Here is a 55,211-nt window from a genome sequence, read left to right on the forward strand (position 1 = left end):
GTGTGGTGCTCGACGAAGAGGCCGGTCGGGTCGGTCACTGCAGCGATGCCCTCCGACGACAGGTCGAAGCAGCCGACCTCGTCGACCGGGCCGTAGCGGTTCTTCATCGCGCGGACCATCCGGAAGCGGGAGTTGCGGTCGCCCTCGAAGTGGAGCACGACGTCGACGAGGTGCTCGAGCACGCGCGGGCCGGCGATCGAGCCGTCCTTGGTCACGTGGCCGACCATCACGGTGGTGATGTTGCGGGTCTTCGCCACCCGGATCAGGGCGGCCGCGACCTCCTTCACCTGGGTGACGCCGCCGGGCACGCCCTCGATGCCGGAGGCACCGATGGTCTGCACCGAGTCGACCACCAGCAGCGTGGGCCGGACCTCCTCGATGTGGGTCAGCACCGCACCGAGGTCGGTCTCCGCGGCGAGGAACAGCTCGTCCTGGACGCCGCCGGTGCGTTCGGCGCGGATCCGCACCTGGGCGGCCGACTCCTCGCCGGTGACGTAGAGGGTGCGCTGGCGGGTGCGGGCGGTCTGCGCCGCGACCTCCAGCAGCAGCGTGCTCTTGCCGACGCCGGGCTCGCCGGCTAGCAGGATCGCGGCACCGGGCACGAGACCGCCGCCGAGCACGCGGTCGAGCTCGGGCACGCCGCTGGAGCGCGCGACCGACTCGGTGATCGCGACCTGGCCGATCGGCACGGCCGGCGTCGAGACCGGCCCGGCCGCGGCGCGGAGCGTCGGCGCGCCCGCCTCGGCGACCGAGCCCCAGGCCTGGCACTCGCCACAGCGACCGACCCACTTGACGGTCTCCCAGCCGCACTCGGAGCAGCGGTAGGAGGGGCGGGCGCGAGCCTTCGTCGACATGGCCCTCACGGTAGGTGAGCGCACCGACAGCGACGGCGTACGCCGCGCGCAGCGGCACGGCGCGGACCACGGTCCGGTACGGACCACCTCTCCACAGGAGAGGCACGCCGCCTGTGGAGCACGGCCGGATCCTGTGGAGGAGAGGGGTGAGATCTGGGGATGGGCGACCACGATCGGTGGAGGGGGAAACCCGTTCGTGCAACCCCTTGCGCGGGTCGTCCCGGACGCCGTAGAACTCTCCCTACGCAGCCCCGCAAGGGGCGGCGGGACGACTCGGAGACGAGGGTCCATCCGGCAGGGAGGCTTCGGCCGAGCTGCCGCCGCGACTGGGTGACGCAGGAGCGGGGACTCGCGGGGAAGAGGCGTCGATCGGAGGTCGTCACACGATCCGGTCAACCGAAGGGCCCTTGCGACTCATACTCGCAAGGGCCCTTCACCATTTCCCGGTGCCCCCCAGGCTTATGCTGCGTTGAGTTGGATCGATCAAGGGGGTGTCATGGCGCGCAGTGACCACCGGTCCGGCAGCCAGCTGCCGGCCACTCCGACGACCCTTGCCGACGTCGCGGAGCGCGCGGGCGTCTCGCGGCAGACCGTCTCCAACGCGGTCAACAACCCCGACCTGCTGCGCCCCGACACCCTCGAGCGCGTGCGGCAGACGATCGCCGAGCTCGGCTACTCGCCCAACCGCGCGGCCCGCAACCTCCGCACCCGCACGTCCTCGCTGATCGGGCTGCGCTTCACCCCGGCCCAGGAGGGCACGGCCAACGCGACGATGGACCGCTTCGTCCACTCGCTGGTCGAGGCGAGTGACGAGGCGGGCTACCACGTCCTGCTCTTCCCGGCCGACGACGAGGACCCGGTGGGTGGCTACGACAACCTGCTCCGCTCGACCGCGGTCGACGCCTTCGTCGTCACCGACACCTATCTCGGCAACCCGCAGGCCACCTGGCTCAGCCAGCAGCGGGCTCCCTTCGTCGCGTTCGGTCGGCCGTGGGACGACGACGTCGCCCGCCACGTGTGGGTCGACGTCGACGGCGCTGCCGGGACCCGCCTCGCGACGCAGCACCTCATCGACCGCGGCCACACCCGCATCGCGTGGATCGGGTGGCGCAAGGACTCGCCCATCGGCGAGGACCGCCGTGCGGGCTGGCTCTCGACGATGCACGCCAACGGCCTGCCGACCACGGGGCTGGCCTCACGCGTCGAGGACGTCGTGCACAGCGGCGCCGAGGCGGCGGCCGTGCTCCTCGACGAGTCCGAGCCGACCGCCTTCGTCTGCGCGTCCGACACCCTCGCCATGGGCGTGCTCCACACCCTCTGGATCCGCCAGCTCGCCCCCGGTCGCGACATCGCAGTGGTCGGCTTCGACGACTCGCAGGTGGCGCAGGTCTTCCCGGTGGGCCTGACGTCCGTACGCCAACCGCTCGAGGACGTCGCGGTCGAGATCGTCCGGACCCTGCGCGCGCTGCTCGCGCACCAGCCGGTCGAGGCGCGCGGCGTGCTGCTCGAGCCGTCGCTGGTGATCCGCGAGTCGAGCTAGCCCTTCGTGTGGGCGTGCCGCCCCTTCTTGCCGAGCTCGGCGCAGCGACTAGAAGTGGCGCCACCAGAGGTTGACGGCGTAGTCGACCTCGGTGCCGGTGTGCTCGGCGAGCGCTGCCTCGGCGACCGCGGGCGGCAGCTCGATGCGGACCACGGCCTCGAGCGCCTCGCGTGACGTGAACGACCAGCCCATGTCGATCTCCCGCCGGCTCCAGCCGTGGCTCGACCAGAACTGCTCCACCGCCGCGGCGTCGACCTCGGGGTAGCCGCGGCCGAACCAGCGGCCGAAGGTGGACCTCGTCGGGTCGTTGTCGATCACGAACGCCGTGCCGCCGCGGCGTACGACGCGGTCGAGCTCGCGCAGCCCCGGCTCGGACCCGGGGCCGAAGAAGTAGGCCCACCGCGCGTGGACCACGTCCACCGACGCGTCACGCACCGGCAGCGACTCGGCCATGCCCTTGACCACGGTGACGTTCTTCAGCCGCTTCGTACGCCGTCTCGCGAGCGACACGAGCGGTGGGTGCGGCTCGGCCCCGATCACCTGCGCCGCCGACTCGGCCCACTGCGGCAGGTGGAACCCGGTGCCGCAGCCGACGTCGAGCATCGTGCGGCCCGACCAGTCGCCGAGCTCCTGCATCGCGGCGACGATGCGGCCGTGCGGGTCGGCGGCCCGGTTCTCGACCTCGTAGACCTCGGGCGTGTGCCAGATGTTGGGGGAGGGGCGCGGCTTCACGCTCAGATGCGCACGAGGCCGTTCGGCGTCTGCAGCTGGACCGCGACGATGCCGGGGGTGCCGTTGGGGGCGACCCACTCGACCTTGATGTCCTCGAGCGGGGCCTCGACGGTCTCCCCGAGCCACTCGCTCACGCGCTGCGGGTCGCCGGCGATCTCCAGGCAGGCCAGCGAGAAGTCGCCCGTGGCGCCGTGGCTGGGGTGCAGGTCGGAGGGCGACTGCCAGTGGATGAAGTAGGGGAGCTGCGGGTCGTTGAGCAGGCCGTTGACGCCGACCTGCTGCCAGAGCAGCTCGGTGCCGTCGGGGCGGTGGCGGTTGCCCTTGACGGCCTCACGGCCCAGGCGCTCCTCGACGGGGGTGATGTCGTCGACGGAGACGACCCAGCCCATCCAGCCGCCGCCGAGGGCGGAGCGGGCGCGTACGGCCTGGCCGAAGGGGGCCTTGTCGCTGGCGGGGTGGTCGAGCACCTCGACGATCTCGAGGTAGATGTCGCCGGCCAGCGGCAGGATCATGTTGCGGGTACCGAAGCGTGGGTGCACGCCTCCGGTGGTGAAGTCCGTGCCGAGCAGCCCCCCGATGCGCTGGGCGGTGCTGGCAAGTCCATCAGGTCCGGCGGCGAAGCTGACGTGGTCCAGGCGCATACGAAGATTCTCAACATGCGGTCGGTGGCCCTTGACACCGGGGTCCGAATATCTCGACGTCAAGCCATTCGGCGCCGTGGAATCCGTGGTGCCGACGCCAGCCCGGTCAGCGGGGGTCGGCCGGATGCAGGGCGAGCGCGGATCGGGAGCGCACGTGCGCCTCGCAGTGGCGCACCAGCTCGACGTACGCCTCGCGTCCCATCAGCTCCACCAGCTCGGCCTCGTGGGTGACGAAGACGGGCTCGAGCGCGACGTGCGCCTCGGTGTTGCCGGAGCAGTACCAGTCGAGGTCGTGGCCGCCCGGGCCCCACCCGCGGCGGTCGTACTCGCCGATCGAGACCTCGGTGTACGACGTGCCGTCCTGCCGCTCGACGGGGCGGTACTGCCGGCGGATCGGCAGCTGCCAGCAGACGTCGGGCTTGGTCTCGAGCGGGTTGCGACCCTGGCGCAGCGCGAGGCCGTGCAGTGCGCAGCCGGCCCCGACGTGGCCGGAGTCGTTGGTGAAGTCGGTGCGGTTGTGGAACACGCACGCCTGCTGGCCGTCGACCTCGACGGCCAGGGTCTTGCGCTCGCCGTCGTCGTCGGTCTCGATCCAGTCCGACTTCCTGGCCTTGCGGCCCGGGTGCAGCTGCCAGTCGTCCGGAGTGAGCTGGTCGACGAAGCCGGCGACCCGCTTCTCGTCGTCCTTGTCGGCGAAGTGGGCGCCGAGCGTGCAGCAGCCGACGTCGGGCGCATCGGCGTAGATGCCCTGGCAGCCCTGGCCGAAGATGCACATGTAGGCGGACGTCAGCCAGGTGAGGTCGCAGCGGAACACCTGGTCCCCGTCGGCCGGGTCGACGAACTCGACGTACGCGCGGGGAAAGACCAGGTCGACTTCGGGCACTCGCCGAGCCTAGTAGTTTGGGTGTCATGCGCCTGGGCGTCCTCGACATCGGCTCCAACACCGGCCACCTGCTGGTGGTCGATGCGCACGGCGGAGCCGCTCCGCTGCCGGCGTCCTCGCACAAGCAGCCGCTGCGGCTCGCCGAGCACCTCGACGAGGACGGAGCCGTCACCAAGAAGGGCATCACGGCCCTCACCGACTTCTGCGCCTCCGCGACCGAGATCGCCGAGGACAAGGGCTGCGAGGAGATGCTCGGCTTCGCGACCTCTGCGGTCCGCGACGCCGTCAACTCCCACGACGTCCTCGCGCACGTCGAGAAGCACAGCGGGGTGAGGCTGGAGGTGCTCTCCGGCGAGGACGAGGCGCGCCTCACGTTCCTGGCCGTACGCCGCTGGTTCGGCTGGTCGGCCGGCCGGCTCGCGGTCTTCGACATCGGCGGCGGTTCGCTGGAGATCGCCGGTGGCACCGACGAGAACCCCGACGTGGCCTGGTCGCTGCCGCTGGGCGCGGCGCGGCTGGCGAGGGCGTGGTTCGGCGGCGAACGACCGTCGGACGACGACATCCGCGACCTGCGCAAGCAGATCCGCGCCGAGATCGCCCGCGACGCCGGGCACCTGCTGCGCCCCGGCGTCCCCGACCGCGCGGCCGCCACGTCGAAGACGTTCCGCTCCCTCGCCCGCATCTGCGGCGCCGCACCCAGTGGCGACGGCCCGCTCGTGCCGCGGGTGCTGGAGCTGTCGACCCTCTCTGAGTGGATCCCCAAGCTGATGGACATGTCGCCCGAGGAGCTCGCCGACCTGCCGGGCGTGTCCCCGAGCCGGACCCACCAGATCGTGCCGGGTGCGCTCGTCGCCGAGGCCTGCATGGACATCTTCGACCTCTCCGAGCTGGAGATCTGCCCGTGGGCGTTGCGCGAGGGCGTCATCCTCGAGCGCCTCGACCAGATCTCGGTCGTGACGAGGTCGCGCTGATCCCATGAGCGTCGACAACGGGCCGCTCATCGGCCTCTCCACCGCCTCGGTCTACCCCGAGTCGACGGCGCACGCCTTCGGGTGGGCGGCGTCGCTGGGCTACGACGCGGTCGAGGTGATGGTCGGCATCGACGCGCTGAGCCAGCAGGTCGACGCGGTCAAGAAGCTCAGCGACCACCACCAGGTGCCGATCTGCGCGGTCCACGCACCGTGCCTGCTCTTCACGCAGCGGGTCTGGGGCACCGACCCGTGGGGCAAGCTCGAGAGGTCGGCGGAGATGGCCGAGGCGGTCGGCGCCGACGTCGTCGTCGTACATCCTCCGTTCCGGTGGCAGAAGGACTACGCCGCCGGTTTCGTCGAGGGCATCGCGTCGCTGGAGGCACGCACCGGCATCGCCTTCGCGGTCGAGAACATGTATCCGTGGCGCGCCTCGTCGCGCCGCGGCATGGAGATGTACCTGCCCGGCTGGGACCCCAGCGATGAGCCGTACGCCAACACGACCATCGACCTGTCGCACGCCGCGATCGCGAAGAGCGACGTCGTCGAGATGGCCGAGCGGATGGGCGACTCGCTGCGCCACATCCACCTGACCGACGGGTCCGGCTCGGCCAAGGACGAGCACCTGGTGCCGGGGCGCGGCGTGATGCAGGCCGAGGAGTTCCTGCAGCACCTCACGCGCACCGGCTTCGCCGGCCACGTCGTGCTCGAGATCAACACCCGGCGCTGCGCCAACCGCGAGGAGCGCGAGGCCGACCTCGCCGAGTCGCTGGAGTTCGCGCGGGCGCACCTCGGCGTCACGACCCCATGACGGTCTCCCGGGGGCGCCGTCCCGGCGCTCCCGACACCCGCGCCGAGGTGCTGGCCGCTGCCCGCACATCCTTTGCGGAGAAGGGCTTCCGCGGCACGACCATCCGCGCCATCGCCTCCGCCGCCGGCGTCGACCCCGCCCTCGTGCACCACTACTTCGGCACGAAGGACGACCTCTTCGTCGCCGCGCTGCAGATCCCGGTCGACCCGCGCGAGGTCCTCGCGCCGGTCGTGGCCGCCGGGCCGGACGGCGCCGGCGAGCGCCTGCTGCGGACCTTGCTCTCGGTCTGGGACGACCCCGAGCTCCAGCCCGGTCTGGTCGCGCTCGCCCGGTCGCTGGTCTCGGACGACAGCGCGAGCCTGGTGCGCGACGGCTTCATCCCGGTCGTGGTCGGACCGGTGCTCGCGAGCCTGGTCCCCGACCGTCCCGAGGTGCGGGTCCCGCTCGTCGCCAGCCAGATCATCGGCCTGATCGTCACCCGCTACGTCGTCGCCCTCCCGCCGCTCGCGCTCATGCCGAGCGAGGACGTGGTCGCCCGCGTGGGCCCCACGCTCCAGCGCTACCTGACCGGCGACCTGCCCTAGGTCGTCGTACGACCGTCCGTCCGAGCGGTGATCCAGCCACATTCGGTGCTGGCGGAACGTGGCTGTGCCACCGCTGACCGGCGCGCCTCCTGGAAACACGCCCATGGGCGGTGGTCCAGCCACCTTCGGCGGCCAGGAAATGTGGCTGGACCACCGCGCGACGGGGTTGACGCACCCTCGACCCCGGAGCACAATTCAACGCATGATGAAAAACGTCGTGGAGGTCCGCGACCTCGTCGTCGTACGCGGTTCGCGGGAGGTGCTGCCCGGTATCTCGCTGGACGTCCAGGCCGGGGTCACCGGGTTGCTGGGGCCGAGCGGGTGCGGCAAGACCACGCTGATGCGCTGCCTGGTCGGCGCCCAGCAGGTGAGGTCGGGCACCGTCGAGGTGCTGGGGGAGCCGGCAGGCAGCGCGCCGCTGCGCACGCGGGTCGGCTACGTCACCCAGGCCGCGAGCGTGTACGACGACCTCACGGTGGCGGAGAACCTGAGGTTCTTCGCCCGCGTGCTCGGCGTGGACCCCGCATCGGTCGACGAGGCGATCGGGTCGGTCGACCTCTCGAGCTACCGCGACCAGGTGGTCTCGCGACTCTCCGGTGGGCAGCGCAGCCGCGTCAGCCTCGCCGTCGCACTGCTAGGCCAGCCCGACCTGCTGGTGCTCGACGAGCCGACCGTCGGGCTCGACCCGGTGCTGCGCCGCGACCTGTGGCAGCTCTTCCACCGGATCGCCGACGCCGGCGCGGCCGTCCTCGTGTCCAGCCACGTCATGGACGAGGCCGAGCGGTGCCACCGGCTGCTGCTCATGCGGGAGGGCCAGATCATCGCCGACGGGCCGCCCGACGAGATCCGCGAGCGCACCGGGGCCGCCGACATCGAGCAGGCCTTCCTCCACCTCGTCGAGGCGACGTCGTGAGCGCCCGGATCACCCTCGCCGTCGCCGGCCGAGTGCTGACGCAGGTCCGTCGCGACCATCGCACCCTGGCGATGCTGCTGGTCGTCCCGTGCGTCCTGATCAGCCTGCTGTGGTGGATGTTCGACGACCTCCCGGGCGACCTGTTCGACCGCTTCGGACCCGGCCTGCTGGCGATGTTCCCCTTCATCGTGATGTTCCTCGTCACCAGCGTGACCACCCTGCGCGAGCGCGGCAGCGGCACCCTCGAGCGGCTGCTGACGATGCCGATGGGCCGGCTCGACTTCCTCCTCGGGTACGCCCTCGCCTTCGGCCTGCTCGCCGCCGTGCAGGCGGCGCTCGCCGTCGGCGTGAGTGTCGGGCTGCTCGGCCTCGACGTCAACGGCCCGGTCTGGCTGCTCGGCGTCGTCGCGGTCGTCGACGCCGTCCTCGGCACGGCGCTCGGCCTGCTGGTCAGCGCGTTCGCGACGACGGAGTTCCAGGCGGTGCAGTTCATGCCGGCCTTCGTGCTCCCGCAGATCCTGCTGTGCGGGCTCTTCGTGCCGCGCGACGCGATGCCGGGCGTGCTGGAGGCGATCAGCAACGTCCTGCCGCTGTCGTACGCCGTCGACGCGATGCAGGAGCTCGTCGGGAGCGCCGACCAGGCCGAGGTCTGGCGCGACGTCCTGGTCGTGGCGGTCTTCGCGCTGGCGGCCCTGGGGCTGGGCGCCGCGACCCTCAGGCGACGGACTCCGTAGCCCGGTCGGCCCGCGAGAACAGCCACGCCGCGAACGCGAAGAGGACGGCGTACATCCCGGTCAGCATGACGACGTCGACCAGCGATGCGCTGGCGCGGTCGGTCGCGACGACGACCACCGACCAGGCTCCCGCCAGCAGCGTGGCGACAGCGGCGGCGGCAAGGGCGAGGGCCATCCCGGCGGGGCGGAACCGCACGACGAGGGCGCCGAGCAGGGCGACTGCGGGGCCGAGCAGGTAGACCGCGTCGCGGTCTCCGTCGCCGACGATCCCGAGCGCGCCGATCCCGAACAGCAGGAGGAGCACGGTGCCGATCGAGACACCCAGGGCAAGGAGGTAGCGGGAGGTCGAGGTCATGGATCCGACGCTAGGCGCGGACAGCAGCGGGAGGGGTGGAGGAGGTGTGAAGGTCTGGTGCAGATCGGCGTAGCCTTCTGGTCATGTCGTTGCTCCGCCAGCCGATCCTCCTCCTCGCCCGCAGCCAGGGCGTCAAGAAGCTCGTCTCGACGATGCCCGTCTCCAGCGGCATCGTCACCGGCTACGTCCCGGGCGAGCAGACCGCCGACGCCGTCCGTGCGACGCAGGAGCTGGTCGACGACGGGCTCCGGGTGACCCTCGACTACCTCGGCGAGGACACCACCGACGCCGCCCAGGCCGACGCCACGGTCGCTGCCTACAAGGAGGTCCTCGCCGACCTCTCAGCCAAGGGACTCTCGTCGCAGGCGGAGGTCTCGGTGAAGCTCAGCGCGATCGGCCAGTTCCTCCCCGACAGCGGCCACAAGGTCGCCCTCGAGAACGCCCGCGACATCTGCCGCGCAGCCCGCAACGCCGGCACCACGGTCACCCTCGACATGGAGGACCACACCACCACCGACTCGACGCTCTCGATCCTGCGCGAGCTGCGCAAGGACTTCCCGGAGACCGGCGCCGTCCTCCAGGCGATGCTGCACCGCACCGAGGCCGACTGCCGTGCACTGGCCTACGAGGGCTCGCGGGTGCGGCTGTGCAAGGGCGCCTACATGGAGCCGGAGGAGGTCGCCTTCCAGGAGAAGGTCGAGATCGACAAGTCCTACGTCCGCTGCCTCAAGGTGCTGCTCGCCGGCCAGGGCTACCCGATGATCGCCACGCACGACCCCCGGATGGTCCAGATCGCCTCGTCGCTGGCCAGCCGGTTCGGTCGCCGCGCGGGGACCTACGAGTTCCAGATGCTCTACGGCATCCGGCCCGAGGAGCAGAAGCGCCTGGCCGCCGCCGGCGAGACGATGCGCGTCTACATCCCCTACGGCACCGAGTGGTACGGCTACCTGATGCGCCGCCTCGCCGAGAAGCCCCAGAACCTCGCGTTCTTCCTGCGGTCACTCGTCTCGAAGAAGTGAGCCGACGCAGTAGATTGGCTCCCATGAGCACAGCGATCATCGGCGCGGGCGTGATGGGGGAGACCCTGCTGTCCGGGCTCGTACGAGCCGGGCGTCGCGTCGACCAGCTGATGGTCGGCGAGAAGCGTTCCGAGCGAGCCCGCGAGCTCGAGGAGCGCTACGGCGTCGCCGTCGTCTCCAACCGCGAGGCCGCCGCGAAGGCCGACACCGTCGCGCTGGTGGTCAAGCCGCAGGACATGGGCGACGTGCTCGACGAGATCGCCCCCGAGCTGCGCCCCGGCCAGCTCGTGGTCTCGCTCGCTGCGGGCATCACCACGGCCTTCATCGAGGCGCGCGTGCCCGAGGGCGTCGCCGTCGTGCGGGTCATGCCCAACACCCCGGCGCTCGTCGACGAGGGGATGGCAGCGATCTCGCCCGGCTCGCACTGCGACGAGGCCCACCTCGCCGAGGTCGAGGCGCTGATGGCGTCGACCGGCAAGGTGCTGCGCATCCCGGAGAAGCAGATGGACGCGGTCACCGCGATCTCCGGCTCCGGCCCGGCCTACATCTTCTTCGTCGTCGAGTCGATGATCGAGGCCGGCGTGCACCTCGGCCTGCCGCGCGCCACCGCCACCGAGCTCGTCGTGCAGACGCTCGTCGGGTCGGCCACGATGCTCCGGGAGACCGGCACCCACCCCGTCGTCCTGCGCGAGCAGGTCACCTCGCCCGGCGGCACCACCGCGTCCGCGCTGCGCGAGCTCGAGGTGCACAAGGTCCGCGCCGCCTTCCTCGCCGCGATGGAGGCCGCACGCAACCGCTCGCGCGAGCTGGCCGAGGGTTCCTGAACCGACAGGACTGTCGGTCGCCGGGCGTAGCGTGCCGGGCATGAAGCGCTTCTCGCAGGAGGACCTGTCCGGCGCCGAGTTCCGCGAGTGCGACCTCAGCAGCGCCCGCCTGGTCGGCGTGGTCATGCAGGACTCGGTGATCGACGGCCTGGTGACCAACCTCGTGGTCAACGGCGTCGAGGTGACGGCGTACGTCGAGGAGGAGCTGGACCGGCGCCACCCGGTCCGCCTGCTCGTCCGGTCCGACGACCCCGACGACCTGCGCCGCGCGGCGCGGCAGCTGCGCGCTGACTGGGCGGCGACCGTGGCGCGGATGCGCCAGTCGCCCGGCGTCGAGCACGCCAGCGTGAACGACGAGTGGTCGGCCGTGCAGACCCTGCGCCACCTGGTCTTCGTCCACGACTCGTGGTTCCGGCGCTGCTGCCTCGGCTCGACCGAGGCGTTCACGCCGATGGGGCTCGGGATCGAGGACGTGCCCGACCGCGAGGCGCAGGGCCTCGACCCGTCGGCGGACCCGACCCTCGACGAGGTGGTGGCCGTCCGCGACGAGCAGGCGGCCGAGCTCGAGCACTGGCTGGACGTCGTCACCGCCGAGCAGCTCGCCGCGCCGGCGCCGGTCCCCGACGACGACAGGTGGCCGCCCTACGCGCGCGGCCGGTCGGTGGCCCAGTGCCTCCGCACGGTCCTCAACGAGGAGCACGAGCACCACAGGTTCTGCGTGCGCGACCTCGACCTCGCCGAGCGCTCAGCCGCGCAGTGACCGCACCAGGCCGAGGCCGTCGTCGACCAGGCCGCGCACCAGCGGCAGTCGGGTGAGCCGCACCGACCGGTCGACGAGCGGGACCAGGCCGGCGATCAGCGTGCGCGTACGCCGCTGGCCGGGGCTGTCGTCGTGCACCCAGAAGAGCACGACGCCCATGTGCAGCAGCCACAGGAGGTCGGGCAGCTCCTGGCGCAGGGCAGGCGCGACCTTGAGGTCGGACCCTGTGACCGCCCTGCGGAACAGCTCCGTGCTCGCCTCGCGCGCCGGCGCGGACTCGGGGGAGAAGGGGGAGAGCGGCGAGCGCGGGTCGGCGGCGTTGCGGAAGAACTGGCCGCCGAAGTCGTGGAACGGCTCGGCGACGTCGACGAACGACTCCATCACCCCACGGAGCCGGTCGGCGAACACCGTCGTGTCGTACGCCGCCTCGGCAGCGGCTGCGTGCTCGACCTGGAGCTGGTCGTAGAACGCCTGGACCAACTGCTCCTTGCCGGAGAAGTAGTAGTAGGTGCTGCCCAGCGAGACACCCGCCTCGTCGGCGATCGCGCGCATGGTGGCGGCGTCGTACCCGCTGGAGCGGAACAGTCGCAGCGCGGCGTCGACGATGCCGGCACGGGTCAGCTCAGCCTTCGCCGTCCTTGTCTCCGCCACGCCCGACACCCTAGGCGAACCGCGGCATGTCGACCCGCGCGGTGATCTCGGACGTGATGGCGCCCAGAAGCGCGGCTGCCACGTAGGGGTAGGGGCCGAGCGAGGAGAGGGTCGGGCCGATCCGGAAGCCGATCCAGGGCGCGTCGGGCACCCAGGCGACCGCCATCGTCATCACCACCGGCGGGAGCGCTGCACCCAGCAGGAAGGCACGCCGGGCGGCGACCGCGAGGGGCAGGTGGGGTCCGACCAGGAAAGCGAGCGGCAGCCCGGCGACGAGGCCCACCGAGGCACCGATCGGCCCGCCCACGACGACGGCCACAGGAACCACCAGCACCGGCGCGGCGAGTGGGGCGGAGAGCAGGAGCGGTACGCCGAGCAGCAGGCCCACCGTCACGAGGCCGCAGAAGAAGCCGAGCAGCGGGCCCATCGAGATCCAGCGCCACTCGACCTGGTACGGGTGGCTCACGGCTCCACCGAGGGGCGCAGCGGCTGGAAGTCGGCTTGCCAGCGGGCGAGGGGACCGCCGAGGACGCACGCCCCGGTCGCCAGCATCAGCGCCCAGGCCTCCTCGCCGTCCCAGCGGGACAGGTCGATCGACCCGGTGACGAGGATGGCCAGCAGCATGGTGGCCGGCGGCAGCACGAAGCCCAGGCGGAACGCGCGACGCCGGGCGACGTCGCGGGGCAGATGGGCGCCGACGAGGACCATCAGCTCCAACCCGACGACGAGTCCGACCACGGCGCCGCCGATGCCGCCGAAGATGATGGCCACGAGCACGCCCCAGACCAGGTCCCCGAGGATGAGCTCGGGGCTCCCCTGCCCCACCAGGGCGATGACCGGCACCAGCAGGACGATCGCGACGCCGGTGACGGCGCCGGCGAGCGCGCCCAGGATGCCGCCCATCGGGAACCAGCGGACCTGCGGTCGCCAGAGAACGGTACGGGTGCTCATCGATGCTCCTCGGTGGATTCGAACGCGTTCAAAAGACAGTGGCACAGAAACCGAACATGTTCAACTCCTTCCTACGGGCGAGCCGGAGCCGGTGCCGGAGTAACGTCCGCCACATGGAGTGCGCAGGACCCACGTCAGTCGTCTTCGACCCGACGCTCACCGACTACAACTTCGGCCCGACGCACCCGATGTCCCCGGTCCGCGTCGACCTGACCATGCGGCTCGCCGAGGAGCTGGGGGTGCTCGACGGCGTCAAGATGGTCGACGCCCCGATGGCAACGGACGAGCAGATCGCCACGGTCCACGACCAGGGCCTCATCGACGCAGTCACCCGCTGCGGCACCGAGCCGGGCCACGAGTCTCCCGAGCACGGCCTCGGCACCGACGACGACCCGGTCTTCAAGGACATGCACATCGCGAGCGCGCACGTGGTCGGCGCCAGCCTCGAGGCGTTCCGCCAGGTGTGGAGCGGCGAGTCGCTCCACTCGGTCAACATCGCCGGCGGGCTGCACCACGCGATGCCCGGCCGGGCGAGCGGCTTCTGCATCTACAACGACGTCGCGATCGGCATCAAGCAGCTCCTGGCCGACGGCGCCGAGCGGGTGGCCTACGTCGACATCGACGTGCACCACGGCGACGGGGTCGAGGCGATCTTCTGGGACGACCCGCGGGTGCTGACCATCTCCCTGCACGAGACCGGGCAGATGCTCTTCCCCGGCACCGGCTTCCCGGGCGACACCGGCGGCGATGCGGCCGAGGGCACGGCGGTCAACGTCGCGCTCCCGCCCGGCACCTCCGACGCCGGGTGGCTGCGTGCGTTCCACGCCGTCGTACCCCCGCTGCTCCGCGAGTTCGCCCCCGACGTGCTCGTGACGCAGCACGGGTGCGACTCCCACATGGACGACCCTCTCGCCCACATGATGCTCAGCGTCGACGGTCAGCGGGCGGCCTACCTCGCCCTCCACGAGCTCGCCCACGAGGTCGCCGACGGCAAGTGGGTCGTCACGGGCGGTGGCGGCTACTCGGTGATCGACGTGGTCCCGCGGGCGTGGGCGCACCTGCTCGCGATCGCCTCGGGGAACCCGATCGAGCCCACGGTGGCGACGCCCCCCGCGTGGCGGGCGTACGTCGAGGAGGTGCTGGGCGCGTCCGCCCCGCACCGGATGACCGACGGCCGCACGCCGGCGTTCCGCGACTGGTCCGCGGGCTACGACCCCGACTCCTGGCTGGACCGGGCGATCCACGCGACCCGCACCGCGGTGTTCCCGCTCCACGGCCTCGACCCGCTGCCCTGAGCAAGGATCTGGGCGGGGGTGCAGACGGCGATCGGTAAAGTTTCAAGCAGACACGCCGCGAGTCACACAAGTTTCTTTGGCATTCCTCTTCCCCACGCGTCACGCGACCCCTAATCTCAGTCGGAGCGGGACGCCTGTGACGCCGGTGGGGAAGCCGGCGCCGTCCCGCAAGAAGGATCGATGCACACCCATGGCTGAGAACACCCCTGGAGACATGTCGGAGGCCCGGTTCCTGACCATCGCCGAGGTCGCCTCGAAGATGCGCGTCTCGAAGATGACGGTCTACCGACTCGTCCACGGCGGCGAGCTGCCCGCGGTCCGCGTCGGCCGCTCGTTCCGGGTGACCGAGGACGACGTCAACGAGTACCTGCGCAAGAGCTTCTACAACGCCGGTTGATCCACCCGATCCCACCGCCCTGAGGCGATTCCACCCCCGACCCCACTGCCAAGTAGGGTGTCGGGGTCCGGCCGACGAGTGTCGGCCGAAAAGGAAGGTCTGATCCACGTGGGTTCTGTCATCAAGAAGCGGCGCAAGCGCATGGCCAAGAAGAAGCACCGCAAGCTCCTCAAGAAGACGCGCGTCCAGCGCCGCAAGCTCGGCAAGTAACACCCTCGACCATGGGACGGGTCGTGCTGGTCACCGGGATCTCCCGGGACATCGGCCGACGCTTCGCGCGCGCCGCGGCCGGCGACCCGTCCATCGATCGAGTCATCGGCGTCGACGTCATCCCTCCGCGGGGTGACATCGGGGACGTCTCCTTCGTGCGCGCCGACATCCGCAACCCCGTCATCGCGAAGGTCCTCGCCAAGGAGGACGTCGACACCGTCGTCCACATGAGCGTGATCGCCACCCCCGGCTCGGCCGGCGGGCGGGGGACGATGAAGGAGCTCAACGTCATCGGCTCCATGCAGCTGCTCGCTGCGTGCCAGAAGTCGACGACCGTCGATCGTCTCGTGGTGAAGTCGACGACGACGGTCTACGGCTCGAGCCCGCGCGACCCGGCGATGTTCACCGAGGACATGGGGCCCAAGCGGCTGCCGTCCTCGGGCTACGCCAAGGACGTCTACGAGATCGAGGGCTACGTCCGCGGCTTCGCCCGCCGTCGCCCCGACGTCGACGTGACGATGGTCCGCGCGGCCAACGTGATCGGCCCCCACGTCTCGAGCCCGCTCACCAACTACTTCCGGCTCCCGGTCATCCCGCGCGTGCTGGGCTTCGACCCGCGCCTGCAGTTCCTCCACGAGGACGACCTGATGCGGGTGCTCGCCCACGCGGCCACGCACGCGGTGCCCGGCACCTTCAACGTGGCAGGTGACGGGCTGCTGACCCTCGCCCAGGCCGTACGCCGTCTCGGCACGCCGTCCGTCGCGCTGCCCCGGTTCGCCGTCGGACGCCTCGGCGCGACGATGCGCCAGGCCCGCCTGTCGGACTTCTCGCCCGAGCAGCTGGGGTACCTCACCTACGGTCGGGGTGTGGACACCGCCCGGATGCGCAGCGTGCTCGGCTTCGAGCCGTCGTTCACGACCGCCGAGGCCTTCGCCGACTTCTGCCGTTCGGTGGCGCCCGCGACCGAACGCGCGAGGGAAGGGGCGGGTCGTGGCTGAGGAAGCACGCGAGGACGCCGTCGTCATCCCCATCGGCACCGGGGGTCGACCCGGTCGCGGGTCGGGCAGCGCGCGCCCGTCGTCGGCCGCCCGCAACCTCTCGGCCACCCGCAAGCCGGCCGCGGCCGCGAAGAAGGCCAGGTCCGCCAAGAAGGCCACGTCCCCGAAGCAGGCCAGGCCCGCCCGCGCCAAGGTGGCCCCCGTCGGCGAGCCGGCGCCCGCCGAGCAGCCCGCCGCCGCGGGCGACGCTCCCACGACCGGCATCCCGGTCGGCGACTGGCTCGCCGCGCTGCAGGCCGGTGCGCAGGAGGTCTTCGGCGACGACTGGGAGCGGCGCGCCGCCGAGCTGATGGCGTTCGCCCGCCGCCGGCTCGAGGGCGACTACGAGGTCGACGACTACGGCTTCGACCGCGAGCTGACCGAGCGGTTCTTCATGGCGGCCCTGCGCCCGATCGCGGAGAAGTGGTTCCGCCTCGAGGTGCGCGGCCTGGAGAACATCCCCGCCGAGGGAGGGGCACTCGTGGTGTCCAACCACTCGGGCACCGTGCCGCTCGACGGGCTGATGACCATGCTGGCCGTGCACGACAAGGCCCACCGCTCACTGCGCCCGCTCGGCGCGGACCTCGTCTTCAAGATGCCCATCGTCAGCTCGCTGGCCCGCAAGAGCGGTGCCACGCTGGCCTGTGTCGAGGACGCCGAGCGGATGCTCTCGGGCGGCGAGCTGGTCGGCGTGTGGCCCGAGGGGTTCAAGGGCATCGGCAAGCCGTTCAGCGAGCGCTACAAGCTGCAGCGCTTCGGCCGCGGCGGGTTCGTGTCCGCGGCGCTGCGCACCGGAGTGCCGATCATCCCGCTCTCCGTGGTCGGCGCCGAGGAGATCTACCCCCTCGTCGGCAACGTCCCGTCGCTCGCGCGGCTGCTCGGCGTGCCCTACATCCCGATCACGCCGTTCTTCCCGTGGCTCGGACCGCTGGGCATGGTGCCGCTGCCGTCGAAGTGGATCCTCGAGTTCGGCGAGCCGATCCGCACCGACTCCTACGACGCGGGCGAGGCCGAGGACCCGATGCTGGTCTTCAACGTCACCGACCAGGTGCGCGAGACGATCCAGCACACCCTCTTCGACCTGCTGCGCGAGCGCGACGGGGTCTTCAGCTAGCCCGGACCGGGCTAGGGCAGCAGGCCGCCGGTCGCGTTGCCGAGCAGGCCGCCGGTGGCACCGTCGAGGGTGCCGGTGACCTCACCGATCAGTCCGCCGGTGGCGTCGTCGACGGCGCCGGTCAACCCACCGACCGCTCCGCCGGTGACGCCGTTGAGCTGGGTGGTGAGGTTGCTGGTCGTGTTGGTGACGGTGGTGGTGACGTCCTTGACCGGCTTCGTCGGGTCGACGCCCTTGGTGGGCGTGACCGTCGGCGTGGGCGTGGGCGTCCCGGGCAGCAGCGTGGGCGCGGTCGTCGGCACGACCGACGTCGGGGTGACCGACGGGTCGGGGAGCACCTGCTGCGGGGACTGGAGCGCCTTGGGGATGGTGATGCCGGTGACGTCCTGGCCCGAGACGGGCACGGTCTCGAGCGTGAGCTCGTCGACGTCGAGGCCCTGGACCAGGTCGATCGCCGCGCTGGCGTTGAGGAAGTCAGGCGTCGTGGTGAGGGCGCCGTCGCAGAGACCACAGGCCGTGCTGATCTCGGTGTCGAGGTCGGTGAGGGTGCGACCGGCGGCGAGCAGCTCGTCGCTCGCGCTGTCGGGCAGCGTGCCCTGGAGCGCGTCGAGGCGGTCCATGCTGGTCGAGGTGAAGGCGCGCGCCACCTGGACGTCCGCGTCGGACCCGCCGGAGCCGTAGGACGTCAGCAGGCTGCGGACACCCTCGCCGGACTGCTCGGTGAAGGAGTCGAGGGTGTCGGGGATGAGCTGCTCGGTGCCGCCCGTGCCGGCGGCGAGCTCCTCGAGCTCGGTGAGGCGGGTCTCGGCCTGCGCGAGCAGGGTGCGACCACGGGCCGCGTCGTCGTCGGCCAGGCGCACCTGGGCGGACTCGATGCCGCGCTTGACGCCGTACAGCGACTCACCCGGAAGGGACGTCTGCGCCGCGACGGCCATGGTCGCGGTGGCGCCGACGAGGGCAGCTCCGCCGAGCAGCGTGGCGAGGCGACGGTCGCGCGGGCGGGTGGTGGACGGCATGGCCAGGCGCTGCGGGGCGGGCGGCTGGCGCACGAGCACCGTGTCGGCCTCGGCCATCAGGCGTTCGCGGAGCGAGCCGACGAACTCGGCCCGCGGTGCGACCTCGGGGAGCGCGCGGAGGTCGGACACGAGTGCCACCAGCTCGGCGTAGCGAGCGGCTTCGCGATCGGTGAGGGGGGCGCCGGGGCTCTGGGTGAGGAGGGCCTCGAACTCGTCGGCACGGCGTCGTGCCGAGAAGGCGGATGTCATCGCGCCCTTCCTGTCTCGCTGCTGGTGGGTCCTCCCACACAGACGAACGAAGCAGATCGGGTGCAAGTTACGGCAGTTGCCAATTCAGGGGAGGTCATCAGTCTCTCAACCCCTCGGGCATCAGCTTCGCGAGGTTGCGTACGCCGCGCAGCTGGAGCTGCTTGACGGCACCGTCCGAGCGGTTGAGCGCCTTCGCCGTCTCCGCGATCGACATGCCCTGGAGGAACCGCATGATCAGGCAGTCGCGCTGCTCGGTCGGCAGCTCGGTGAGGGCGGTGAGGAGCACCTCGTTGGTCAACCCGGCGAGGACCTCGTCCTCGGGACCGTCCGTCGCGTCGTCGTGCGGCGTCATGTCCTCGGTGGTCATCTCGAGGCGGGTGCGGCCGGCCTTGAAGTGATCGGTCGTGAGGTTGCGCGCGATGGTCATCAGCCAGGCGCCGAAGTCCTTGCCCTGCCACCGGAAGTTGTTCATGCTCCGCAGCGCGCGGAAGAAGGTCTCGGACGTGAGGTCCTCGGCGAGTGCCTGGGAGCGCGTGCGGTAGTAGAGGAAGCGGTAGACCGACGCCTGGTAGTGGTCGTAGAGGAGGCCGAACGCGTCCTTGTCGCCCTGGCGGGCAAGCTCGACGAGCGCGATCAGCCGCTCGCGCTCGGCCCCGTCGACCTCCGAGGAGGCCGCCTGGTCCTCGTCGCCGACGGGGGAGCCCGGTGAGCCGAGCCGGTCACCGTGGCCGCCGTCGAGCGGCAGCGACGCGGAGCCGGGTGAGGCCGTCTCGGCGTAGAGGATGCCGCCGGCCAGGCGCGCTGCCGGCTGCGGCGTGAGGGCAGCCCACACCGCACGCCTGAGCGCGTCGAGGCCGTCCTCGATGGGGTGCATGCGGTCCGTCCCTCCCGGTTGCAGCAGTCTTCACGATAAAGGGCTGCAGCGTCCTTGTGAACCCGTGAGTAACTACGAGTTACAGTCCGGCCGAACGGGTCAGGAACGCTCGCGACCGCGCACGCTGACTCCCACGGCGACCGCTCCCGACACGGCACCGGCGACCGCGGCGGCCACCAGGCCGGCCCGGGCGGCCTTGCGGCCGGTGCGGTAGTCGTGGATCCGCCAGCCGCGCGCCCTGGCGTGCGCCCGCAGCCGCGAGTCGGGGTTGATGGCGCAGGCGTCACCGACCATGGAGAGCATCGGGAGGTCGTTGAAGGAGTCGGAGTAGGCCGAGCAGCGCGTCAGGTCGAGCCCCTCGCGAGCCGCCAGGGCCCTGATCGCCTCGGCCTTCGCCGGGCCGTGCAGCAGGTCGCCGACGAGCTGTCCCGTGTAGACCCCGTCGACGTGCTCGGCCACCGTGCCCATCGCGCCGGTCAGTCCCAGCCGCCGGGCGATGATGCTGGCGATCTCGATCGGCGCCGCGGTCACCAGCCAGACCCGTTGTCCCTCGTCGAGGTGCAGCTGGGCGAGGGCGCGGGTGCCGGGCCAGATGCGGTGCGCCATCGCCTCGTCGAAGATCAGCTCGCCGAGCTCCGCGAGCTCGGCGGTGGTGTGGCCGGCGATGAAGGAGAGGGCCGAGGCGCGGGCCTCCGCGACGTGCGTCGGGTCCTCGACCCCGACGATCCGGAAGTAGGCCTGCTTCCAGGCCGCCCCGGCGATCTCCCTGGTGGTGAAGAACTTGCGACGGTGCAACCCGCGCGCGAAGAGGAAGATGCTGGCGCCCTGCATGATCGTGTTGTCGACGTCGAAGAACGCCGCGGCGCTCGGGTCGCTCGGCAGCATCAGCGCGTTCTCGACCTCGGCGGCTGCCGCGGCGGCCTCGCCCGCGAGGGCCGAGCGCTGCTGCAGGTTGAGCCTGCGCGGTCGCTCCGACGGGGTCACACCGCCAATCTAGCTGTGGAAGGATCGCGCCATGCCGCGCACCGACGTCTCCGCGTTCGTGGCCGAGGCTGCCGAGGACGTGCCGGAGCGGCAGGCGCTCGTCGAGAGTGGTGGACGGTCCCTCACGTGGGCCGGCCTCGAGGACGAGGTGGCCCGCATCGCGACCGGGCTCGGCGCGCACGGGATCCGCGCCGGCCAGCGGGTGATGATCCTCGTCGGCAACCGCATCGAGTTCGTGACCTCCTACCTCGGCGTCCTGCGCGCTCAGGTCGTCGCGGTCCCGGTGAACCCGCGCTCGACCGCCGGCGAGGTCGCTCGGATGATCGCCGACTCGGGCACGCGCCTGGTCGTGGTCGACGAGACCGCCGTCGACGTCGTACGCCGTGCCCTGTCCGAGCTCGGCGACGTCGCTGCCCCGACGGTGGTCGTCACCGGCGCCGATCCCGGGCCGGGCGAGGTCGGGTTCGCTGCCCTGCGCGCGGACGTCGTACGTCCCGTGCCCCCGCTGCCGGACCCGGAGAAGCTGGCCGCCCTCCTCTACACGAGCGGCACCTCGGGCCTGCCCCGCGCCGCGATGCTCAGCCACCGCGCGCTGCTGGCGAACATCGAGCAGGTCGCCTCCGTCGAGCCGCCGATGATGCACGGCGACGACGTCGTCCTCGGCGTGCTCCCGCTCTTCCACGTCTACGGCCTCAACGCGGTCCTCGGTGGCGTGCTGCGCCACCGCGCCCGCCTGCTGCTCGTCGAGCAGTTCGAGCCGCAGGCGGTGCTCGACCTGATCGACGACGAGGCCTGCAGCGTGGTGCCTATCGCGCCGCCCGTCTTCGTCCACTGGCTGCCCGACGAGCACCTGCGCGAGCGGCTGGGCCCGGTGCGGCTGGTTCTGTCCGGCTCGGCGCCGCTGGAGGCGCGGGTGATCGAGCAGTTCACCTCGATCACCGGCATCCCCGTCCACCAGGGCTACGGGCTCACCGAGGCCTCGCCCGTGGTCACCAGCACGCTGCGCAGCCGGGAACGTCAGGCGGCGTCGGTCGGTGCGGCCCTTCCCGGCATCGAGCTGCGGCTCGTCGACGAGGCCCGGCACCCGGTGGTCGGCGAGGACCCGGGCGAGATCCAGGTCCGCGGTGCCAACCTCTTCAGCGGCTACTGGCCCGACGGGGCCGACGGCCCGGACGCCGACGGCTGGTACGGCACGGGCGACGTCGGCTTCCTCGACGCCGACGGCGACCTGTTCCTCGTCGACCGGATCAAGGAGCTCGTCATCGTCAGCGGCTTCAACGTCTACCCGACCGAGGTCGAGGACGTGATCCGCGAGGTCGACGGCGTCGCGGACGCTGCGGTCATCGGGGTGCCCGACGAGGAGACCGGCGAGGCCGTGGTGGCGTACGTCGTCGCCTCGCGCCCGGTGACGCACCTCGAGGAGGCGGTCCGTGCGCACGCGATCGTGCGGCTGGCGCGCTTCAAGCACCCGAGCCGCATCGAGGTCGTCGACGAGCTGCCGCTCACGGTCACCGGCAAGGTGCAGAAGGGTCGGCTGCGCGGGATCGAGCGACGTCGGCTCGACGGACTGCTGTGAGCACCGCCCGCGTCACCCTCTACTCCCGCCAGGGCTGCCACCTCTGCGACGACGCCCGGCAGGTCGTGGCGCGGGTGTGCGCCGACCTGGGGGAGTCCTTCGACGAGGTCGACGTCGACACCGACGCCGACCTCGTGGATCGCTTCGGCGACGAGGTCCCGGTGACCTTCGTCGACGGCCGGCAGCACGACTTCTGGCGGGTCGACGAGGCCCGGCTGCGGGCGGCGCTCACCACACGCTGAGCGTGCTGTCGACACCCGCCAGAGGTGGGTCTTCTCACATGTGCTAGCCGACTGTTCTCCCGTTTTGTTCTCCCGTTCACAAACTCCTACAGTGACGGGGTCAGGCGATCCCCGTCCCTGGCTGGAGAGAAGCAACGCTGTGACCGCACGGACCCCCGACTCTGCCCGGGACATTCCCGAGGCAACTGTCGCTCGGCTTCCCGTGTACCTGCGTGCCCTCATCGGCCTCGCCGAGGACGGCACGACCACCTGCTCCAGCGAGGAGCTGGCTGCGTCCGCCGGCGTCAACAGCGCCAAGCTCCGCAAGGACCTCTCCTACCTCGGCAGCTACGGCACCCGCGGCGTCGGCTACGACGTGGAGTACCTCCGCTACCAGATCGCCCGCGAGATCGGCGTGACGCACGACTGGCCCGTGGTCATCGTCGGCATCGGAAACCTGGGCCACGCCCTCGCCAACTACTCCGGCTTCCGCAGCCGCGGCTTCCGGGTCGTCGCGCTGCTCGACGCCGACCCCAGCCGGCACGACGAGGTCGTCGCCGGCCTCGACGTCCGGTCCTTCGAGGAGCTCGAGTCGATCGTGACCGAGCACGACGTCTCCATCGGCGTGATCGCGACTCCCGCCGTCGCAGCGCAGGCGGTCGCGGACCGGATGGTCGCCGCCGGCATCACCAGCATCCTCAACTTCGCACCGAGCGTCCTCGCGGTGCCCGAGGGCGTCGACGTACGCAAGGTCGACCTGTCGATCGAGCTGCAGATCCTCGCGTACCACGAGCAGCGCAAGTCGGTGGGCACCGGAGCGGAGGGGGTCTCGTGAGCGTTCTCGTCGTGGGGATCTCCCACAAGTCCGCGCCGGTCGAGCTGCTCGAGCGGCTCGCTCTCGACCCGGACGGCGCGGTCAAGCTGATCGAGGACGTCATCGCCGGCGAGCACGTCGCCGAGGCCACCGCGATCGTCACCTGCAACCGCCTCGAGGTCTACGCCGAGGTCGACCGCTTCCACGGCAGCGTCGAGGACCTCTCCGGCCTCCTCGTCGCGCGCGCCGAGCAGTCCACCGAGGCACTGCTGCCGCACCTCTACGTCCACTACGACGAGGGCGCGGTCTCGCACCTCTTCCAGGTCGCCGCCGGGCTCGACTCGATGGTCGTCGGCGAGGGCCAGATCCTCGGCCAGACCCGGGACGCGCTCCGCGTGGGCCAGGAGCACGGCACCGTCGGACCGGCCCTCAACACGCTCTTCCAGCAGGCGTTGCGCGTCGGCAAGCGCGCCCACGCCGAGACCGACATCGACCGGGCGGCCCCGTCGCTCGTCTCCGCAGCGCTGGAGCGCAGCAGCGTCCCGGTCGCGGGTGCTCGCGCGCTCGTGATCGGCGCCGGCGCGATGGCGTCTCTCGCCGCCGCCCACCTCTCGCGCGGCGGCGCGTCCGCCATCACCGTGCTCAACCGCACCGCTGCCAGCGCCCAGCGGCTCGCCGAGGAGTACGGCGCCACCTCGGCGCCGCTGTCGGCGCTCGCCGACGTGCTGCCGCTGGCCGACATCGTCATCTCGTGCACCGGCGCCCCCGAGCCGCTGGTCCGCCTGGCCGACGTGGTGACTGCCCGCGGAGGCAGTGACCGCCCGCTGGCCGTCATCGACCTCGCGCTGCCCCACGACGTCGACCCGTCCGTCGCCGACCTGCCGGGCGTCGAGCTGATCAGCCTCGCCGGCCTCGCCGAGGAGCTGCGCGGACTCGAGGCATCTGCCGGCGTGGACGACGTACGCGCGATCGTGGCGCAGGAGATCGCCGCCTTCCTGGCCGTGCGCCGCCAGGCCAGCGTCACCCCCACCGTCGTGGCCCTCCGGTCGATGGCCACGTCCGTCGTCGACGCGGAGATGGCACGGCTCGCCACCCGGCTGCCGGGCCTCGACGAGGCCACGCGCGCCGAGGTGCTCCAGACGGTCCGGCGGGTCGCCGACAAGCTGCTCCACGAGCCGACCGTCCGGGTCAAGGAGCTCGCCGACGCCGAGCCTGCGGTCTCCTACACCGCCGCGCTGGCCGAGCTGTTCCGTCTCGACCCCGAGGCCGTGGACGCCATCTCGCGAGCGGAGGGCAAGCAACCATGACAGCCCCGCTCCGCCTCGGCACCCGCGCCTCCGCGCTCGCGACCACCCAGTCCGGCCTCGTCGCCGACCTGATCCGCGAGCACCTCGGCCGCGAGGTCGAGCTCGTCGAGGTCTCGACCGAGGGTGACCGCACCGCGGCGCCGCTGGCCACGCTCGGCGGCACCGGCGTCTTCGTCAGCGCCCTGCGCGACGCCCTGCTCGCGGGGGAGGTCGACGTCGCCGTCCACTCCCTCAAGGACATCCCCACGACCCCCGCCGACGGGATCGCGCTCGCCGCCGTGCCGCAGCGCGAGGACCCCCGCGACGCGGTCGTCGCCCGCGACGGCCTCACCCTCGGCGAGCTGCCCGTCGGCAGCCGCCTCGGCACTGGGTCCCCGCGCCGGGTGAGCCAGCTCGAGGCGCTCGGCCTCGGCCTCGAGATCGAGGGCATCCGCGGCAACGTCGACACCCGGATCCGCAAGGTCCGCGACGGGTCCTACGACGCCGTGGTCCTGGCCCGCGCCGGGCTCGCCCGCCTCGGCCGCCTCGACGAGATCACCGAGGTGCTCGACCCCCTCCAGATGCTCCCCGCCCCCGGGCAGGGCGCGCTCGCCGTCGAGTGCCGCTCCGGCGACACCGACCTGGTGGCCGCGCTCGGCCGGCTGGACGACGCCCCCACCCGTGCCGCGGTCACCGCGGAGCGGGCCGTGCTCAACACCCTCGAGGCCGGTTGCTCCGCCCCGCTGGGTGCCCTGGCCGAGGTCGTCGAGGGCGAGGACGGGGAGGAGCTGTGGCTGCGCGCCGTGGCCCTCTCCGAGGACGGTGGCCTGTCCGTACGGATGAGCGCCACCGGCCCGGTCACCGAGGCCGAACAGCTCGGCAGACGACTCGCGAGCGACATGCTCGACGACGGAGCAGCAGACCTGATGCACGCACCACCAGTGAGGAACACACACGCATGACGCGAGTACAGACCCCGCAGGCCACCGGCACCGAACAGGGCAAGGCGGCCACCCCCGGCTGGGTGTCGTTCGTCGGCAGCGGACCCGGCGACCCGGGCCTGCTGACGGTGCGTGCCGTGGAGCTGATCCAGACGGCCGAGGTGATCGTCACCGAGGCGCCGGACCACGTCGACCTGGTCCGCTTGGTCCTCGGCCTGCCCCTCGGCGCCGAGGGCGGCCCGGAGATCGTCGACGGAGGCTTCGGCGAGGACGGCCAGCCGCTGACCCACGCGGCCCGCGCCAAGGTCGTCGTACGCCACGGCAAGAAGCAGCGCGTCGTGCGCCTGATGACCGGCGACCCGTTCCTCTACGCCTCCGGCCCCGAGGAGGCGCAGGCCTGCGTCAAGGCCGGCGTCGGCTTCGAGGTCGTCCCCGGCGTCTCCTCCGTGAGCGCGGTCCCGGCCTACGCCGGCATCCCGCTGACCACCAAGCGCCACCGGGAGATGGCCGTCGTCACCTGCGGCGAGAAGGTCGACTGGACCGCCTACGCCGACGACCGCACGCTCGTCCTGCTCTCCGGGGTGGGCAGCATCGGTGAGACCGCGGCCGCGCTGATCGAGGCCGGTCGCTCGCCCGAGACGCCCGTCGCGGTGACCCGCGTCGGCACCACGACCGAGCAGCAGACGCTCATCTCCACCCTCGCGGCGATCGCCGCCGACGTCCGCTCGGCGCGGATCGCGCCGCCGGCGATCATCGTCATCGGCGACGTCGTCGACCTGCGCCAGACGCTGTCGTGGTTCGAGACCAAGCCGCTCTTCGGCTGGCGCGCGCTGGTGCCCCGCACCAAGGAGCAGGCCGGCTCGCTGTCGCGTCGCCTGCGGGAGTACGGCGCCGTGCCCGAGGAGGTGCCGACCATCTCGGTCGAGCCGCCGCGCAACCCGCTCCAGATGGACAAGGCCGTCCGCGGTCTCGTCGAGGGCCGCTACGAGTGGATCGCCTTCACCTCGGTCAACGCGGTCAAGGCCGTGCGCGAGAAGTTCGAGGACTACGGCCTCGACGCGCGTGCGTTCTCCGGCCTGAAGATCGCCGCCGTCGGTGACAAGACCGCCCGGGCGATCGCCGACTGGGGCCTGCGCGCCGACCTGGTGCCGTCCGGTGAGCAGTCCGCTGCCGGCCTGCTCGAGGACTGGCCGCCCTACGACGACGTGCTCGACCCGATCAACCGGGTCTTCCTGCCGCGCGCCGACATCGCGACCGAGAACCTCGTCGCCGGCCTGATCGACCTCGGCTGGGAGTGCGACGACGTCACGGCCTACCGCACCGTGCGCGCGACCCCGCCGCCGGCGCCGGTCCGCGACGCGATCAAGACCGGCAAGTTCGACGCCGTCGTCTTCACGTCGTCCTCGACCGTGCGCAACCTCGTCGGCATCGCCGGCAAGCCGCACCCGTCGACGATCATCGCCGTCATCGGGCCGGCCACGGCCAAGACCGCGGAGGAGCACGGCCTGCGGGTCGACGTCCTCGCGCCGTCGCCCGACGTCGAGGTCCTCGTCGACGCGCTCGCCGACTTCGGCGCCTCGCGGCGCCTCGCGATGCTGGAGGCGGGCGAGCCCGTCACCCGGCCGAGCGAGCGCACCGCCTCGGGTCGTCGGAAGGCACGCGCGAAGTGACCGACGAGCACCGCGAGATCCAGCCCCCGCTCGTCCGGCCCCGCCGGCTGCGGCGCACTCCTGCGCTGCGCCGGATGGTCGCCGAGACGTCGGTGCAGCCGAGCTCGCTGGTGCTCCCCGTGTTCGTCCGCGAGAACGCGACCGAGCCCCGCCCGATCGCGTCGATGCCGGGCGTCGTCCAGCATTCACGCGACTCGCTGCGGGCTGCGGTCGCCGAGGCGGCCGAGCTGGGTCTCGGTGGCGTGATGCTCTTCGGCATCCCGGAGACCAAGGACGCCACCGGCTCCGGTGGCATCGACCCCGCCGGCGTGCTCAACCTCGCGATCACCGACGTGGTGGCCGAGGTCGGCGACCAGCTCACCGTGATGTCGGACCTGTGCCTCGACGAGTTCACCGACCACGGCCACTGCGGGCTGCTCACGCCCGACGGCGACGTCGACAACGACCTCACGCTGGCGGCGTACGCCGACATGGCGCTCGTGCAGGCCGCAGCCGGCGTCGACATGGTCGGCCCCAGCGGGATGATGGACGGCCAGGTCGGCGTGGTGCGCGACGCGCTCGACTCGGCGGGCCACCACCACGTCTCGATCCTCGCCTACTCCGCGAAGTACGCCTCCGCGTTCTTCGGGCCCTTCCGCGAGGCCGTCGACTCGTCCCTCGTGGGCGACCGCAAGACCTACCAGCAGGACCCCGCCAACGCCGTCGAGGGCGTGCGAGAGGTGCTGCTCGACGTCGAGCAGGGCGCCGACATCGTGATGGTGAAGCCCGCCCTGGCCTACCTCGACGTGATCCGCCGCGTGCGCGACGCCGTCGACATCCCGGTCGCCGCCTACAACATCTCCGGCGAGTACTCCATGGTCGAGGCCGCCGCCGCGAACGGCTGGATCGACCGCGAGGCCGCCATCCTGGAGACCCTCACCTCGATCCGCCGCGCCGGCGCCGACGTGATCCTCACCTACTGGGCCTCCGAGGCCGCGAGGCTCGTCCGCCGCTGACGTCTCCGGCCCGCTCGTCGAGCGGATTCGCCGGCTGCGGAATGCCCCTCACGCACCGCTCACCAGGGTCCGCGGCGCCGAGCGGTGATGGAGCCACATTTCCGGGCTGCGGAGTGTGGGTGGACCACCGCTGGCCCGCGTGTCGTCGTACGACGCGCCCGTGGGCGGTGACGGAGCCACATGCGGGCGCCGCGGAATGTGGCTGGACCACCGCTCGGCGGCGGCGAGCTCAGGGGTTGAGGAGCTTGTTGGCGCAGTCCAGCAGCTCGTTGGGCCCGGTGAGCGGGAGGTCGATGACGCCCTGCAGCGTGCACTGGGCGATCGCCTCGGCGAGGGTGAGCGTCGCCGAGATCGTGGCCGTCGGGAGCGGGGGCAGCGTCGTCGGGATCGGCAGCGTCGGCGTCTGAGTCGGCGTCGGGACGACTGTCGTCGGGTTCTTCGTCGGCGTCGGCGTCTGGGTCGGAGTCTGCGTGGGCGTCTGCGTCGGAGTCTGGGTCGGCGTCTGTGTCGGCGTGGGAGTCGTCGTGGGCGACTTGGTCGGCTTCACGGTCGGCGTCGAGGTACCCGTGCCACCGCCGGTCGCGCCGCCCTTGCCGCCGCCCTTGGTGCCGGCGGTGCCCTTCGTCTCGGGGGTGATCACGCCCGAGGTGAGGACCGAGGTCGGGACCGCGCTGAAGTCGCCGTCCATGTAGGACTGCATGATCGACAGCACCAGGTCGACGTAGTCGTTGGAGTGGTTGTAGCGGTAGACCGAGGCGCGCTGGCCCTTCTCCTCGGAGAGGTCGTCCTCGCCCGAGCAGAGGTAGACGGCGGTCGCGAGCGCCGAGTCGTCGATGTCCTGCGGGTTGCGGGTGCCGTCGCTGTCGCCGTCCACGCCGACGACCGACCAGGTCGAGGGGATGAACTGCATCGGGCCGACCGCACGGTCCCACCTGGTGTCGTTGTCGTACTGCCCGGCATCGGTGTCGGCGATGCTCTGGGTGTTGTTCTTGCCGTTGAGGGCGATGCCGTAGATGCCGGGACGGGCCACGCCCTGGTCGTCGAGGGTGTTGCCGCCGTAGCGGCCGTGGTCGGACTCCACACGACCGATCGCCGCGATCAGCTCCCACGGAAGCGCGCAGCCGCGGTCGGCCTTGTTGATGACCGCCTCGGCACGCTGGTAGGCCGAGAGCGCCGCCTGCGGGATGCTGCTGGCCGAGCCGGGGGTGAGCGCGGCGGCACGGGTGACGGCGTCACCGACGCTGGCCGGCGCCTCGATCGCGGAGGCGGGGAGCACGGTGCCGTCCGGGAGAGTTCCGGGCCCGTCCTCGTCGGCGCTCGCGGCGCTGAGGTTCGCGCCGGCGAGGCTGGCGGTCCAGGCGGCGCTGAGCACGGCCAGGGGGACGAGTGTCGTCGCCCTGCGGAGTCGGCTTGAAGTCGACATTCTCTCTCGCTCCCCTTGATGTCCTGCACGCCATGATGCCCCCTCCGGGCGCCACGTACACACCCCAACGAGTGAAGAGCGCCACAAGTTACGTACCGGTACTTGTGGGCCACTACACACCCGCGAGCGGGCTGCCGGACGCCGAATGGGCAGCTTTGCCCGGCTACGCGACAATGCAGGGGTGAACCCCGCGACGACGCCCGCCACGACTGCGGCCAGCGAGGCGCTCTTCGACCGCGCTCGCGCCGTGACGCCGGGAGGGGTGAACTCGCCGGTCCGCGCCTTCACCGCGGTCGGCGGCACCCCCCGGTTCATCACCTCCGCGTCCGGCGCCTGGCTCACCGACGCCGACGGCAACGACTACGTCGACCTGATCTGCTCGTGGGGCCCGATGCTGCTCGGCCACGCGCACCCTGACGTGCAGGCGGCCGTCGCCGGAGCGGTGGCCCGCGGTACGTCGTACGGCACCCCCACCGAGCCCGAGGTCGAGCTCGCCGAGGAGATCGTCGCGCGCACGCCGGTCGAGCGGGTCCGGTTCGTCTCGTCGGGCACCGAGGCGACGATGTCGGCGATCCGGCTGGCCCGCGGCGCCACCGGCCGCGACCTCGTCGTGAAGTTCGCCGGCTGCTACCACGGCCACGTCGACACGCTGCTGGCCCAGGCCGGCTCCGGCGTCGCGACCCTCGCGGTCCCCGGCACGAGCGGCGTGCCCGCCTCGTCGGCGGCCGAGACGCTGGTGCTGCCCTACAACGACCGCGAGGCCGTGCTCGCCGCCTTCGCGGCCCACGGGACGCGCATCGCCTGCCTCATCACCGAGGCCTTCCCCGGCAACATGGGCGTCGTCCCGCCCGCGCCGGGCTTCAACGCGTTCCTCGCCGAGACCTGCCGCGCCCACGGTGCGCTGTTCATCAGTGACGAGGTGATGACCGGCTTCCGGGCCACCGAGCACGGCGGCTGGGGCCTGGATGGCGCCATCGAGGGCTGGGTACCCGACCTCATGACCTTCGGAAAAGTGATGGGCGGCGGGTTCCCCGCCGCAGCCTTCGGCGGCCGCGCCGACCTGATGTCGCACCTCGCGCCCGAGGGGTCGGTCTACCAGGCCGGCACCCTGTCGGGGAACCCGGTGGCCACCACCGCCGGGCTCGCGACGCTCCGGCTCGCGACGCCCGAGGTCTACGCCCAGCTCGACGCGACGGCGCTGACGATCCGCAACGCGGTGACCGAGCACCTCCAGGCCGCCTCGGTGCCGCACACGGTGCAGTCGGCGGGCACCATGTTCTCGGTGTTCTTCTCGGGCGAGCCGGTGCGCGACTTCGCCGAGGCGAGCCAGCAGGACACCGCCGCCTACGCCGCCTTCTTCCACTCGATGCTCGACCAGGGCGTCTACCTCCCCCCGTCGGCGTACGAGGCGTGGTTCGTCTCCGCGGCCCACGACGAGCGGGCGATCTCGACGATCATCGACGCCCTCCCCGCCGCTGCGGTCGCCGCCGCCGCGGCCTCGGCCCTGGTCGACGAGGGAGGCCGCTGAGATGGGCGTGCAGACCACGGTCCACCTGCTGCGCCACGGCGAGGTGCACAACCCCGCCGGCGTGCTCTACGGGCGCCTCGACGGGTTCCACCTCTCCGACCTCGGCAGGCAGATGGCCCAGCGGATCGCGGAGTCCATCGGTGACCGCGACATCACCCACATGCGTACGTCACCGCTCGAGCGCGCGCAGGAGACCATCGCTCCGCTCGCGGCCGTGCGCGGGCTCACGCCGGTCATCGACCCGCGGGTGATCGAGTCGACCAACAAGTTCCAGGGGATGAGCTTCGCCGACGGCGGGATGACCTTCGTCAAGCGGCCTCACCTGCTGCGCCACATGTACAACCCGTTCACGCCGTCGTGGGGCGAGCCCTACGACGAGATCGCCGGCCGGATGGTCGCGGCGATCCACGACGCGCGCGACGCGGCGGTCGGCCACGAGGCCGTGGTCGTCTCGCACCAGCTGCCGATCTGGACGACGCGGCTCTTCCTCGAGAAGCGCAGCTACGTCCACCACCCCAAGAACCGTCAGTGCACGCTGTGCTCGCTGACCAGCATCGTCTTCGACGACGAGCGGATGGTGCAGGTGCGCTACTCCGAGCCGGCCGGCGACCTGATCCCGGTCGGCGACCGGTCCGCCCCCTTCTCGGCCGGTGGCGCCCCGCGGGAGGACCGGCCCTGAGGTTCCTCCGCCCCCTCGTCGCGGCCCTGGTCGTGCTCGCCTGCCTGCTCGCGCTGGTGGGCTGCTCGAGCCTGTCCGGCACCGGCGACAAGGGCTACATCTCGGGCGAGGGCGTGCCGACCGAGATCAAGGCGGCCGACCGAGGTGAGCCGATCGACCTGAGTGGCACAGACCTCGACGGCGATCCCCTCGAGCTCGCCGATCTGCGGGGCCAGGTGGTCGTGGTGAATGTGTGGGCCTCGTGGTGCCCGCCCTGCCGTGTCGAGCAGCCCGACCTCAACGAGGCTGCCGCCGAGCTGGGCGACGAGGCGGTCTTCGTCGGCATCAACACACGTGATGCCTCCCAGGACAGTGCACGGGCCTACGTGCGCAACTTCGACGTGCCGTACCCGTCGCTCTACTCGCCGGACGGTGCAGCGTTGCTGGCTTTCGCCGGCACACTGACCCCGCGGTCGATCCCCAGCACCGTGGTGCTGGATGCGGAGGGCCGGATCGCGGCATCGGTGAACGGCCGGATCCCGACCACGCAGACCCTCCTCTCGCTCGTGCGCGGGGCGGCATGAACGACTGGTTCCGCGACACCGCGCTCTCGGGCTCGTTGGTCCTCGCACTGCCGGTCGCGTTGGTGGCGGGACTGGTGTCCTTCTTCAGCCCGTGCGTGATCCCGCTGCTGCCGGGCTACCTGTCCTACGCCACCGGCATCTCCGGTGGTGACCTGGAGGACGCGAAGCGCAGCCGCCTGGTGGCCGGTGCCGTGCTGTTCGTCCTCGGGTTCGCGGTGGTGTTCGTGCTGCTCGGCAGTCTGACCGGTGCGGCGGGAGCGTGGTTGTTCGTGCACACCCGCCAGCTCAACCTGGTGCTGGGCGTCATCACGATCCTGTTGGGGGTCGCCTTCCTCGGCGGGTTCGGCTTCCTCCAGCGCGACTGGCGCATCCACCGGGTGCCGGCCGTCGGCCTGGCCGCGGCGCCGTTGATCGGCTTCCTCTTCGGGGTGGGGTGGACGCCGTGCGTCGGACCGACGCTCGCCGCGATCAACGTGCTCTCGGTCAACGAGGCCACCGCCAGCCGCGGTGCCGTGCTGTCGGGCGTCTTCGCGCTCGGGTTGGGACTGCCGTTCATCGCCGCGGCACTGGCATATCGCCGGATGACCGTGGCCTTCGCCGTCGTACGCCGGCACCAGCAGCTGATCGTCCGCCTCGGCGGCGTGATGATGATCCTGGTCGGTGTCCTGCTCGTCAGTGGCTGGTGGGAGCGCATCGTGCAGTGGCTCCAGCTCCAGGTCGTCCAGGGCTTCTCGGTGCCGGTGTGACCCAGCTCGACAGACGGCCCTCCGACGACCGCCAGGCCACCCCGCTCCCCACGGACCTCGACGCCCGTGGCCTGGCCCGGTGGAGCTGGCGACAGCTCACCTCGATGCGGACGGCCCTGGTGCTCCTCCTGCTGCTCGCGCTCGCGGCGATCCCGGGCTCGGCCTTCCCGCAGGAGGACATCGACTCGCTCGCGGTGTCGCAGTGGCGTGACGACCACCCCCGGCTGACGCCCATCTGGGACCGGCTCGACCTCTTCTCCGTCTACGGCTCGGTGTGGTTCTCCGCGATCTACCTCCTCCTGATGATCTCGTTGGTCGGCTGCATCATCCCGCGCCTCTTCGTCTACGCCCGCGCGCTCCGGGCGCGGCCCCCGCGGGCCCCTCGCCACCTCTCGCGCCTGCCGGAGAGCACGTCGTACGTCACGGACGAGGACCCCGACGTGGTCCTGCGCCGGGCCGAGGACGTCATCCACCGCCGCCGCTTCCGGGTCGACTGGAACGAGGGCAGCGACGCCGTCGCCGCCGAGCGGGGCCACCTCCGCGAGGCGGGCAACCTGCTCTTCCACCTCGCCGTGATCGTCGTGCTCGTCGGTGTCGCGATCGGCAGCCTGTTCGGCTACAAGGGCGGCGTCATCCTGCTCAACGGTGACGAGTACGGGTTCTCCAACGGCCTCACCCAGTACGACGACTTCGCTCCCGGCAGCCTCTTCGACCCCGCAGTGATGGAGCCCTTCGCCTTCCGCATCACCGACTTCGACATCGACTGGCTGACCGACGGTCCGCGCGCCGGGATGGCGCGCAAGTTCGTCGCGCACCTCGACTACGAGACCGAGCCCGGTGCTGCGACGCAGCAGTACGACCTCAGGGTGAACCACCCGCTCTCGATCGGCGACACTGACATCTTCCTGATCGGCCACGGCTATGCGCCCGTCATCACCGTTCGCGACGGCGACGGCAACGTCGCGCAGTCCGGTCCGCAGATATTCCTGCCGATCAACCCGCGCACGTTCGAGTCGTTCGGGGTGGTCAAGGCGCCCGACGCCCAGCCCACCCAGCTCGGGTTCGAGGGGACCTTCTACCCGACCTTCCAGCTGGGACGCGACGCCGACGGCAAGCTGTCGATGCCGTCCTCGGCCTTCGGGGACGCCGTCGACCCGCTCGTGTCGCTGTTCGTCTACTCCGGCGATGTCGGTCTCGACGACGGCAGCGGCGCCTCCGTCTACGTCCTCGACAAGTCCCGGGCCACGCAGCTGCGCAAGGCCGACGGCCAGCCGTTCCGGATGGACCTGCGCCCCGGCGAGACCGTCACCCTTCCCGACGGGCTCGGGAGCGTGACCTTCGAGGGCCTCGAGCGCTGGAACAAGATCCAGATCAGCCGCACCCCCGGCAAGTTCATCGCCCTCGGGGGCGTCGTCACCGCCCTGCTCGGCCTGCTCGGTTCGCTCTTCGTGCGACCGCGCCGGCTGTGGGTGCGCGCGCGCCGTCAGGAGGACGGGACCACACTGGTGGAGGTGGCCCGGCTCGACCGCTCCTCGGGCGGCGACCCGGAGACCGGGCGCTCCGAGCTGGATGGGATCGTGGCTGCACTGAGAAAGGACGAGTCGTGACCGACGCACAGTGGGAGAGCCTCAGCAACCAGGGCGTGGCCGCGGCCGGGGTGGTCTACTTCCTCGCGCTCCTGGCCTACGCCGTCCAGTGGGCCGCGCTGCGCGACGTCCCCGTCCGGCAGGCGGTCTCCGTCGGTGGTCGAGGCGGCGGTGGCGACACGCTCGTGGACGACCTCCCCGACGAGCGGGTGGCCCAGCGCACCGAGATGGCCGGGCGCCTCGGCATCCTGCTGACCGGCATCGGCGCGCTCGCCCACTTCATCGCGCTGCTCGGCCGCGGCCTGGCCGCGGACCCCAACCGGGTGCCGTGGGGCAACATGTACGAGTTCACGCTGAGCGCCACCTTCGTCGTGGTCGCGCTCTTCCTCGCCACCACCCGGCGCTGGCGACTGGCGTGGCTCGGCCCGATCGTCGTCGGCCTCGTGCTCTGCGTCCTGCTCGCCGACGTGCTCTGGCTCTACGAGCCGGTCGCCCCGCTGACCGAGGCGCTCGAGTCCTACTGGCTGGTGATCCACGTCGTGGCGGCCTGCATCGCGACCGGCGCCTTCACCCTCGGCGGGATCACCTCGCTGCTCTACCTGCTCAAGGCCCGCTCGACGAAGAAGTCGGGCTACCTCGCCCGCCTGCCCGAGCCCGCCGCGCTCGACCGCATCTCCTACCGGATGCACGCCTTCGGCTTCCCGGTGTGGACCTTCGGCGTGCTCATCTCCGGCCCGATCTGGGCGCACCAGGCGTGGTCGTCGTACTGGAACTGGGACCCCAAGGAGGTGTGGGCCTTCATCACCTGGGTGCTGTACGCCGCCTACCTCCACGCCCGCGCGACCGCTGGCTGGCGCGGCCGCAAGGCCGCGCTCCTCGCGCTCGCCGCCGCGGCGACGCTGTGGTTCAACTTCATCGGGATCAACTTCTTCAGCACGACGAGCCAGCACTCGTACGCCGAAGGGGCCGCGGTGGAGCGGACCGTCCAGCAGACCGTGGACCGGCCCCTCGAGACGACCTCAGTCGTCGTCGGGCTTGGGGGCGGGCTTCGGCTTCGGGTCGAGCCCGCGCAGGAAGTCGGGGTCGTCGTCGGGGCCGAGGGTCCGCGGGCGTGAGCCGCCGCTGCCGCCTCCATCGAGGCGCCGCAGCATGAGCTTCACCAGCACCCACACGACGACCGCGATCGCCGCGACCACGAGCAGCACCTTCAGCATTCCTCCAATGTAGTCGCGCCGTCCTAGGCTGGTGTCCGTGAAGGAGTTCGTGGTCTACACCGTCCTGCGGATCGTGCTCTTCCTGGCGTCGTTCGGGATCGTCGTCGGGATCATGGCGCTGGCCTTCGACGGGTCCTACAACCTGTTCTGGGCCGTCGTGCTGGCGTTCCTCATCTCCGGCGTCGGCTCGTTCTTCATCCTCGACCGGCAGCGCGAGGCGTTCGCGCGGCGCGTGGAGACGCGCGCGGCCAAGGCGGCCGCCGCCTTCGAGGAGCGCAAGGCGCGCGAGGACACGGACTGAGCCTGCTCAGAACCCCGTGAGGCTGTAGGCCGGCTCGCTGAGGTCGGCCATCGCGGCGAAGCGGCGTACGCCCTCGTCGTCGCCGGCGATCCGTCCGGCGCGGCGCAGGTGCTGGACGGGGACGGCCGAGAGGTAGAGCGAGCCGAGCGTCTCCGCGGTGACCTGCACGTCGGACGGGCGATCGGCCTCGGCGGCGGTGACCGTCGCGACGCCGTCGGTCGTGGTCACCTCGAAGCGGCCGGAGGCGTGGCCCTGCGGGTCGTGGACCTCGAGGACCACGGTGCCGTCGTCGGCCCACGGCCGGGCGGCGAGGCAGCGCGGGACGTCGAGGAGGCGGAGCCAGAGGAACTCCTCGACCTCGGTGGTCTTCACGCGGTTGAGGTCGGTGAGCGCCCACGCCAGCGGGTCCTCGGGGTGGGCGAGGTTGAAGGTCACCTTCTTGATGCGGTCCATGTGGGCGAGGAAGGACCAGAGGCCGAGCTGGGCGTCGGCTGTGAGCGCGACCATCTCCGCGACCTTGGTCGAGTTCTCCTCCCCGTGCTTGAAGACCACGAACCCGTCGACCTGCCGCGCCTCGTCGAGGTGGACGGCCGCGCGGAGCTTCTTGTCGGGGCCGCCCTCGCTGAAGTCGTACGCACCGGTGTGGATGTCCTCGTAGGGCGCCGGCCACTCGACGGACCCGCGCTGGCGGGCGTGGAAGGTGTCGAAGACCGCCTTGACGTGCGGCCAGGCGTCAGCGGGCTCGATGAGCTCGACGCGACCGGGGTCGGTGAAGGACCGCATCGCGAAGCCCGGCGTCGTGTCGACCTCGACACCCGTGCGGAAGGTGGCCGGACCGAACCCCCAGCGGCCGTAGATCGTCGCCTCCGACGCGGTGAGCGCGGCCATCGGGACGCCCGCGGCGACGGCGTCGGCGAGGTCGTCCTCGATGAGGCGACGGAGCAGGCCCTGCCGACGGTGGCTGGCGCTGGTGGTGACGTCGGTGATCATCCGCAGGGGCAGCAGCTCGCGCCCGGCGTTGAGGGTCTTGTCGAGGCTGGCGTAGGTCGCCACCGGCATCGGTCCGGCGCCGAACTCGCCCTCCGGGAGCCACGCACCGGTGACGTTGACGTCGTCGGTGCGGTAGTGCCTGACCCAGCGCTCGACCATCTCGTCGTCGGGGCGACCGTCGCGGAAGCCGCGCAGGACGGCCTCGACCCAGCCCTTCCGGCGCGCGACCGCGTCGTCTGAGTCGTCGCTGAAGTCGAGGTGTGCGAAGTCGTAGTCCACCCGGGGAACGGTAGTGACGCAGGCCCGGGCGGGGCCACGGGTTTCTTCGGTTCTCGATACGCCGCGCGAGGAACGAGCGAGGCGTATCGAGACCCGAGACTCAGCCGAGGACGAGCAGGGGCAGCGCGACGAGCACCGACCAGGCCAGCTCGGAGGCGCCGGTGGCCGCGAGCACGGGGATCAGCGCCGGTCCGTTGGCGCCGCCGAGCACCGCCCGGATCGGCGCCGCGGCGCGGCCGAGGAAGACGAGCCCGAGCAGCGCCCACCACGTCGTGGCGGCCGCGACCGCGACCACCGCGGCCGCGGCGACGAGGACCAGGAAGGCGTAGAGGTAGCGGGTGCCCTCGTCGCCGAGGCGGACAGCCAGCGTGCGCTTGCCGGCGACGGTGTCGGTGGGGATGTCGCGCAGGTTGTTGGCGACCAGGATCGCGCAGGCCAGCGCGCCGATGCCGATGCCGGCGTACAGGGCCGGCCACTCCCACGACTCCGTCTGGACGTACGTCGTGCCGATGACGGCGACGAGCCCGAAGAAGACGAACACCATGACCTCGCCGAGGCCGAGGTAGCCGTAGGGCTTGTCGCCACCCGTGTAGAACCAGGCCGCGACCACGCAGACCGCGCCGACCGCCACCAGCCACCACGCGGTGGTGGCGGCGAGGACCAGCCCCGCGATCGCGGCGACCCCGAAGGCGGCGAAGGCGGCGGCCTTCACGGCCCCCGGCGTCGCCGTACCCGACCCGACGAGGCGCATCGGTCCCACCCGGTCGGCGTCGGTGCCGCGGATGCCGTCGGAGTAGTCGTTGGCGTAGTTGACCCCGACCTGCAGCGCGAGGCTCACGACGAGGGCGAGCAGCGCCTTCCACCACAGGGCGCTGTCGACGTACGCCGCCACGCCGGTGCCGGCGAGGACGGGTGCGACGGCGGCGGGGAGGGTGCGCGGCCGGGCGCCGGCGATCCAGTCAGCGGATGAGGTCACCGGTGGATTCTGGCAGTGGGGCGTCCTGGTCGACGATCGAGGGCGGGCCCGCGGCAGCCGCGTCCTCCGGAGCGGGGGCGTCCGCCCGCGCGTCGGCCAGCACGTCGGCCGGGACGTGCTGCTCGAGGAAGCGCCGACCGGACCGGGCTGCGACGTGCAGTCCCGCCGCGCCGGCCGTGACGATCGCCGCGATGGTGAGCCACCCGAAGGCGCCCCACTCCATCGCGAGGAAGCCGTAGACGGCCGGCGCCCAGAACCGGCCCAGGGTGCCGCCGAGCTCCGAGACGCCCTGGTAGTCGCCGCGACGGCGCGGGTCCATCAGCTCGGCCTCGAGGGTCCAGCCGGACGCGGAGAGGAAGAGCTCGGCCCAGGTGAGGACGACGTGGCCGAGGAAGAACATGAAGATCGTCACCCACCCCGCGGTCTCGTGCGTCGCCAGGGTGATCAGGCACGTCAGCACGAAGAACAGGGTGGAGAACCGCACCGCCCGCAGCGCCGTGGTGATGTCGCGGATGCCGCGCGAGGCGAGCCGCGGGAGCACAATGCACATGGCCGTGTTCGTGCCGAAGAGGAGCGCGACCAGCACCTCGGGGGCGTCGGTCTCGGTCACCAGCCACACCGGGATGACGGTGTGCAGCAGCACCTGGTTGGTCCACATCACGCCGGTGAAGGCGGTGACCGCGATCCAGGCCCGGTTGCGGATCGCAGGGATGCCCTCGGGCTTGGCGCGCGGCTCGCTGCTGCGGACGTCGTGGCTGGCGTCGGGCAACCGCAGGATCGCGACGCTGTTGGCCACGAACAGCGCTGCGCTGAGCACGGGCGCCCACCGCACGACATCGGTGCCGAAGGCGATCGCCCCTCCGCCGATCAGGGCGCCGAGGCTGAAGCCGACGTTGAGGGCGGAGTACATGTACGCCCGCGACTCGACGCGCTCCGACGCAGGCAGGACGTCGATGACGTACGCGCCGTGCGCCGTCCCGCCCAGGGTGCCCACGACCTCCATGGCCACGGCCAGAGCGACGTACTGCGGGAAGCTCTCGATGAACGGCCAGGCGACGAACAGCGAGCCCTGGATGACGGCGCTCAGCGCCCACATCCGCTTGGGGCCGAAGTGGTCGACCAGCTTGCCCATGGGGACCGCCACCACGAAGCTCGCGATCGCGGCGACGGTGAGGCCGATGCCGATCTGGCCGAGCGACAGGCCGACGACGAGGGTGAAGAACACCGCCGAGCCGGCGAGGAAGGTGCCGTCGGCGGACGCGAAGATCAGCGACTGCAGCGAGAGGCGTCCGGCCAGCGAGGACGGGGGAGTGGCGTAGTTCCTGAGGGCGGTGAGCATCGCCGATCATTCTCCGTCGGGGTACGACAGACGTCCTGCCATTTTCGGACGTCGCAGTGTGACGTCCCCCTCGACTCGTGGATCGCCGCTGGTCGAGGAGTGACGGAGTCGCGCCACGAGACCCGACCCGGTTCGGTGACCCACCTGCGTGTGCCGACAGTGCGGTGTCCGTGGTGCGGATGCTGCACCACAGTCACCGCACAACGTCCACCGTCCCTGTCGTCGTGTGATGTGCTGCGGCGGTGACCGACGACGACACCACACGCGACGAGCTCATCGGCTGGCTCGAAAGCACCCGCCGCCACGTCGTCCAACAGGTCGAGGCGATGCCGCCGGAGGCCCGGCGTACGTCCCACGTGCCGTCGGGCTGGTCACCGCTCGGGCTGGTGCACCACCTCACCCACGACGTGGAGCGGCTGTGGTTTCGCGCGGTGATGGTGGGGGAGCAGGTCGAGCTGTCATCGGGGTACGACGGATGGGTCGCGCCCGCGGACCTGGACGACGGCGACATCATCACGGGCTACGTCGAGGAGTGCCGGGCCGCGACGGCGGCGATCGCGGCACTGCCGGTCGACCAGCCACCCGCCTGGCTCGCGGACGACATGCCGCCCTACTCCACGTTGCGGGAGCTGCTGCTGCACGTCATCGTCGAGACCTCGACGCATGCCGGCCACCTCGACATCTGCCGCGAGCTGGTGGACGGCGGTCAGCGGCTGGTGCTCGACGTCCCAGAATGAGAGGCGACCGGTCGGACGATCAGCCCTCGGCGCCCGGCACGACCCGCAAGTCGCGGTCGGCGCCGTCGCCGAGCGCGCGGAGCGCCTCCTGGTAGGCCTCACTGTCGTGCGTCGCGACCGCGGCAGCCACAGACTCGAACTCGATGAGGACGGTACGCGTCATCTCCGCCTGCTCGAAGGTCGCCTCGGGGTTGCCGCGGGCGAGGAAGCGCCCACCGCCGGCCTTGATCGCCGGCCCGGCGAGCTCGGCGTACGCCGTCACCTTGTCCTGGTCGTGCACGGCCTTGTAGACGCAGATCCAGTACGCACTCATGCCTCGACCCTATGACGCGGGCGCCACACGATCGCCCCTGGGCCGCAGAGCCACTAGCGTTGGTCAGGTGAGTTTCCTCCGGCCCTCGGACGAGCCATCGGTCGCGATCCGGCAGCTGTCGCGGTGGCTCGAGGCCGACAACCCCGATCCGCTGCTGATCGAGACCTCCGGCTCCACCGGAGCGCCGAAACGCGTCGTGCTTCCCCGTCGGGCCGTGCTCGCGAGCGTCGAGGCGTCGGCCCGCCGGCTGGGCGAGTCCGGCCGCTGGCTGCTTGCGCTGCCGTCGTCGTACGTCGCCGGCGTGCAGGTGATCGTCCGCTCCCTGGTCGCCGGACACGAGCCGATCGTCGTCGACGGCCTCGACGTCGGACGTGCCGCTGCGTCCGACCACAGCCCCACGCCGACCTTCGTCTCGCTCGTGCCGACCCAGCTGCACCGGATCCTCGCCAACCCCGAGCAGCTCGCGTCGCTCGCCCGCTGCCACACCGTGCTCCTCGGCGGCGCCGGCCTCGACGCCGAGCACCGCCGTCTTGCGGAGGAGGCGGGCGTCAACATCGTCGCCACCTACGGCTCCTCCGAGACGGCCGGCGGCTGCGTCTACGACGGCGTGCCTCTCGACGGCGTCGGCGTCACGCTGGGCGAGGGCGGACGCGTCCGGATCGCCGGCCCCACGCTCTTCAGCCACTACGAGTCCGACCCCGAGCTGACGGCTGCCTCGGTCGACGACGGCTGGTTCCTCACCTCCGACGAGGGCCGCTTCGACGAGGACGGCCGGCTCCAGATCGTCGGCAGGATCGACGACGTCGTGATCAGCGGCGGCGTCAAGATCCCGCTCGCACTCGTCGCCGACCGGCTCCGCGAGAACCTCCAGGTCGAGCAGGCCGAGGTCTTCGGCGTCCCCGACCCCGAGTGGGGTCAGAAGCTGGTCGCGGTCATCGTGGGCACCGCCAACGACGCCGAGCTGCGCGACTGGGTGAGCACTGTCCACCCCCGGTCGTGGGCGCCGCGCGAGTTCGTCCGCGTCGCCTCCCTCCCGTTGCTGCCCAACGGCAAGGTCGACCGCCAGGCCCTCCAGGCCGGGCTCTGATGCCGGAGGGCGGTTCGCCACTCGTCTTCTCGATCCCGCTGCGCATCCGCTTCCGCGGCATCACCGTGCGCGAGGGCGTGCTGCTGCGCGGCGACGCCGGCTGGGGCGAGTGGTCGCCCTTCCTCGAGTACGACGACGACACGTCGCGGCCGTGGCTCGCCTGCGCGCGCGAGGCCGCTGACGTCGGCTGGCCGGAGCCGCTGCGCGACGCCGTACCGGTCAACGTCACCGTCCCGGCCACCGATCCCGAGCGCGCGCACGCGATCGTCGTCGCCGGCGGTTGCCGCACCGCCAAGGTCAAGGTCGCCGAGCGCGGTCAGTCCCTGGCCGACGACCTCGCCCGCGTCGAGGCCGTCCGCGACGCTCTCGGTCCCGACGGACTGGTCCGGGTCGACGCCAACGGTGCCTGGGACGTCGACGAGGCGGTCCGCGCGATCGCCGCGCTCGACCGGGCCGCGGGCGGGCTTGAGTACGTCGAGCAGCCCGTCATGGCGGTCGAGGACCTCGCCGTCGTACGTCGTCGGGTCGACGTGGCGATCGCCGCCGACGAGTCGATCCGGCGCGCCGAGGACCCCTACCGCGTGCGGGACCTCGAGGCCGCCGACATCGCCGTGCTCAAGGTGCAGCCGCTCGGCGGGGTGCGCGCGTGCCTGCGGATCGCCGAGGACATCGGCCTGCCGGTGGTCGTCAGCAGCGCCGTCGAGTCCAGCATCGGCATCGCCGCCGGCGTCGCGCTCGCGGCCGCCCTGCCGGAGCTGCACCACGCCTGCGGACTCGCGACGGTCCAGCTGCTCACCGACGACGTCGCGGTCGCACCGCTGCTCCCGGTCGACGGGATGCTCCCGGTGGGCCCGGTCGAGGTCGACGACGACGCCCTGCGCCGGCTCACGGCCGCGGACGACCGCGTCGACCACTGGCGACGCAGGCTCGAGTCGGTAGGGCAGGATCGCTCCTCGTGAACGACTCCACCCGGTTGGCCCGAGAGGTGGTCGCTGCCCTCCTGGCCGCCGACGTGCGCGAGGTCGTCCTGGCGCCCGGCTCCCGGAACGCTCCGCTCTCCTTCGCCGTCCACGACGCCGCACAGGCCGGCCTCCTCAGGCTCCACACCCGCACTGACGAGCGGACTGCTGCGTTCCTTGCGCTCGGCCTCACGAAGGTCGGGTCGCGGGCCGCGGTCATCTGCACCAGCGGCACGGCGGTCGCCAACCTCCACCCGGCCGTCATGGAGGCGGCCCACGCCGGCGTGCGCCTGGTCGTGGTCACCGCCGACCGGCCCGCCCGTCTACGGGGCACCGGTGCCAACCAGACGACGGACCAGATCGACGCCTACGGCGACGCCGCCGCGTTCCTCGACCTGGACGCGTCCGCGAGTGCCCAGGAGGTCTGCGACGCGCTCGGCCCGGCCGAGGGGCCGGTCCACCTCAACGTCCAGCTCGACGACCCGCTCATGCCCGACGGGGAGTGGCGCCCCGCGCCGGCCGACGTGCGCGTGGCGTCGGTGATCCAGGATGCGCCGAGGCGGCTGGAGCTCGACCTCGGCCCGCGCACCGTGGTGGTGGCGGGTGACGACGCCGGCCCTCCCGCGCGGGTGCTCGCCGAGAAGGCCGGCTGGCCGCTGCTTGCGGAGCCGTCCAGCGGCTGCCGCACGGGCGACGCCGTGATCCGCACCTACCGCCTCCTGCTCGCCGGGGACCTCGGTCGAAAGGTGGAGCGCGTCGTGGTCTTCGGCCACCCGACCCTGTCCCGTCCCGTCTCGCGCCTGCTCGCCCGCGACGACGTGGAGGTCGTCGCAGTGCGCCACGCAGGGATCTGGGCCGAGCGGCCGTTCCCGGTGGTCGCGGAGGCCGACGGCGTACGCCTGGCCGGCGATGTCGTCGACGATCCGTCCTGGCTCGAGGAGTGGCGCGCCGCCGACCGGACGGTCTCCCGCGACCTCGACCGCCTCCTCGCCGCTGAGCCCGACCTGACTCCCCACGAGGTCGCCGGCGCGGTGAGCCGCGCGCTGCCGCGCCAGGGCCTGCTGGTCGTCGGCGCCTCGAACCCGATCCGCGACCTCGACCTGATGGTCGCGCCCTACGAGGTCGGCGGGCGCCGCAAGGTCATCGCCAACCGCGGGCTCGCCGGCATCGACGGGACGATCTCCTCGGCGATCGGTGCGGCCCTCGGGCGACCGCAGTCGTCGCGGGCGATCGCGCTGGTGGGCGACGTGACGTTCCTCCACGACACGACCGGCTTGTTCCTCGGCCCGCGCGAGGAGCGCCCGGACCTGACAATCGTCGTGGTGAACGACGACGGCGGGTCGATCTTCGCGACCCTGGAGCAGGGGGCACCGGCGTACGCCGATCGCTTCGACACGCTCTTCGGCACCCCGCACGGCGTGGACCTCGCCAGCCTCTGCGCCGCGGCCCGCGTGCCCCACCTGCGGGTCACCGGCCTGCCCGAGCTCGAGCAGGCGCTCGCCATGCCGAACGGCGGCATCGAGGTCGTCGAGGCCCGCGTCCGACGCGACAACCGCGCTGACCTCGACAAACGAATCCGCGCGCTGGTCCTCTGACGAGGACCAACGCGCGGATGTGTGGTTCAGCTGTGGTCGATCAGGGCTGCGGGGTCTCCCACACGCGCACCCAGTCGACGTACATGTGCTGCGGGAGCTTCTTGTCGGCCAGCTCCAGCGCCTCGTAGTCGGAGGCGAGCAGGCTCAGGATGAGGTACTGCTGGGCCTTCGAGACGCGGGCCGACGTGCGCCAGGTCTCCTTGCCGTCGATGTAGAAGATGATCGACTTGGGCGTCCACTGGACCGAGAACACGTGGTAGTTCTTCGACCAGCCGTCGCGCTTGTTCTGCAGGAACGACGTCGAGTTCTTGATCCACGAGCCGGTCTTGATCAGGCGCTGACCCTTGTACCAGTGGATGAAGCTGGTGAGGCCACCCTGCGGGTGCTTGTCACCGAAGTACTCGATGATGTCGATCTCGTGGCCGTCGCTGCCGGGCTTGTTCTCGCCGACGGGCTGCATCCAGAAGCTGGCGTGCTGGCCCTGGAGCTTCTGCATCTTGATGCGGGCCGAGGCGACGCCGTAGCGGAAGCTGAAGGCCTTGTCGGTGCCGACGTGGCCGTTGAGGCGGTAGGAGATCTTCTTGGTCTTCTTGCGCGAGACAGCCTTGCACTTGTCGCTGCGCGAGCGGTCCTTGATGACGCTGAGGCGCAGGGCGCCGCCGGTCACCTTGACGGCGGACGGGTCGCCCTTCGAGCAGACCCGCTTGCTCAGCGGCTCGTAGTTCTGGCCGCGCATGCCCCAGACCTGGTTCAGCGTCGAGCCGCTGAACTCGTCGGTGAAGGTCGGCGTGAGCCAGCGCGTGGTGTCGACGCTCTTGCTCTTGACCGCCTTCAGCGAGCCCTGCTTCTGGGCGGTGACGCGGTAGGTCAGCGCCTGGCCGCCCTTGGAGACGGCAGCCTTGAAGTAGGCCTTGCCGGACTTCTCCTGCTTGGCGGTGCCGACCTTCTTCCACGACGAGCCGCGCTGCTGCTCGAGGACGACCTTGCGGCCGACCTTGACCGGCTTGATGGTCGCGATCGCGGAGCCCTTGGCTGCGTTGGAGCTCGCGGTGCGCTTGCCCGGCTGGACGATCTGCGGGAGCACCTCCAGCGAGATCTTCTGGCCGGCCAACTTCTTGGTGACCGACGTCGACGCGGCGCGGGCCGCGGAGTCGGAGTCAGTGGCCGAACCCGTCTCGGTGTTCAGGAGCAGGGACGCGGGCAGGATCAGCGCGAGTGCGCTTCCTGCGAGCACGCGGCGTGCAGACATGTGAACTCTCTTCGTCTCGGGTGCGATTGGCTTTTCCCCCAGGGCACTCCACCCGTCGGAGGCGCCACCACCCTAACCGCGAACCCCACGCGTCACACGATTCGTCGATCATTCGGCGGGCCTAGTCTGGACCGCATGCGGATCACGAAGCTCGGGCACGCGTGCGTGCGGATCGAGCACGACGGTGTGGTCGTCGTCGTCGATCCGGGTGTCTTCACCGACCCCGGCGCCGCCGACGGCGCGACCGCCGTGCTCGTCACCCACGAGCATCCCGACCACTGGACTGCCGACCACCTGCGCAGCACCGACGCGCCCATCTGGACGACCCACGCCGTGGCCGACGTGCTCGCCGTCGAGGCGCCTGACCTCGCCGAGCGCGTACGCCGGATCACGCCGGGGGAGACGTTCGATGCAGGCCTCCTGGTCACCGCCGTCGGCGAGCTCCATGCGGTCATCCACGAGGAGATCCCGCGCATCCACAACAGCGGCTTCCTCCTCGACGTCGGAGGTCGGCGCATCTACCACCCCGGCGACGCACTCACCCTTCCCGGCAGCGAGGTCGACCTGCTGTGCGCTCCCGTCAGCGCGCCGTGGCTGAAGGCCTCGGAGGCCATCGACTTCGCCCGTGCGGTCGGCGCTCCCCGCAACCTGGCCATCCACGACCGGGTCTACAGCGAGGCCGGGCTCGGCATCGTCGACGGCCACATGGCGCGCTTCCTCGACCCCGCCGGTCAGTCGTACGCCCGCATCGCGGACGGCACCGACCTCGAGCTGTAGGGGTCAGGCGCCCTCGAGCGCGTCGCGCACCGGCACGAACTTGGCCTGCGACTCGGCCAGCTCGGCCTCGGGGTCGGAGCTGGCGACGATGCCGCAGCCGGCGAAGAGGCGAGCCCCGCTGTCGGTGACCTGCGCCGAGCGGAGCGCGATGCCCCACTCGCCGTCTCCGGAGGCGTCCATCCAGCCGACGGGGCCGGCGTAGCGGTCCCGCGGCATGCCCTCGATGTCGTGGATCAGTGCGGTCGCTGCCGACGTCGGCGTCCCGCCCACCGCGGCCGAGGGGTGGAGCGACTCGGCGAGCTGCAGGGACGACGCGAGGTCGTGGACGACGCCGTTCACGTCGGTCGCGAGGTGCATGACGTTGGGCAGGTGCAGCACGAAGGGCGCCTCGGGGACGTTCATCGACGAGCAGTGCGGCTCGAGCGCGTCGGCGACCGAGCGAACGGCGTACTCGTGCTCCTCGAGGTCCTTCGACGACCGGGCCAGCGTGGCGGCCAGCGCCAGGTCGCGCTCGTCGTCGCCCGTGCGCCGGATGGTGCCGGCGAGCACCCGCGAGGTCACCAGGCCGCGCTCGCGCCGCACGAGCATCTCCGGCGTGGCGCCGAAGAGGCCGTCGACGTGGAAGGTCCAGCACATCTCGTAGCTCTCGGCGAGGCGGTGCAGTGGCCAGCGCACGTCGAGGGGCTCGTCGGTCGTGGCGATCAGGTCGCGTGCCAGCACGACCTTCTCCAGCTCGCCGGACGCGATGCGGCTGACGGCGTCGGCGACGACCGTCATCCACTCCTCGCCGTTGCGGGCACCGTCGGAGAAGGTCAGCCCGACCGGCGGGCGGGGAGCGGGTGCGGGCGCGAGGTCGGGGGCCTCGACCGAGACGGTCGTCAGCCAGGTCCGGTCACCGCGACGTCCCACGACGACCTCCGGGATGACGAGCACCGAGTCGCCCGGCTCGTCGGCGAACGCGAAGGCGCCGAAGCAGACCGGGCCGCTGCCCGGCTCGCCCACGGCGTCGTCGACGTCGGCGCGCGCGATCGTCTCCGACCACCACTTCACCGCGTCGCTGAACCGGGCGGGCCCCGACGTCTCCAGCCGGGCGGCGACGCCCCAGCCGACGAGGCCCTCGCCGCGGCGCAGCCAGCTCACGTGGTCCTGCTCGGGCAGCAGGTCGAGCAACGGCACGTCCGCCAGGTCCACGGGAACGGTGCGCACGACGAGAGGCGCGGCAAGGCCGGGCTGGGAGCCGGACGCGGGGGTCGTCACGAGGGGAAAGCGTACGCGGGGACCCGCAGGGACCGGACGCGAGATCGGCCAAACGGCGAACAGGACGGGCTGCCGTGACCTACGTTTCGCGGATACATCACGCCCGCAGGAGGTCGCAGGTGCCTGTTCACGAATCGCCGCTCTCGCGGCTCGAGCGCCACGCCCGTACGCGTGCCCTCGAGGTCGCCGTCATCGAGCAGCGCGAGCGGAACGGCCACTCGGAGTGGGCCTCCTTCACCTGGAACGAGCTCTACCGCCGGGTCATCGACGGTGCCGCGGGCATGATCGAGGCCGGCGTGAACCCGGGCCAGGTCGTCGTCATCCGCGTGCCCACCGGCATCCGCCAGGTCGAGCTCGAGCTGGCCACCCGGGTCGCCGGGGCGGTCCCGCTGCTCCTGCCCGACCACCTCGATCCCGCCGAGGTGGGTCGCCTCCTGGACGAGATCCAGGTCCGCCTCGTCATCGTCGACCACGAGAGCCGCCTGCCGCTGCTGGGCCGGGCCGCCCTCAGCGAGGCGCAGCTCTTCGAGTGCGACGACCGCTCGTGGGAGCGGCTGCGCGGGATGGGTCTCGAGCGCCGCAAGCGCCAGCCCGACCTGCTGTCGTACGTCGACTCGGTGCGCACCGACGCCCGGTCGAGCGCCGTGCTCGGCCTGCCGCGCGAGAAGTCGCAGGCCTGGCTCTTCCGGCCCGAGTGCTCGGGCATGCTCGCCGACCTCAGGCCCGACGACGTCGTCCTGCTCACCGGTGAGGCCACCGACCGGTTCACCACCGTCGCCCGCGACGCCCACCTGACCGCCGGCTGCACGATGGCCTGGGTCGAGTCGCCCGGCCGGCTCGAGGCGGCGCTGGCGCACGTCCGGCCGACCCACGTCCTGCTGGACCACCGGACCGCCAAGGTACTCGAGGACCTGCTGGCTGCCGGTCAGGTCGACGGCGTCGCCTGGCACGAGACGCCGGTCGAGGTGCTCGAGGCGGCCTCGGCGCAGGTGGCCGAGGCGAAGCTGAAGGGGAAGCACAAGAAGCTCGCTGCCGAGATCGGCGCGCTCGCCCCCTGGTGGGGTGGCCGCCTGCGGATGCTCGTCCTCGACCTGCGCGTCAACCACACCGTCAGCGGGATGGCCACGGCGCTGGGGGTGAGGATCGGACGCATCGCGCACCACCCGGCGGTCAGGCTCGACCTTTCTCGCGAGCACGAGGTCGTGGTCGTACCTGCTGCGCCGAAGATCGAGGTCTCCGGTGTCGACCTGCCGCGTCGCGGCCGGGCCGGCGCCGAGCTCGACACGGCGTTCTCGCTGGCCTGAGCGGCCTGCGCCGCCCCGGCTCCGGCGACCTAGGAGTGGTAGACGATCACCTTGTCGCCGAGCCGCACCTGGTCGAAGAGCCACTCGACGGCCGCGCGGTCGCGCACGTTGACGCAGCCGTGGGACGCCCCGTTGTAGCCGTTGGCCGCGAAGTCGGGGGAGTAGTGCACGGCCTGCCCGCCGGAGAAGAACATCGCGAACGGCATCGGGGTGTCGTAGAGGCTGGACACGTGGTCGCGCGACTTCCTGAAGACGCCGAACGCGCCCTCGCGGGTCGGCAGCTCGTCGGAGCCGAAGCGGACCTCGACGGTCTTGAGCACCACCCCGTCGACCACCCAGCGCAGTGATCGCGACGTCTTGTCCACGCACATCGCACGACCGGTCGTGCAGCGCGGGTCGAGGGCGGGACCCTGCGGGACGATGTTGAAGAGCTGGGCCCTCGTCGGCTCGCTGGTCATCGCCTTGAGCCGGTCGAGCGTGCGTCGGTCGACCTGCCCGGTGACGGGGATCCGCCGCTTCGCCTGGAAGCCCTTCACCGCCTCGACGGTCTTCGCGGTGTAGCGGCCGCTCACCCGGGCGTCGTACCAGCGCACCTGCTTGAGGCGGGCCTGCACCTGGCGCACCCACATGCCGCTGTCGCCCTTCTCCAGCAGCGGGCGGCCCGGCGTGTAGACGTTGTGCAGCGCCTCGGAGGTGGGCTCGGTCGTCAGGCTGACCAGCTTGAGCCAGGTGCGCTCGTCGAGGACCCCGCCGGTGTCCCAGCCGCGCCTCCTCTGGAACGTCGTGACGCCCGCGCGCGTCTCGGCGTCGTAGCGGTTGGTGACGACCTCAGAGTGCAGCCCGAGCTGGTGCAGGCGGCTCTGCAGCTCGCGCACCCGCCAGCCCGTGTCGCCGGGGCGGATGGGTGAGAACTCCGCACGGTTCGAGGCGCCGGTCGCGACCGCGCTGTCCACGACGGACAGGACGGAGAACGAGCAGAGCAGGGCGAGCAGGAGCGCGGTGATGCGGCGTGACATGGAGATCCCCCGGGTGATGACGTGGTCCGACGAGTGTAGGGACGCGACGCACGCACCCCAGGTTGCACCCGATCTGCGAGAGCGGCCTACGCTCGGCGCGTGGCCCGCGCTGACCTGGACAAGCAACCGACCGACGTACGTCGCATGTTCGACACCGTCGCCAAGCGCTACGACCTCACCAACGACCTGATGACGGCCGGCATCCAGCGCAGCTGGCGGCGCTCCATGGTCGCCGCGGTCGACCCGGGCAAGGGCGACCTCGTCCTCGACCTCGCCGCCGGCACCGGCTGCTCGAGCGAGCCCTTCGGCGCGCACGGCGCCACCGCGGTCGCCTGCGACTTCTCCGTCGGGATGCTGCAGCAGGGCAAGAAGGACCGCCCGAGCTTGCCCTTCGTGGCCGGCGACGGCACCCGGCTGCCGTTCCTCGACGACACCTTCGACGCGGTGACCATCTCCTACGGCCTGCGCAACTTCGTCGACCCGGTCGCGGGGCTCAAGGAGATGCTGCGCGTCACCCGGCCCGGCGGCCGCCTCGTCGTGTGCGAGTTCAGCACCCCGACCAGCGGCGCCTTCCGCAGCCTCTACATGGACGGGTTCATGCAGGCGCTGCCCAGGATCGCCTCGCTCACCGCCAGCGCCTCCGACGCCTACGTCTACCTCGCCGAGTCGATCCGCGCCTGGCCCGACCAGGCGGGCCTCGCCGAGCTGATCGCCGAGGCCGGCTGGCAGCGCCCCGAGTGGCGCAACCTCACCGGCGGCATCGTCGCGCTGCACCGCGCCACCGCCTGAGAGCGGAGGTCATTTAGGGCACGGGTCCGTGGCCTAAATCTGCAGGTCAACACGGGTCCGGACGGCCCGGACCCCGACGTGACGTAGGTCGCTCACGAGTCCTAGACTGTGGCCCGCGCCACTCGTGAAGGCATTCACAAAGTCACAATTGCCTGCCGACACCGACCGGGCGCGAACGATGCGGAAGGGAATCGATGGAGCTCTACACGCCGATCCTGGTGCTGACGGCCCTCGCGACGGGCTTCGCGGTCTTCTCCGTGGCGATCAGCGCGTTCACGGGTCCGAAGCGCTACAACCGCGCCAAGCTCGACTCCTACGAGTGCGGCATCGAGCCGACCCCGCAGCCTGTCGGCGGGGGTCGCTTCCCGGTGAAGTACTTCATCACCGCGATGCTCTTCATCGTCTTCGACATCGAGATCATCTTCCTCTACCCGTGGGCCGTGCACTTCGAGGCGATGCGCATCTTCGGGCTCATCGAGATGGTCCTCTTCATCGCAACCGTTTTCGTGGCCTACGCATACGTGTGGCGCCGCGGAGGATTGGACTGGGACTGACATGGGTCTCGAAGAGAAGCTGCCGTCCGGCGTCCTGCTGACCACGGTCGAGGGCGTCGCCGGCTACATGCGCAAGGCGTCGTTCTGGCCCGCCACGTTCGGCCTGGCCTGCTGCGCCATCGAGATGATGACGACCGGCGGACCCAAGTACGACCTCGCGCGCTACGGCATGGAGGTCTTCCGGGCCAGCCCGCGCCAGGCCGACCTGATGATCGTCGCCGGTCGCGTCAGCCAGAAGATGGCGCCCGTCCTGCGCCAGATCTACGACCAGATGGCCGAGCCGAAGTGGGTGCTCGCCATGGGCGTCTGCGCCTCGTCGGGCGGCATGTTCAACAACTACGCCGTCGTGCAGGGCGTCGACCACATCGTCCCCGTCGACATGTACCTCCCCGGCTGCCCGCCGCGCCCGGAGATGCTGATCGACGCGATCCTCAAGCTCCACGACCAGGTCCAGGCCACCAAGCTCGGTGTGAACCGCACGAACCAGATCGCCGAGCTCGAGACCGCCGCCCTGCGTGCCCTGCCCACCTCGGAGATGAAGGGCCTGCTGCGGTGAGCGACAAGCCTGACGAGAACGTCGACGAGAAGGTCGCCGGCAAGGCCGCGGACGAGTCCGACGACAAGACCGACTCCAACGAGTCCGCGCGGCCCGCCGAGGAGCGCAACCTCGAGAAGGCGAAGTCCGAGACCGGCACCGGCAGCGGTGTCGAGCAGCCCGCCCCCGACCAGTCCCCGGAGAACGTCCCCGCACCCACCGGCGAGGTCCGCGCGTTCGGCGTACGCCACGGCATGTTCGGCACGTCCGGCACCGGCGACACCTCCGGCTACGGCGGACTCGTCAGCGCGAAGGTCTTCCCGGCCGCGGCCCAGAAGCCCTACGGCGGCTGGTTCGACGAGGTCGCGGGCGCGCTCGAGGAGCGCCTCGAGAGCACCGAGCTCACCTCGGCGATCGAGAGCGTGGTCATCCACCGCGGCGAGATCACCTTCCACGTCCGTCGCGAGGACCTGCCGTTCGTCGCGCAGATGCTGCGCGACGACGAGCGGCTGCGCTTCGAGTTCTGCGCCGGCGTCAGCGGCGTGCACTACCCCGAGGACACCGGCCGCGAGCTGCACGCGGTCTACCAGCTGACCTCGATGACCCACAACCGCCGGATCCGCGTCGAGGTGTCGACGCCGGACAGCGACCCGCACATCCCCAGCCTGGTGAGCATCTACCCCACCCTGGACTGGCACGAGCGCGAGACGTACGACATGTTCGGGCTGGTCTTCGACGGCCACCCCGCTCTGACCCGGGTGCTCATGCCGGACGACTGGCCGGGCCACCCGCAGCGCAAGGACTACCCGCTCGGCGGCATCCCCGTGGAGTACAAGGGCGGTTCCATCCCTCCGCCGGACCAGCGCAGGAGCTACAACTGACATGACGACCGAACAGGACTTCTACGCTGCCCCCGGCGACACCAGCCAGGGCAAGGTCTTCACCGTCTCCGGGCAGGACTGGGACTCCATCACGCAGAGCATCGGCGAGTCCGCCGAGGAGCGCGTGGTCGTCAACATGGGGCCGCAGCACCCGTCGACCCACGGCGTGCTCCGCCTCATCCTCGAGCTCGAGGGCGAGACGGTCACCGAGGCCCGCTGCGGCGTGGGCTACCTCCACACCGGCATCGAGAAGAACATGGAGTACCGCTCCTGGGTGCAGGGCGTGACGTTCTGCACGCGCATGGACTACCTGTCGCCGTTCTTCAACGAGGCGACGTACGTCCTCGGGGTGGAGCGGCTGCTCGACATCGAGGACGACATCCCGGAGAAGGCGCAGGTCATGCGCGTGCTCCTGATGGAGCTCAACCGCATCTCGTCCCACCTCGTGGCGATCGCCACCGGCGGCATGGAGATCGGCGCGCTCACCGTGATGACGATCGGCTTCCGCGAGCGCGAGCTGGTGCTCGACCTGTTCGAGCTGATCACCGGCCTGCGGATGAACCACGCCTTCATCCGCCCCGGCGGTGTCGCGCAGGACCTCCCGCCCGGTGCGCTCGACGAGATCCGCGACTTCATCGTCCTGATGAAGAAGCGCCTCCCCGAGTACGCCGCGCTCTGCAACGCCAACCCGATCTTCAAGGGCCGCCTCGAGGGCGTCGGCCACCTCGACCTGGCCGGCTGCATGGCGTTGGGCCTCACCGGTCCGGTGCTGCGCTCGACCGGTTACGCGTGGGACCTCCGCAAGACCCAGCCCTACAGCGGCTACGAGGACTACGACTTCGAGGTCCAGACCTGGGACACCTGCGACTCCTACGGTCGCTTCCGGATCCGGCTCAACGAGATGTGGGAGTCGCTCAAGATCGTCGAGCAGGCCGTCGACCGCCTCGCCGGCCTCGAGGGCGCGCCCGTGATGGTGGGCGACAAGAAGATCGCGTGGCCCAGCCAGCTCGCCATCGGCAGCGACGGCATGGGCAACAGCCTCGACCACATCCGCCACATCATGGGTGAGTCCATGGAGGCGCTGATCCACCACTTCAAGCTGGTCACCGAGGGCTTCCGGGTCCCGGCCGGCCAGGCCTACGTCCCGATCGAGTCGCCCCGCGGCGAGCTGGGCGCCCACGTCGTCTCCGACGGCGGTACGCGTCCCTTCCGCGCGCACTTCCGCGACCCGTCGTTCACCAACCTGCAGGCGACGAGCGTGATGAGCGAGGGCGGCATGGTCGCCGACGTCATCGTCGCCATCGCCTCCATCGACCCCGTCATGGGAGGCGTCGACCGATGAGCTCCACCGATTCAGCGCTGGACGAGAAGACCTGGGCCGAGCTGCGCGAGATCGCGGCCCGCTACCCCGAGGCGCGCTCGGGCCTGCTGCCGATGCTCCACCTCGTGCAGTCGGTCGAGGGCCGGGTCACCCCCGAGGGCATCGAGGCGTGCGCCGAGGTGCTCGGCATCAGCGCGGCCGAGGTCAACGGGGTGGCGACCTTCTACACGATGTACAAGCGCAAGCCCGTCGGTGACTACCACGTCGGCGTCTGCACCAACACGCTCTGCGCGGTCATGGGCGGCGACCTGATCTTCGAGCGGCTCAAGGACCACCTCGACGTCGGCAACGACGAGACCACCGAGGACGGCAAGGTGACGCTGGAGCACATCGAGTGCAACGCGGCCTGCGACTACGCCCCGGTGATGATGGTCAACTGGGAGTTCATGGACAACCAGACCCCCGAGTCCGCGGTCCAGGTCGTCGACGACCTGCGCGCCGGCAACGAGGTCCACTCCACCCGCGGTCCGCGGCTGTGCACGTGGCGCGAGGCCGAGCGCGTGCTCGCCGGGTTCCCCGACGACCGCGCCGACGAAGGTCCCGCGGCGGGCCCCGCCTCGCTGGTCGGGCTGAAGATCGCCCGTGACAACGGCTGGACCGCCGGTGGCACCTACGGCTCGCGCGAAAGCGACAAGGGAGAGACCACGTGACCGACACACTCACCCCCGTCCTGACGAACAACTGGGACGCCGAGCGCGCCTGGACCCTCGCGTCCTACGAGGAGCACGGTGGCTACGCCGCCCTCGACAAGGCCTTCGCGATGGCGCCCGACGACGTGATCACCGCCGTGAAGGACTCCGGCCTCCGCGGCCGCGGAGGCGCCGGCTTCCCCACCGGCATGAAGTGGGGCTTCATCCCGCAGGACAACCCGAAGCCGAAGTACCTCGTGGTCAACGCCGACGAGTCCGAGCCGGGCACCTGCAAGGACATCCCGCTGATGATGGCCAGCCCGCACACGCTGGTCGAGGGCGTCATCGTCAGCTCCTACGCGATCCGCGCCCACACCGCGTTCATCTACGTCCGCGGCGAGGTGCTCCACGTCGTGCGTCGCCTGCAGCGTGCGGTGCAGGAGGCCTACCTGGCCGGACACCTCGGCAAGAACATCCACGGCTCCGGCTACGACCTCGACCTGATCGTCCACACCGGCGCGGGTGCCTACATCTGCGGCGAGGAGACGGCGCTGCTCGAGGGCCTCGAGGGTCGTCGCGGCCAGCCCCGCCTGCGTCCGCCGTTCCCGGCGGTCGCCGGCCTCTA

61 protein-coding genes (2 of these 61 cut by a window edge) are annotated in these 55,211 nt (G+C 71.5%); 41 read left to right on the top strand and 20 right to left on the bottom strand.

All coding sequences use genetic code 11. The features are described from left to right. On the bottom strand, positions 1-854 hold the 5' portion of the coding sequence (gene radA, locus EUA06_RS12975) for a DNA repair protein RadA (RefSeq protein WP_129476304.1). Its footprint begins 541 nt before the window's first position; the window shows 854 of its 1,395 coding nt (coding positions 1-854); its start codon is at positions 852-854; its stop codon lies off the left edge, out of view. A 496-nt stretch (positions 855-1,350) separates the two neighbouring features. On the opposite strand from radA, the gene EUA06_RS12980 reads away from it, so the two are divergent. After that, on the top strand, positions 1,351-2,394 hold the full coding sequence (locus EUA06_RS12980) for a LacI family DNA-binding transcriptional regulator (protein WP_129476307.1): 1,044 nt from the start codon (positions 1,351-1,353) through the stop codon (positions 2,392-2,394). Positions 2,395-2,442: 48 nt separating this feature from the next. On the opposite strand, the gene EUA06_RS12985 is transcribed toward EUA06_RS12980, so the two are convergent. The 3 genes from EUA06_RS12985 to EUA06_RS12995 form a co-directional block, all read right to left on the bottom strand. Next, entirely contained in the window at positions 2,443-3,126 is a 684-nt protein-coding gene (locus EUA06_RS12985; RefSeq protein ID WP_242498133.1) for a class I SAM-dependent methyltransferase, read from the bottom strand. A 2-nt stretch (positions 3,127-3,128) separates the two neighbouring features. Further along, entirely contained in the window at positions 3,129-3,767 is a 639-nt protein-coding gene (locus EUA06_RS12990) for a VOC family protein (protein ID WP_129476309.1), read from the bottom strand. Between the two features lie 106 nt (positions 3,768-3,873). Then, positions 3,874-4,650, bottom strand: a complete 777-nt coding sequence (locus tag EUA06_RS12995) for a DUF3109 family protein (protein WP_129476311.1) — start codon at positions 4,648-4,650, stop codon at positions 3,874-3,876. A 26-nt stretch (positions 4,651-4,676) separates the two neighbouring features. Here EUA06_RS12995 and EUA06_RS13000 point away from each other — a divergent pair, with 26 nt between their 5' ends. The 5 genes from EUA06_RS13000 (at position 4,677) to EUA06_RS13020 (ending at position 8,660) form a co-directional block, all read left to right on the top strand. Further along, entirely contained in the window at positions 4,677-5,621 is a 945-nt protein-coding gene (locus tag EUA06_RS13000; RefSeq protein ID WP_129476314.1) for a Ppx/GppA family phosphatase, read from the top strand. A gap of 4 nt (positions 5,622-5,625) precedes the next feature. Continuing rightward, positions 5,626-6,429 (top strand): sugar phosphate isomerase/epimerase family protein, encoded by an 804-nt coding sequence (locus tag EUA06_RS13005; protein ID WP_129476317.1) that lies wholly within the window; start codon positions 5,626-5,628, stop codon positions 6,427-6,429. Beyond that, a complete protein-coding gene (locus EUA06_RS13010) occupies positions 6,426-7,013 on the top strand; it encodes a TetR/AcrR family transcriptional regulator (RefSeq protein WP_129476320.1) in 588 nt (195 codons plus the stop codon). The genes EUA06_RS13005 and EUA06_RS13010 overlap by 4 nt, the downstream gene beginning before the upstream one ends. Positions 7,014-7,215: 202 nt before the next feature. Continuing rightward, a complete protein-coding gene (locus tag EUA06_RS13015) occupies positions 7,216-7,926 on the top strand; it encodes an ABC transporter ATP-binding protein (RefSeq protein ID WP_129476323.1) in 711 nt (236 codons plus the stop codon). Then, positions 7,923-8,660, top strand: coding sequence for an ABC transporter permease (locus EUA06_RS13020; RefSeq protein WP_129476326.1), 738 nt, complete (start codon positions 7,923-7,925; stop codon positions 8,658-8,660). Before EUA06_RS13015 ends, EUA06_RS13020 begins: the two co-directional genes overlap by 4 nt. Here EUA06_RS13020 and EUA06_RS13025 read toward each other — a convergent pair. Then, positions 8,641-9,015, bottom strand: a complete 375-nt coding sequence (locus EUA06_RS13025) for a hypothetical protein (RefSeq protein ID WP_129476328.1) — start codon at positions 9,013-9,015, stop codon at positions 8,641-8,643. The genes EUA06_RS13020 and EUA06_RS13025 overlap by 20 nt on opposite strands. An 83-nt stretch (positions 9,016-9,098) precedes the next feature. On the opposite strand from EUA06_RS13025, the gene EUA06_RS13030 reads away from it, so the two are divergent. The 3 genes from EUA06_RS13030 to EUA06_RS13040 are packed head-to-tail and all read left to right on the top strand — an operon-like array spanning position 9,099 to position 11,618. Further along, positions 9,099-10,034 (top strand): proline dehydrogenase family protein, encoded by a 936-nt coding sequence (locus EUA06_RS13030; RefSeq protein WP_242498134.1) that lies wholly within the window; start codon positions 9,099-9,101, stop codon positions 10,032-10,034. A gap of 23 nt (positions 10,035-10,057) precedes the next feature. Further along, positions 10,058-10,858: a pyrroline-5-carboxylate reductase gene (gene proC, locus EUA06_RS13035; RefSeq protein WP_129476331.1), complete on the top strand. Its 801-nt coding sequence runs from the start codon at positions 10,058-10,060 to the stop codon at positions 10,856-10,858. Positions 10,859-10,898: 40 nt separating this feature from the next. Continuing rightward, the gene (locus tag EUA06_RS13040; protein WP_129476334.1) at positions 10,899-11,618 is read left to right on the top strand and encodes a DinB family protein; all 720 of its coding nucleotides are present in this window, start codon (positions 10,899-10,901) and stop codon (positions 11,616-11,618) included. Here the strand turns inward: EUA06_RS13040 and EUA06_RS13045 are convergent. The 3 genes from EUA06_RS13045 to EUA06_RS13055 are packed head-to-tail and all read right to left on the bottom strand — an operon-like array spanning position 11,604 to position 13,220. Further along, the gene (locus tag EUA06_RS13045; RefSeq protein ID WP_129476337.1) at positions 11,604-12,269 is read right to left on the bottom strand and encodes a TetR/AcrR family transcriptional regulator; all 666 of its coding nucleotides are present in this window, start codon (positions 12,267-12,269) and stop codon (positions 11,604-11,606) included. The genes EUA06_RS13040 and EUA06_RS13045 overlap by 15 nt on opposite strands. 10 nt (positions 12,270-12,279) lie before the next feature. Then, positions 12,280-12,735: a hypothetical protein gene (locus EUA06_RS13050; RefSeq protein ID WP_129476339.1), complete on the bottom strand. Its 456-nt coding sequence runs from the start codon at positions 12,733-12,735 to the stop codon at positions 12,280-12,282. Next, positions 12,732-13,220, bottom strand: coding sequence for a hypothetical protein (locus tag EUA06_RS13055; protein ID WP_129476342.1), 489 nt, complete (start codon positions 13,218-13,220; stop codon positions 12,732-12,734). The genes EUA06_RS13050 and EUA06_RS13055 overlap by 4 nt, the downstream gene beginning before the upstream one ends. A gap of 113 nt (positions 13,221-13,333) precedes the next feature. Here EUA06_RS13055 and EUA06_RS13060 point away from each other — a divergent pair, with 113 nt between their 5' ends. The 5 genes from EUA06_RS13060 to EUA06_RS13080 all read left to right on the top strand — a co-directional run bounded on the left by EUA06_RS13060 (position 13,334) and on the right by EUA06_RS13080 (position 17,273). Next, positions 13,334-14,515, top strand: a complete 1,182-nt coding sequence (locus tag EUA06_RS13060) for an acetoin utilization protein AcuC (RefSeq protein WP_129476344.1) — start codon at positions 13,334-13,336, stop codon at positions 14,513-14,515. A gap of 190 nt (positions 14,516-14,705) precedes the next feature. Further along, on the top strand, positions 14,706-14,912 hold the full coding sequence (locus EUA06_RS13065; RefSeq protein WP_129424401.1) for a helix-turn-helix domain-containing protein: 207 nt from the start codon (positions 14,706-14,708) through the stop codon (positions 14,910-14,912). Positions 14,913-15,020: 108 nt separating this feature from the next. After that, complete coding sequence (locus EUA06_RS13070) at positions 15,021-15,122, top strand: 30S ribosomal protein bS22 (RefSeq protein ID WP_008356322.1); 102 nt, start codon at positions 15,021-15,023, stop codon at positions 15,120-15,122. An 11-nt stretch (positions 15,123-15,133) separates the two neighbouring features. After that, positions 15,134-16,120 (top strand): NAD-dependent epimerase/dehydratase family protein, encoded by a 987-nt coding sequence (locus EUA06_RS13075; protein WP_129476346.1) that lies wholly within the window; start codon positions 15,134-15,136, stop codon positions 16,118-16,120. Further along, entirely contained in the window at positions 16,113-17,273 is a 1,161-nt protein-coding gene (locus EUA06_RS13080; protein WP_129476349.1) for a lysophospholipid acyltransferase family protein, read from the top strand. Before EUA06_RS13075 ends, EUA06_RS13080 begins: the two co-directional genes overlap by 8 nt. 11 nt (positions 17,274-17,284) lie before the next feature. Here the strand turns inward: EUA06_RS13080 and EUA06_RS13085 are convergent, their stop codons facing one another. The 3 genes from EUA06_RS13085 to EUA06_RS13095 form a co-directional block, all read right to left on the bottom strand. Then, on the bottom strand, positions 17,285-18,538 hold the full coding sequence (locus tag EUA06_RS13085) for a DUF5667 domain-containing protein (protein ID WP_129476352.1): 1,254 nt from the start codon (positions 18,536-18,538) through the stop codon (positions 17,285-17,287). Between the two features lie 97 nt (positions 18,539-18,635). After that, on the bottom strand, positions 18,636-19,412 hold the full coding sequence (locus EUA06_RS13090; protein WP_129476354.1) for a sigma-70 family RNA polymerase sigma factor: 777 nt from the start codon (positions 19,410-19,412) through the stop codon (positions 18,636-18,638). 99 nt (positions 19,413-19,511) lie between these two features. Further along, a complete protein-coding gene (locus EUA06_RS13095; RefSeq protein ID WP_129476357.1) occupies positions 19,512-20,396 on the bottom strand; it encodes an HAD family hydrolase in 885 nt (294 codons plus the stop codon). 31 nt (positions 20,397-20,427) lie between these two features. Between EUA06_RS13095 and EUA06_RS13100 the strand changes: the two genes are divergently transcribed. From EUA06_RS13100 to hemB, 7 genes are all read left to right on the top strand, one after another. Continuing rightward, entirely contained in the window at positions 20,428-21,972 is a 1,545-nt protein-coding gene (locus EUA06_RS13100; protein WP_129476360.1) for a class I adenylate-forming enzyme family protein, read from the top strand. Then, positions 21,969-22,214 (top strand): glutaredoxin family protein, encoded by a 246-nt coding sequence (locus EUA06_RS13105; protein ID WP_129476363.1) that lies wholly within the window; start codon positions 21,969-21,971, stop codon positions 22,212-22,214. Before EUA06_RS13100 ends, EUA06_RS13105 begins: the two co-directional genes overlap by 4 nt. 139 nt (positions 22,215-22,353) lie before the next feature. Next, a complete protein-coding gene (locus tag EUA06_RS13110) occupies positions 22,354-23,028 on the top strand; it encodes a redox-sensing transcriptional repressor Rex (protein WP_129476365.1) in 675 nt (224 codons plus the stop codon). Next, a complete protein-coding gene (locus EUA06_RS13115) occupies positions 23,025-24,314 on the top strand; it encodes a glutamyl-tRNA reductase (RefSeq protein ID WP_129476367.1) in 1,290 nt (429 codons plus the stop codon). Before EUA06_RS13110 ends, EUA06_RS13115 begins: the two co-directional genes overlap by 4 nt. Beyond that, positions 24,311-25,255: a hydroxymethylbilane synthase gene (gene hemC, locus EUA06_RS13120; protein ID WP_129476370.1), complete on the top strand. Its 945-nt coding sequence runs from the start codon at positions 24,311-24,313 to the stop codon at positions 25,253-25,255. The genes EUA06_RS13115 and hemC overlap by 4 nt, the downstream gene beginning before the upstream one ends. Then, entirely contained in the window at positions 25,252-26,904 is a 1,653-nt protein-coding gene (locus tag EUA06_RS13125) for a bifunctional uroporphyrinogen-III C-methyltransferase/uroporphyrinogen-III synthase (protein ID WP_129476373.1), read from the top strand. Before hemC ends, EUA06_RS13125 begins: the two co-directional genes overlap by 4 nt. Further along, positions 26,901-27,899 (top strand): porphobilinogen synthase, encoded by a 999-nt coding sequence (gene hemB, locus EUA06_RS13130; protein WP_277985671.1) that lies wholly within the window; start codon positions 26,901-26,903, stop codon positions 27,897-27,899. Before EUA06_RS13125 ends, hemB begins: the two co-directional genes overlap by 4 nt. Positions 27,900-28,128: 229 nt before the next feature. Here hemB and EUA06_RS23235 read toward each other — a convergent pair whose 3' ends face one another. Beyond that, on the bottom strand, positions 28,129-29,322 hold the full coding sequence (locus tag EUA06_RS23235; RefSeq protein WP_129476376.1) for a lytic transglycosylase domain-containing protein: 1,194 nt from the start codon (positions 29,320-29,322) through the stop codon (positions 28,129-28,131). Positions 29,323-29,503: 181 nt separating this feature from the next. On the opposite strand from EUA06_RS23235, the gene hemL reads away from it, so the two are divergent. The 6 genes from hemL to ccsB are packed head-to-tail and all read left to right on the top strand — an operon-like array spanning position 29,504 to position 35,539. Beyond that, on the top strand, positions 29,504-30,850 hold the full coding sequence (gene hemL / locus EUA06_RS13140) for a glutamate-1-semialdehyde 2,1-aminomutase (RefSeq protein ID WP_242498135.1): 1,347 nt from the start codon (positions 29,504-29,506) through the stop codon (positions 30,848-30,850). A 1-nt stretch (position 30,851) separates the two neighbouring features. Beyond that, entirely contained in the window at positions 30,852-31,529 is a 678-nt protein-coding gene (locus tag EUA06_RS13145) for a histidine phosphatase family protein (RefSeq protein WP_129476381.1), read from the top strand. 32 nt (positions 31,530-31,561) lie between these two features. After that, positions 31,562-32,092 (top strand): TlpA disulfide reductase family protein, encoded by a 531-nt coding sequence (locus tag EUA06_RS13150; RefSeq protein WP_242498136.1) that lies wholly within the window; start codon positions 31,562-31,564, stop codon positions 32,090-32,092. Beyond that, a complete protein-coding gene (locus EUA06_RS13155; RefSeq protein ID WP_129476384.1) occupies positions 32,089-32,838 on the top strand; it encodes a cytochrome c biogenesis CcdA family protein in 750 nt (249 codons plus the stop codon). The genes EUA06_RS13150 and EUA06_RS13155 overlap by 4 nt, the downstream gene beginning before the upstream one ends. Beyond that, positions 32,835-34,445, top strand: coding sequence for a cytochrome c biogenesis protein ResB (resB, locus tag EUA06_RS13160; protein ID WP_129476387.1), 1,611 nt, complete (start codon positions 32,835-32,837; stop codon positions 34,443-34,445). The genes EUA06_RS13155 and resB overlap by 4 nt, the downstream gene beginning before the upstream one ends. Further along, on the top strand, positions 34,442-35,539 hold the full coding sequence (gene ccsB / locus EUA06_RS13165) for a c-type cytochrome biogenesis protein CcsB (protein WP_129476389.1): 1,098 nt from the start codon (positions 34,442-34,444) through the stop codon (positions 35,537-35,539). Before resB ends, ccsB begins: the two co-directional genes overlap by 4 nt. Here ccsB and EUA06_RS13170 read toward each other — a convergent pair. Next, complete coding sequence (locus tag EUA06_RS13170; RefSeq protein ID WP_129476392.1) at positions 35,444-35,638, bottom strand: hypothetical protein; 195 nt, start codon at positions 35,636-35,638, stop codon at positions 35,444-35,446. The two genes, ccsB and EUA06_RS13170, sit on opposite strands and share 96 nt — an antisense overlap. A gap of 37 nt (positions 35,639-35,675) precedes the next feature. Between EUA06_RS13170 and EUA06_RS13175 the strand changes: the two genes are divergently transcribed. Then, entirely contained in the window at positions 35,676-35,939 is a 264-nt protein-coding gene (locus EUA06_RS13175; protein WP_129476395.1) for a DUF4229 domain-containing protein, read from the top strand. Between the two features lie 6 nt (positions 35,940-35,945). On the opposite strand, the gene EUA06_RS13180 is transcribed toward EUA06_RS13175, so the two are convergent. The 3 genes from EUA06_RS13180 to EUA06_RS13190 form a co-directional block, all read right to left on the bottom strand. Then, on the bottom strand, positions 35,946-37,208 hold the full coding sequence (locus tag EUA06_RS13180) for a GNAT family N-acetyltransferase (RefSeq protein WP_129476398.1): 1,263 nt from the start codon (positions 37,206-37,208) through the stop codon (positions 35,946-35,948). Positions 37,209-37,308: 100 nt separating this feature from the next. Continuing rightward, on the bottom strand, positions 37,309-38,184 hold the full coding sequence (locus tag EUA06_RS13185) for a 1,4-dihydroxy-2-naphthoate polyprenyltransferase (protein ID WP_129476400.1): 876 nt from the start codon (positions 38,182-38,184) through the stop codon (positions 37,309-37,311). Further along, positions 38,168-39,523 (bottom strand): MFS transporter, encoded by a 1,356-nt coding sequence (locus EUA06_RS13190; protein WP_129476403.1) that lies wholly within the window; start codon positions 39,521-39,523, stop codon positions 38,168-38,170. Before EUA06_RS13190 ends, EUA06_RS13185 begins: the two co-directional genes overlap by 17 nt. A gap of 242 nt (positions 39,524-39,765) precedes the next feature. Here EUA06_RS13190 and EUA06_RS13195 point away from each other — a divergent pair, with 242 nt between their 5' ends. Then, complete coding sequence (locus EUA06_RS13195; protein WP_129476406.1) at positions 39,766-40,260, top strand: DinB family protein; 495 nt, start codon at positions 39,766-39,768, stop codon at positions 40,258-40,260. A gap of 19 nt (positions 40,261-40,279) precedes the next feature. Here the strand turns inward: EUA06_RS13195 and EUA06_RS13200 are convergent, their stop codons facing one another. Then, positions 40,280-40,573, bottom strand: coding sequence for a DUF1330 domain-containing protein (locus EUA06_RS13200; RefSeq protein WP_129476408.1), 294 nt, complete (start codon positions 40,571-40,573; stop codon positions 40,280-40,282). 67 nt (positions 40,574-40,640) lie between these two features. Between EUA06_RS13200 and EUA06_RS13205 the strand changes: the two genes are divergently transcribed. The 3 genes from EUA06_RS13205 to menD are packed head-to-tail and all read left to right on the top strand — an operon-like array spanning position 40,641 to position 44,214. Beyond that, positions 40,641-41,660, top strand: coding sequence for an AMP-binding protein (locus tag EUA06_RS13205; RefSeq protein ID WP_242498137.1), 1,020 nt, complete (start codon positions 40,641-40,643; stop codon positions 41,658-41,660). Beyond that, on the top strand, positions 41,660-42,619 hold the full coding sequence (locus tag EUA06_RS13210) for an o-succinylbenzoate synthase (protein ID WP_129476414.1): 960 nt from the start codon (positions 41,660-41,662) through the stop codon (positions 42,617-42,619). Before EUA06_RS13205 ends, EUA06_RS13210 begins: the two co-directional genes overlap by 1 nt. Beyond that, the gene (menD, locus tag EUA06_RS13215; RefSeq protein ID WP_129476418.1) at positions 42,616-44,214 is read left to right on the top strand and encodes a 2-succinyl-5-enolpyruvyl-6-hydroxy-3-cyclohexene-1-carboxylic-acid synthase; all 1,599 of its coding nucleotides are present in this window, start codon (positions 42,616-42,618) and stop codon (positions 44,212-44,214) included. The genes EUA06_RS13210 and menD overlap by 4 nt, the downstream gene beginning before the upstream one ends. A 40-nt stretch (positions 44,215-44,254) precedes the next feature. Here the strand turns inward: menD and EUA06_RS13220 are convergent, their stop codons facing one another. After that, positions 44,255-45,463, bottom strand: a complete 1,209-nt coding sequence (locus tag EUA06_RS13220; RefSeq protein ID WP_129476421.1) for a glycoside hydrolase family 16 protein — start codon at positions 45,461-45,463, stop codon at positions 44,255-44,257. 135 nt (positions 45,464-45,598) lie between these two features. On the opposite strand from EUA06_RS13220, the gene EUA06_RS13225 reads away from it, so the two are divergent. Continuing rightward, a complete protein-coding gene (locus EUA06_RS13225; RefSeq protein ID WP_129476423.1) occupies positions 45,599-46,240 on the top strand; it encodes an MBL fold metallo-hydrolase in 642 nt (213 codons plus the stop codon). 3 nt (positions 46,241-46,243) lie between these two features. On the opposite strand, the gene EUA06_RS13230 is transcribed toward EUA06_RS13225, so the two are convergent. Continuing rightward, positions 46,244-47,497 carry an isochorismate synthase gene (locus tag EUA06_RS13230; protein WP_129476426.1) on the bottom strand — a complete coding sequence of 418 codons (1,254 nt, stop codon included), beginning with the start codon at positions 47,495-47,497 and terminating at the stop codon, positions 46,244-46,246. A 119-nt stretch (positions 47,498-47,616) separates the two neighbouring features. Here EUA06_RS13230 and EUA06_RS13235 point away from each other — a divergent pair, with 119 nt between their 5' ends. Next, on the top strand, positions 47,617-48,801 hold the full coding sequence (locus EUA06_RS13235) for an AMP-binding protein (RefSeq protein WP_165354383.1): 1,185 nt from the start codon (positions 47,617-47,619) through the stop codon (positions 48,799-48,801). Positions 48,802-48,830: 29 nt separating this feature from the next. Here EUA06_RS13235 and EUA06_RS13240 read toward each other — a convergent pair whose 3' ends face one another. After that, positions 48,831-49,817: a L,D-transpeptidase family protein gene (locus EUA06_RS13240; RefSeq protein ID WP_129476432.1), complete on the bottom strand. Its 987-nt coding sequence runs from the start codon at positions 49,815-49,817 to the stop codon at positions 48,831-48,833. A 99-nt stretch (positions 49,818-49,916) separates the two neighbouring features. Between EUA06_RS13240 and EUA06_RS13245 the strand changes: the two genes are divergently transcribed. The 7 genes from EUA06_RS13245 to nuoF form a co-directional block, all read left to right on the top strand. Next, complete coding sequence (locus EUA06_RS13245; RefSeq protein WP_129476435.1) at positions 49,917-50,606, top strand: demethylmenaquinone methyltransferase; 690 nt, start codon at positions 49,917-49,919, stop codon at positions 50,604-50,606. A gap of 194 nt (positions 50,607-50,800) precedes the next feature. After that, complete coding sequence (locus tag EUA06_RS13250) at positions 50,801-51,160, top strand: NADH-quinone oxidoreductase subunit A (RefSeq protein ID WP_129476438.1); 360 nt, start codon at positions 50,801-50,803, stop codon at positions 51,158-51,160. 1 nt (position 51,161) lies between these two features. Beyond that, positions 51,162-51,716, top strand: coding sequence for a NuoB/complex I 20 kDa subunit family protein (locus EUA06_RS13255; RefSeq protein WP_129476441.1), 555 nt, complete (start codon positions 51,162-51,164; stop codon positions 51,714-51,716). After that, entirely contained in the window at positions 51,713-52,576 is an 864-nt protein-coding gene (locus tag EUA06_RS13260) for an NADH-quinone oxidoreductase subunit C (RefSeq protein WP_129476444.1), read from the top strand. Before EUA06_RS13255 ends, EUA06_RS13260 begins: the two co-directional genes overlap by 4 nt. Before the next feature lies 1 nt (position 52,577). Further along, positions 52,578-53,918, top strand: coding sequence for an NADH-quinone oxidoreductase subunit D (locus EUA06_RS13265; RefSeq protein WP_129476447.1), 1,341 nt, complete (start codon positions 52,578-52,580; stop codon positions 53,916-53,918). Continuing rightward, positions 53,915-54,607, top strand: a complete 693-nt coding sequence (gene nuoE / locus EUA06_RS13270) for an NADH-quinone oxidoreductase subunit NuoE (protein WP_129476449.1) — start codon at positions 53,915-53,917, stop codon at positions 54,605-54,607. The genes EUA06_RS13265 and nuoE overlap by 4 nt, the downstream gene beginning before the upstream one ends. Continuing rightward, positions 54,604-55,211: the beginning of an NADH-quinone oxidoreductase subunit NuoF gene (gene nuoF / locus EUA06_RS13275; RefSeq protein WP_129476452.1), read on the top strand. The gene runs 703 nt beyond the window's last position; the window shows 608 of its 1,311 coding nt (coding positions 1-608); its start codon is at positions 54,604-54,606; its stop codon lies off the right edge, out of view. Before nuoE ends, nuoF begins: the two co-directional genes overlap by 4 nt.

This window comes from Nocardioides glacieisoli (assembly GCF_004137245.1).
GTDB classification, from domain to species: Bacteria; Actinomycetota; Actinomycetes; order Propionibacteriales; family Nocardioidaceae; genus Nocardioides; species Nocardioides glacieisoli.

Coding starts and splice junctions, on each gene's coding strand:
- EUA06_RS12980 (WP_129476307.1), top strand. CDS start 1,351: ATGGCGCGCAGTGACCACCGGTCCGGCAGCCAGCTGCCGGCCACTCCG.
- EUA06_RS12990 (WP_129476309.1), bottom strand. CDS start 3,767: ATGCGCCTGGACCACGTCAGCTTCGCCGCCGGACCTGATGGACTTGCC.
- EUA06_RS13000 (WP_129476314.1), top strand. CDS start 4,677: ATGCGCCTGGGCGTCCTCGACATCGGCTCCAACACCGGCCACCTGCTG.
- EUA06_RS13005 (WP_129476317.1), top strand. CDS start 5,626: ATGAGCGTCGACAACGGGCCGCTCATCGGCCTCTCCACCGCCTCGGTC.
- EUA06_RS13010 (WP_129476320.1), top strand. CDS start 6,426: ATGACGGTCTCCCGGGGGCGCCGTCCCGGCGCTCCCGACACCCGCGCC.
- EUA06_RS13015 (WP_129476323.1), top strand. CDS start 7,216: ATGATGAAAAACGTCGTGGAGGTCCGCGACCTCGTCGTCGTACGCGGT.
- EUA06_RS13025 (WP_129476328.1), bottom strand. CDS start 9,015: ATGACCTCGACCTCCCGCTACCTCCTTGCCCTGGGTGTCTCGATCGGC.
- EUA06_RS13030 (WP_242498134.1), top strand. CDS start 9,099: ATGTCGTTGCTCCGCCAGCCGATCCTCCTCCTCGCCCGCAGCCAGGGC.
- proC (WP_129476331.1), top strand. CDS start 10,058: ATGAGCACAGCGATCATCGGCGCGGGCGTGATGGGGGAGACCCTGCTG.
- EUA06_RS13040 (WP_129476334.1), top strand. CDS start 10,899: ATGAAGCGCTTCTCGCAGGAGGACCTGTCCGGCGCCGAGTTCCGCGAG.
- EUA06_RS13055 (WP_129476342.1), bottom strand. CDS start 13,220: ATGAGCACCCGTACCGTTCTCTGGCGACCGCAGGTCCGCTGGTTCCCG.
- EUA06_RS13060 (WP_129476344.1), top strand. CDS start 13,334: ATGGAGTGCGCAGGACCCACGTCAGTCGTCTTCGACCCGACGCTCACC.
- EUA06_RS13065 (WP_129424401.1), top strand. CDS start 14,706: ATGGCTGAGAACACCCCTGGAGACATGTCGGAGGCCCGGTTCCTGACC.
- EUA06_RS13075 (WP_129476346.1), top strand. CDS start 15,134: ATGGGACGGGTCGTGCTGGTCACCGGGATCTCCCGGGACATCGGCCGA.
- EUA06_RS13085 (WP_129476352.1), bottom strand. CDS start 18,538: ATGACATCCGCCTTCTCGGCACGACGCCGTGCCGACGAGTTCGAGGCC.
- EUA06_RS13090 (WP_129476354.1), bottom strand. CDS start 19,412: ATGCACCCCATCGAGGACGGCCTCGACGCGCTCAGGCGTGCGGTGTGG.
- EUA06_RS13100 (WP_129476360.1), top strand. CDS start 20,428: ATGCCGCGCACCGACGTCTCCGCGTTCGTGGCCGAGGCTGCCGAGGAC.
- hemC (WP_129476370.1), top strand. CDS start 24,311: ATGACAGCCCCGCTCCGCCTCGGCACCCGCGCCTCCGCGCTCGCGACC.
- EUA06_RS13125 (WP_129476373.1), top strand. CDS start 25,252: ATGACGCGAGTACAGACCCCGCAGGCCACCGGCACCGAACAGGGCAAG.
- EUA06_RS23235 (WP_129476376.1), bottom strand. CDS start 29,322: ATGTCGACTTCAAGCCGACTCCGCAGGGCGACGACACTCGTCCCCCTG.
- EUA06_RS13145 (WP_129476381.1), top strand. CDS start 30,852: ATGGGCGTGCAGACCACGGTCCACCTGCTGCGCCACGGCGAGGTGCAC.
- EUA06_RS13155 (WP_129476384.1), top strand. CDS start 32,089: ATGAACGACTGGTTCCGCGACACCGCGCTCTCGGGCTCGTTGGTCCTC.
- EUA06_RS13170 (WP_129476392.1), bottom strand. CDS start 35,638: ATGCTGAAGGTGCTGCTCGTGGTCGCGGCGATCGCGGTCGTCGTGTGG.
- EUA06_RS13190 (WP_129476403.1), bottom strand. CDS start 39,523: ATGCTCACCGCCCTCAGGAACTACGCCACTCCCCCGTCCTCGCTGGCC.
- EUA06_RS13200 (WP_129476408.1), bottom strand. CDS start 40,573: ATGAGTGCGTACTGGATCTGCGTCTACAAGGCCGTGCACGACCAGGAC.
- EUA06_RS13210 (WP_129476414.1), top strand. CDS start 41,660: ATGCCGGAGGGCGGTTCGCCACTCGTCTTCTCGATCCCGCTGCGCATC.
- EUA06_RS13220 (WP_129476421.1), bottom strand. CDS start 45,463: ATGTCTGCACGCCGCGTGCTCGCAGGAAGCGCACTCGCGCTGATCCTG.
- EUA06_RS13225 (WP_129476423.1), top strand. CDS start 45,599: ATGCGGATCACGAAGCTCGGGCACGCGTGCGTGCGGATCGAGCACGAC.
- EUA06_RS13240 (WP_129476432.1), bottom strand. CDS start 49,817: ATGTCACGCCGCATCACCGCGCTCCTGCTCGCCCTGCTCTGCTCGTTC.
- EUA06_RS13250 (WP_129476438.1), top strand. CDS start 50,801: ATGGAGCTCTACACGCCGATCCTGGTGCTGACGGCCCTCGCGACGGGC.
- EUA06_RS13255 (WP_129476441.1), top strand. CDS start 51,162: ATGGGTCTCGAAGAGAAGCTGCCGTCCGGCGTCCTGCTGACCACGGTC.
- EUA06_RS13265 (WP_129476447.1), top strand. CDS start 52,578: ATGACGACCGAACAGGACTTCTACGCTGCCCCCGGCGACACCAGCCAG.
- nuoE (WP_129476449.1), top strand. CDS start 53,915: ATGAGCTCCACCGATTCAGCGCTGGACGAGAAGACCTGGGCCGAGCTG.